This is a genomic window from Streptomyces sp. NPDC002577, from assembly GCF_053594815.1.
On sequence record NZ_JBSFWK010000023.1, the window covers coordinates 56,917 to 114,587 of the forward strand.

General features: G+C 71.0%; 48 protein-coding genes and 1 pseudogene (2 of these 49 only partly in view). 36 read left to right on the forward strand and 13 right to left on the reverse strand.

The window, feature by feature from the left end:
* Positions 1-327, reverse strand: the 5' end (the start) of a protein-coding gene (gene coaA / locus ACWD4J_RS25895; protein ID WP_451397809.1) for a type I pantothenate kinase. The gene continues 663 nt to the left of window position 1, outside the view; 327 of the gene's 990 nt are visible here — the first part of the coding sequence; its start codon is at positions 325-327; the stop codon falls past the left edge of the window.
* Between the two features lie 164 nt (positions 328-491).
* Between coaA and ACWD4J_RS25900 the strand changes: the two genes are divergently transcribed.
* The 8 genes from ACWD4J_RS25900 to tsaE all read left to right on the forward strand — a co-directional run bounded on the left by ACWD4J_RS25900 (position 492) and on the right by tsaE (position 9,112).
* Entirely contained in the window at positions 492-752 is a 261-nt protein-coding gene (locus ACWD4J_RS25900) for a hypothetical protein (RefSeq protein WP_451397810.1), read from the forward strand.
* 204 nt (positions 753-956) lie between these two features.
* Entirely contained in the window at positions 957-1,763 is an 807-nt protein-coding gene (locus ACWD4J_RS25905; RefSeq protein WP_451397811.1) for a hypothetical protein, read from the forward strand.
* A gap of 201 nt (positions 1,764-1,964) precedes the next feature.
* Positions 1,965-3,812: a glutamine--fructose-6-phosphate transaminase (isomerizing) gene (gene glmS, locus ACWD4J_RS25910; RefSeq protein ID WP_451397812.1), complete on the forward strand. Its 1,848-nt coding sequence runs from the start codon at positions 1,965-1,967 to the stop codon at positions 3,810-3,812.
* Between the two features lie 46 nt (positions 3,813-3,858).
* Complete coding sequence (locus ACWD4J_RS25915; protein WP_451397864.1) at positions 3,859-4,230, forward strand: holo-ACP synthase; 372 nt, start codon at positions 3,859-3,861, stop codon at positions 4,228-4,230.
* A gap of 50 nt (positions 4,231-4,280) precedes the next feature.
* Entirely contained in the window at positions 4,281-5,714 is a 1,434-nt protein-coding gene (locus ACWD4J_RS25920; protein ID WP_451397813.1) for an NAD(P)H-hydrate dehydratase, read from the forward strand.
* Positions 5,715-5,930: 216 nt separating this feature from the next.
* The gene (gene alr / locus ACWD4J_RS25925; protein ID WP_451397814.1) at positions 5,931-7,169 is read left to right on the forward strand and encodes an alanine racemase; all 1,239 of its coding nucleotides are present in this window, start codon (positions 5,931-5,933) and stop codon (positions 7,167-7,169) included.
* Between the two features lie 184 nt (positions 7,170-7,353).
* Positions 7,354-8,595 carry an alpha/beta fold hydrolase gene (locus ACWD4J_RS25930; protein ID WP_451397815.1) on the forward strand — a complete coding sequence of 414 codons (1,242 nt, stop codon included), beginning with the start codon at positions 7,354-7,356 and terminating at the stop codon, positions 8,593-8,595.
* Positions 8,567-9,112 carry a tRNA (adenosine(37)-N6)-threonylcarbamoyltransferase complex ATPase subunit type 1 TsaE gene (tsaE, locus tag ACWD4J_RS25935; protein WP_451397816.1) on the forward strand — a complete coding sequence of 182 codons (546 nt, stop codon included), beginning with the start codon at positions 8,567-8,569 and terminating at the stop codon, positions 9,110-9,112. Before ACWD4J_RS25930 ends, tsaE begins: the two co-directional genes overlap by 29 nt.
* Before the next feature lie 379 nt (positions 9,113-9,491).
* Here the strand turns inward: tsaE and ACWD4J_RS25940 are convergent, their stop codons facing one another.
* Positions 9,492-10,049, reverse strand: coding sequence for a L,D-transpeptidase (locus tag ACWD4J_RS25940; RefSeq protein ID WP_451397817.1), 558 nt, complete (start codon positions 10,047-10,049; stop codon positions 9,492-9,494).
* Positions 10,050-10,165: 116 nt separating this feature from the next.
* On the opposite strand from ACWD4J_RS25940, the gene tsaB reads away from it, so the two are divergent.
* The 6 genes from tsaB to ACWD4J_RS25970 all read left to right on the forward strand — a co-directional run bounded on the left by tsaB (position 10,166) and on the right by ACWD4J_RS25970 (position 14,543).
* On the forward strand, positions 10,166-10,819 hold the full coding sequence (gene tsaB, locus ACWD4J_RS25945; protein ID WP_451397818.1) for a tRNA (adenosine(37)-N6)-threonylcarbamoyltransferase complex dimerization subunit type 1 TsaB: 654 nt from the start codon (positions 10,166-10,168) through the stop codon (positions 10,817-10,819).
* Positions 10,820-10,839: 20 nt separating this feature from the next.
* Entirely contained in the window at positions 10,840-11,394 is a 555-nt protein-coding gene (gene rimI / locus ACWD4J_RS25950) for a ribosomal protein S18-alanine N-acetyltransferase (RefSeq protein ID WP_451397865.1), read from the forward strand.
* Entirely contained in the window at positions 11,387-12,511 is a 1,125-nt protein-coding gene (gene tsaD, locus ACWD4J_RS25955) for a tRNA (adenosine(37)-N6)-threonylcarbamoyltransferase complex transferase subunit TsaD (RefSeq protein WP_451397819.1), read from the forward strand. Before rimI ends, tsaD begins: the two co-directional genes overlap by 8 nt.
* The gene (locus tag ACWD4J_RS25960; protein WP_451397820.1) at positions 12,508-12,777 is read left to right on the forward strand and encodes a hypothetical protein; all 270 of its coding nucleotides are present in this window, start codon (positions 12,508-12,510) and stop codon (positions 12,775-12,777) included. Before tsaD ends, ACWD4J_RS25960 begins: the two co-directional genes overlap by 4 nt.
* A gap of 84 nt (positions 12,778-12,861) precedes the next feature.
* Positions 12,862-14,007: an LCP family protein gene (locus ACWD4J_RS25965; RefSeq protein WP_451397821.1), complete on the forward strand. Its 1,146-nt coding sequence runs from the start codon at positions 12,862-12,864 to the stop codon at positions 14,005-14,007.
* A 179-nt stretch (positions 14,008-14,186) separates the two neighbouring features.
* Positions 14,187-14,543: a YciI family protein gene (locus ACWD4J_RS25970; RefSeq protein ID WP_451397822.1), complete on the forward strand. Its 357-nt coding sequence runs from the start codon at positions 14,187-14,189 to the stop codon at positions 14,541-14,543.
* Positions 14,544-14,587: 44 nt separating this feature from the next.
* Here the strand turns inward: ACWD4J_RS25970 and ACWD4J_RS25975 are convergent, their stop codons facing one another.
* Positions 14,588-15,793: a class I SAM-dependent methyltransferase gene (locus ACWD4J_RS25975; protein ID WP_451397823.1), complete on the reverse strand. Its 1,206-nt coding sequence runs from the start codon at positions 15,791-15,793 to the stop codon at positions 14,588-14,590.
* A gap of 810 nt (positions 15,794-16,603) precedes the next feature.
* Between ACWD4J_RS25975 and ACWD4J_RS25980 the strand changes: the two genes are divergently transcribed.
* The 3 genes from ACWD4J_RS25980 to groL all read left to right on the forward strand — a co-directional run bounded on the left by ACWD4J_RS25980 (position 16,604) and on the right by groL (position 19,870).
* On the forward strand, positions 16,604-17,566 hold the full coding sequence (locus tag ACWD4J_RS25980; RefSeq protein ID WP_451397824.1) for a polysaccharide deacetylase family protein: 963 nt from the start codon (positions 16,604-16,606) through the stop codon (positions 17,564-17,566).
* Between the two features lie 260 nt (positions 17,567-17,826).
* Complete coding sequence (gene groES / locus ACWD4J_RS25985) at positions 17,827-18,135, forward strand: co-chaperone GroES (RefSeq protein WP_055493212.1); 309 nt, start codon at positions 17,827-17,829, stop codon at positions 18,133-18,135.
* A gap of 106 nt (positions 18,136-18,241) precedes the next feature.
* Positions 18,242-19,870, forward strand: a complete 1,629-nt coding sequence (gene groL, locus ACWD4J_RS25990) for a chaperonin GroEL (RefSeq protein ID WP_451397825.1) — start codon at positions 18,242-18,244, stop codon at positions 19,868-19,870.
* 104 nt (positions 19,871-19,974) lie between these two features.
* Here groL and ACWD4J_RS25995 read toward each other — a convergent pair whose 3' ends face one another.
* Together ACWD4J_RS25995 and ACWD4J_RS26000 are read right to left on the reverse strand one after the other, a co-directional pair.
* Positions 19,975-20,673 carry an ester cyclase gene (locus ACWD4J_RS25995; protein ID WP_451397826.1) on the reverse strand — a complete coding sequence of 233 codons (699 nt, stop codon included), beginning with the start codon at positions 20,671-20,673 and terminating at the stop codon, positions 19,975-19,977.
* A gap of 114 nt (positions 20,674-20,787) precedes the next feature.
* Complete coding sequence (locus ACWD4J_RS26000) at positions 20,788-21,561, reverse strand: SDR family NAD(P)-dependent oxidoreductase (protein ID WP_451397827.1); 774 nt, start codon at positions 21,559-21,561, stop codon at positions 20,788-20,790.
* Between the two features lie 280 nt (positions 21,562-21,841).
* Between ACWD4J_RS26000 and ACWD4J_RS26005 the strand changes: the two genes are divergently transcribed.
* The gene (locus ACWD4J_RS26005) at positions 21,842-22,738 is read left to right on the forward strand and encodes a LysR family transcriptional regulator (protein ID WP_451397828.1); all 897 of its coding nucleotides are present in this window, start codon (positions 21,842-21,844) and stop codon (positions 22,736-22,738) included.
* Between the two features lie 121 nt (positions 22,739-22,859).
* Here the strand turns inward: ACWD4J_RS26005 and ACWD4J_RS26010 are convergent, their stop codons facing one another.
* Entirely contained in the window at positions 22,860-23,186 is a 327-nt protein-coding gene (locus ACWD4J_RS26010; protein ID WP_451397829.1) for a WhiB family transcriptional regulator, read from the reverse strand.
* Positions 23,187-23,574: 388 nt separating this feature from the next.
* Between ACWD4J_RS26010 and ACWD4J_RS26015 the strand changes: the two genes are divergently transcribed.
* From ACWD4J_RS26015 to ACWD4J_RS26030, 4 genes are all read left to right on the forward strand, one after another.
* Positions 23,575-24,186: a response regulator transcription factor gene (locus tag ACWD4J_RS26015; protein WP_003948568.1), complete on the forward strand. Its 612-nt coding sequence runs from the start codon at positions 23,575-23,577 to the stop codon at positions 24,184-24,186.
* A gap of 395 nt (positions 24,187-24,581) precedes the next feature.
* Positions 24,582-25,157, forward strand: coding sequence for a sigma-70 family RNA polymerase sigma factor (locus ACWD4J_RS26020; protein WP_451397830.1), 576 nt, complete (start codon positions 24,582-24,584; stop codon positions 25,155-25,157).
* A 141-nt stretch (positions 25,158-25,298) separates the two neighbouring features.
* Positions 25,299-26,807, forward strand: coding sequence for an IMP dehydrogenase (gene guaB / locus ACWD4J_RS26025; RefSeq protein ID WP_451397831.1), 1,509 nt, complete (start codon positions 25,299-25,301; stop codon positions 26,805-26,807).
* Between the two features lie 102 nt (positions 26,808-26,909).
* Positions 26,910-28,034: a GuaB3 family IMP dehydrogenase-related protein gene (locus tag ACWD4J_RS26030; RefSeq protein ID WP_451397832.1), complete on the forward strand. Its 1,125-nt coding sequence runs from the start codon at positions 26,910-26,912 to the stop codon at positions 28,032-28,034.
* Positions 28,035-28,362: 328 nt separating this feature from the next.
* Here ACWD4J_RS26030 and ACWD4J_RS26035 read toward each other — a convergent pair whose 3' ends face one another.
* Positions 28,363-29,670, reverse strand: a complete 1,308-nt coding sequence (locus ACWD4J_RS26035; protein WP_451397833.1) for a nucleotide sugar dehydrogenase — start codon at positions 29,668-29,670, stop codon at positions 28,363-28,365.
* Between the two features lie 266 nt (positions 29,671-29,936).
* Here ACWD4J_RS26035 and ACWD4J_RS26040 point away from each other — a divergent pair, with 266 nt between their 5' ends.
* Positions 29,937-31,643, forward strand: a complete 1,707-nt coding sequence (locus tag ACWD4J_RS26040) for a glycerol-3-phosphate dehydrogenase/oxidase (protein WP_451397834.1) — start codon at positions 29,937-29,939, stop codon at positions 31,641-31,643.
* Positions 31,644-31,799: 156 nt separating this feature from the next.
* Here the strand turns inward: ACWD4J_RS26040 and ACWD4J_RS26045 are convergent, their stop codons facing one another.
* Complete coding sequence (locus ACWD4J_RS26045; protein ID WP_451397835.1) at positions 31,800-32,843, reverse strand: serine hydrolase domain-containing protein; 1,044 nt, start codon at positions 32,841-32,843, stop codon at positions 31,800-31,802.
* A 112-nt stretch (positions 32,844-32,955) separates the two neighbouring features.
* On the opposite strand from ACWD4J_RS26045, the gene ACWD4J_RS26050 reads away from it, so the two are divergent.
* From ACWD4J_RS26050 to ACWD4J_RS26080, 7 genes are all read left to right on the forward strand, one after another.
* Positions 32,956-35,247 (forward strand): protein kinase domain-containing protein, encoded by a 2,292-nt coding sequence (locus ACWD4J_RS26050; RefSeq protein WP_451397836.1) that lies wholly within the window; start codon positions 32,956-32,958, stop codon positions 35,245-35,247.
* A 282-nt stretch (positions 35,248-35,529) separates the two neighbouring features.
* Entirely contained in the window at positions 35,530-38,115 is a 2,586-nt protein-coding gene (locus ACWD4J_RS26055) for a protein kinase (RefSeq protein ID WP_451397837.1), read from the forward strand.
* A gap of 179 nt (positions 38,116-38,294) precedes the next feature.
* Positions 38,295-39,962: a serine/threonine-protein kinase gene (locus ACWD4J_RS26060; protein ID WP_451397838.1), complete on the forward strand. Its 1,668-nt coding sequence runs from the start codon at positions 38,295-38,297 to the stop codon at positions 39,960-39,962.
* Positions 39,963-40,082: 120 nt separating this feature from the next.
* Positions 40,083-41,816: a serine/threonine-protein kinase gene (locus ACWD4J_RS26065; RefSeq protein ID WP_451397839.1), complete on the forward strand. Its 1,734-nt coding sequence runs from the start codon at positions 40,083-40,085 to the stop codon at positions 41,814-41,816.
* Positions 41,817-41,820: 4 nt separating this feature from the next.
* Entirely contained in the window at positions 41,821-43,680 is a 1,860-nt protein-coding gene (locus tag ACWD4J_RS26070) for a serine/threonine-protein kinase (protein ID WP_451397840.1), read from the forward strand.
* A 129-nt stretch (positions 43,681-43,809) separates the two neighbouring features.
* Entirely contained in the window at positions 43,810-45,453 is a 1,644-nt protein-coding gene (locus tag ACWD4J_RS26075; protein ID WP_451397841.1) for a succinic semialdehyde dehydrogenase, read from the forward strand.
* Between the two features lie 65 nt (positions 45,454-45,518).
* On the forward strand, positions 45,519-47,342 hold the full coding sequence (locus ACWD4J_RS26080; protein WP_451397842.1) for a GMC family oxidoreductase N-terminal domain-containing protein: 1,824 nt from the start codon (positions 45,519-45,521) through the stop codon (positions 47,340-47,342).
* Positions 47,343-47,428: 86 nt separating this feature from the next.
* Here the strand turns inward: ACWD4J_RS26080 and ACWD4J_RS26085 are convergent, their stop codons facing one another.
* From ACWD4J_RS26085 to ACWD4J_RS26100, 4 genes and pseudogenes are all read right to left on the reverse strand, one after another.
* The gene (locus ACWD4J_RS26085) at positions 47,429-48,490 is read right to left on the reverse strand and encodes an LAETG motif-containing sortase-dependent surface protein (protein ID WP_451397843.1); all 1,062 of its coding nucleotides are present in this window, start codon (positions 48,488-48,490) and stop codon (positions 47,429-47,431) included.
* Between the two features lie 414 nt (positions 48,491-48,904).
* Positions 48,905-50,146 carry an MFS transporter gene (locus ACWD4J_RS26090; protein WP_451397844.1) on the reverse strand — a complete coding sequence of 414 codons (1,242 nt, stop codon included), beginning with the start codon at positions 50,144-50,146 and terminating at the stop codon, positions 48,905-48,907.
* A 200-nt stretch (positions 50,147-50,346) separates the two neighbouring features.
* A pseudogene (locus ACWD4J_RS26095) lies at positions 50,347-50,779 on the reverse strand (ATP-binding cassette domain-containing protein); the annotation flags it as partial.
* A 19-nt stretch (positions 50,780-50,798) separates the two neighbouring features.
* Entirely contained in the window at positions 50,799-50,999 is a 201-nt protein-coding gene (locus ACWD4J_RS26100; RefSeq protein WP_451397866.1) for an alpha-isopropylmalate synthase regulatory domain-containing protein, read from the reverse strand.
* A 267-nt stretch (positions 51,000-51,266) separates the two neighbouring features.
* Here ACWD4J_RS26100 and ACWD4J_RS26105 point away from each other — a divergent pair, with 267 nt between their 5' ends.
* The 3 genes from ACWD4J_RS26105 to ACWD4J_RS26115 all read left to right on the forward strand — a co-directional run bounded on the left by ACWD4J_RS26105 (position 51,267) and on the right by ACWD4J_RS26115 (position 53,666).
* Entirely contained in the window at positions 51,267-51,968 is a 702-nt protein-coding gene (locus tag ACWD4J_RS26105) for a FadR/GntR family transcriptional regulator (RefSeq protein ID WP_451397845.1), read from the forward strand.
* A 593-nt stretch (positions 51,969-52,561) separates the two neighbouring features.
* The gene (locus tag ACWD4J_RS26110) at positions 52,562-52,708 is read left to right on the forward strand and encodes a hypothetical protein (RefSeq protein WP_451397846.1); all 147 of its coding nucleotides are present in this window, start codon (positions 52,562-52,564) and stop codon (positions 52,706-52,708) included.
* 232 nt (positions 52,709-52,940) lie between these two features.
* Positions 52,941-53,666 (forward strand): hypothetical protein, encoded by a 726-nt coding sequence (locus tag ACWD4J_RS26115; RefSeq protein WP_451397847.1) that lies wholly within the window; start codon positions 52,941-52,943, stop codon positions 53,664-53,666.
* 336 nt (positions 53,667-54,002) lie between these two features.
* Here the strand turns inward: ACWD4J_RS26115 and ACWD4J_RS26120 are convergent, their stop codons facing one another.
* Positions 54,003-54,305: a chorismate mutase gene (locus ACWD4J_RS26120; protein ID WP_451397848.1), complete on the reverse strand. Its 303-nt coding sequence runs from the start codon at positions 54,303-54,305 to the stop codon at positions 54,003-54,005.
* A 436-nt stretch (positions 54,306-54,741) separates the two neighbouring features.
* Here ACWD4J_RS26120 and guaA point away from each other — a divergent pair, with 436 nt between their 5' ends.
* The 3 genes from guaA to ACWD4J_RS26135 form a co-directional block, all read left to right on the forward strand.
* Positions 54,742-56,322 (forward strand): glutamine-hydrolyzing GMP synthase, encoded by a 1,581-nt coding sequence (guaA, locus tag ACWD4J_RS26125; RefSeq protein WP_451397849.1) that lies wholly within the window; start codon positions 54,742-54,744, stop codon positions 56,320-56,322.
* Positions 56,323-56,424: 102 nt separating this feature from the next.
* Complete coding sequence (locus ACWD4J_RS26130) at positions 56,425-57,060, forward strand: Uma2 family endonuclease (protein ID WP_451397850.1); 636 nt, start codon at positions 56,425-56,427, stop codon at positions 57,058-57,060.
* 138 nt (positions 57,061-57,198) lie between these two features.
* A protein-coding gene (locus ACWD4J_RS26135; RefSeq protein WP_451397851.1) for a class II aldolase/adducin family protein crosses the window boundary here: on the forward strand, positions 57,199-57,671 show its 5' portion. 313 nt of this gene lie beyond the right edge of the window; the window shows 473 of its 786 coding nt (coding positions 1-473); the start codon lies at positions 57,199-57,201; the stop codon falls past the right edge of the window.

Here is a 57,671-nt window from a genome sequence, read left to right on the forward strand (position 1 = left end):
CACCGATCCGGCGATCCCTATGACGAACGGCGTGCCCGACTGGGAGCCGTTCTCGCCGAGAAAGGTGTTGAGGGCGCCACGGAGTCCGCTGGTCGCGCCGACGTACAGATTGAGCAGGCGCGACAGAGGCAGATAGATGTCCCGCACCTCGTCGAGATCGATGACGTCGCCGAGGCCGCGCAGTCTCTCGAGCTCCTCCGCGGTCAGCGGCAGTGGCGTCTTGTCGCGCAGGGCGCTCCATTCGGCACGGGTGAGGTCGACGTAGGGAGTCGCCTCCGGCCTGGACCGGTGGGCGCTCCGCGGTTGCGTGAAGACCGTAGAGATCACAGTTCATTGTTACGGGAGTTTGAACGGGACGGGGCGTGGGGTCGGTCACGCGGGCACCCCCGGGCGTCAGGCCCTAGGTCTGGACCTGGGTGCCGGGCGGGGATACGGTCCCGCCACCCGGTGCCGAGCCGCGCACCGGGGCCGCAGGGGGTTTGGGGGTCACCATGTCCGTACATCTTCGCGTTTTCGCCCGGCGCGGAGCTGCCGCGGGACGTGCGCGGGCGCGTTTACGGGCGGGTGCGCGGGCTGATTTCGAGGGGCGGGTCTGCAGCGAACTGTCGGCGGATCTGCCGGACGAGGATCTGGGCGAGGACCTCGGCGACGCCCTCGACCTGTACGAGATGGGCAGCAAGCCCCGGTGCGAGGAGGTCGAGTACCTGGAGCTCGTACGGAAGGCGATGGAGCGGATCGAGCGGGGGGAGTGAGGAACGGGCGGGCCGATGAGGACCCGTCGGCCGAGTGATCACCGGTGTCATGATCACGATCACGTACCGGCTGGTAACTCCATGATCATCACGCCCGGGTCCGCTCGTAGAGTGAGCGCACTCAGCGATGGTCCGCAGCGGTGGTGGACGGGCGTTCACCCCGGGGGGTGGGCTGTCGGTCGTCCACAGAGAGGCGTTCCTGCCATGAGGTCCACCCTTGCCCGTCGTACCGCTGCCGCCGCGTCCGTGGCCTGTCTCGCACTGCTGTCCACCGCCTGCGGGGGTTCGGACGCGGACGAGGATGACAAGGCCAAGGGTGGCAAGGCCACCTCGGCCGCCTCGGCCGCGCCCGCAGCCAAGGCGCTGACGGCCGCCGAGCTGGAGAAGGCCGCGCTGGTGACCGGCGACGTCAAGGGCCACAAGGTCGAGAAGGCCGGCGCCAAGGACGTCCTCGCGCCCGAGGCCGTCAAGGCCGACCAGGCCGGGTGCCGGCCGTTCGCGTACGCCATGAGCGGCGTGCCGGTCGGTGAGCCCGGGGCGACCGTGCAGCGCGTGGTCAGCAGCGAGGCCGAGAAAACGGACGAGCCCTCGACGGAGGAGCTGGCCGACATGACCGAGGAGGAGATCGAGGAGGCGCTGACCTCGGCCTTCGACGTGACGACGACGTTCACCTCCCTCTCCTCGTACGAGGGTGGGGGCGCCGGGGAGACCGTCAGGGACCTGCGCACCGCCGCCACCAACTGTGCGGGCGGCTTCACCCTGACCGTCGACGGTGAGAAGCAGAAGGTCACCAAGCTCACCGAGGAGAGCGTCAGCGGCGGTGACGAGGCCCTGGCCTGGACGGTGTCGGCTCTTCAGGACGGGGAGCCGGTCGAGACGAAGCTCGTGGTCGTCCGTCAGGGCACCACACTCGCCTCCTTCGCCTCGGTCAACATGGCTGCGTTGAGCACGGGTGCGGACTTCGAGCTGCCGACCGCCGTCGTCGAGGCGCAGCTGGCCAAGCTCGGCTGAGCCCGCCGGGCCCTGGTGTGCGCGGCACGCGGCGTGCCGCGCACACGGATCCCCGAGCGGCACCACGAGGTACGGGAGTTGCTGTCCTGCGGATGAGCGCATAGCACAAAACAGCCGGACCTGCCGAAAACGCGCGGCCGGTGAAGAGAGTGAAACGACCTTCGAGTCGTGGGTGGTGAGGGCTCGCCGTAGGCTGCGGCCATGTGCGGAATCGTGGGTTACGTCGGCTCGCAGTCGGCGCTTGACGTCGTACTGGCCGGGCTGAAGCGGCTGGAATACCGGGGTTACGACTCGGCCGGCGTCGCCGTGCTCGCCGACGGCGGGCTGGCCGCCGCCAAGAAGGCCGGGAAGCTCGGCAACCTGGAGAAGGAGCTGGCCGAGCGGCCGATGCCGGCCGGGACCACCGGCATCGGGCACACCCGCTGGGCCACCCACGGAGGACCCACGGACGCCAACGCGCATCCGCACCTCGACAACGCGGGCCGCGTCGCCGTCGTGCACAACGGCATCATCGAGAACTTCGCGGAGCTGCGCAGCGAGCTGGCGGAGCGGGGGCACGACCTGGCGTCCGAGACGGACACCGAGGTCGTCGCGCACCTGCTCGCCGAGGAGTTCTCCGGCTGCACGGACCTCGCCGAGGCGATGCGGCTGGTGTGCCGGCGTCTGGAGGGCGCGTTCACGCTGGTCGCGGTGCATGCGGACGACCCCGACCTGGTGGTCGGGGCGCGGCGGAACTCGCCGCTGGTGGTGGGCGTCGGGGAGGGCGAGTCCTTCCTCGCGTCCGACGTCGCCGCGTTCATCGCCCACACGCGCTCGGCGATCGAGCTGGGACAGGACCAGGTGGTCGAGCTGCGGCGGGACGGGGTGACGGTCACCGACTTCGACGGCAGGCCCGCCGACGTGCGTTCGTACCACGTGGACTGGGACGCCGAGGCGGCTGAAAAGGGGGGGTATGACTACTTCATGCTCAAGGAGATCGCCGAGCAGCCCAAGGCGGTCGCCGATACGTTGCTGGGGCGCATCGACGCCTCGGGTTCGCTGACGCTGGACGAGGTCCGCATCCCGGGCAAGGCGCTGCGGGAGGTCGACAAGGTCGTCATCGTCGCGTGCGGCACGGCCTTCCACGCCGGGCTCATCGCGAAGTACGCCATCGAGCACTGGACCCGGATCCCCTGCGAGGTGGAGCTCGCCAGCGAGTTCCGCTACCGGGACCCCATCCTCGATCCGCAGACGCTCGTCATCGCCATCTCGCAGTCCGGCGAGACCATGGACACTCTCATGGCGCTGCGGCACGCCCGCGAGCAGGGCTCCCGGGTGCTGGCGATCTGCAACACCAACGGGTCGACGATCCCGCGCGAGTCCGACGCCGTGCTGTACACGCACGCGGGCCCCGAGGTCGCCGTCGCGTCCACGAAGGCGTTCCTGACACAGCTCGTCGCCTGCTACCTGGTGGCGCTCTATCTGGGCCAGGTGCGCGGCACGAAGTGGGGCGACGAGATCCACGCCGTCGTCCGGGACCTGGCGCAGATCTCCGACCAGGTCGAGCGGGTCCTTCAGACCATGGAACCGGTGCGGGAGCTGGCGCGGTCGCTCGCCGACAAGGACACGGTGCTGTTCCTGGGCCGCCATGTGGGCTATCCCGTAGCCCTGGAAGGCGCGTTGAAGCTCAAGGAGCTCGCGTACATGCACGCCGAGGGCTTCGCCGCCGGCGAGCTGAAGCACGGGCCGATCGCCCTCATCGAGGAAGACCTGCCGGTGGTCGTCGTGGTGCCGTCGCCGCGCGGGCGCTCGGTACTCCACGACAAGATCGTTTCGAACATGCAGGAGATCCGGGCGCGGGGTGCCCGGACGATCGTGATCGCGGAGGAGGGGGACGAGACGGTCGTGCCGTACGCCGACCACCTGATCCGCATCCCGGCCACCCCGACGCTGCTGCAACCGCTCGTCGCCACCGTGCCGCTGCAGGTCTTCGCCTGCGAGCTGGCCACGGCCCGCGGCAATGAGGTGGACCAGCCGCGCAACCTCGCGAAGTCTGTGACGGTGGAGTGATGCGGGCGCGCGTTGCCGGCACCGGGGGAGCTGCCACGGGAGCGGGATCGTGATCATCGGGGTGGGTATCGACGTGGCCGAGATCGACCGGTTCCGCAGGTCCATGGAGCGCACGCCCGGGATGGCCCGACGGCTGTTCGTGGAGCGGGAGTTGGTGCTGCCCAGCGGGGAGCGGCGCGGCATAGCCTCACTGGCCGTCCGTTTCGCGGCCAAGGAAGCCATCGCCAAGGCCCTCGGCGCCCCGGCCGGCCTGCACTGGACGGACGCGGAGGTCTACGTCGAGGACAGCGGCCAGCCGCGCGTACGCGTACGCGGCACGGTCGCCGCCCGCGCGGCCGAACTCGGCGTCCGCTCCTGGCATGTCTCGCTGAGCCATGACGCGGGGGTGGCTTCGGCGGTGGTGATCGCGGAGGGGTGACGGGTCCGCGTTCGCTGTACGGCACCCCCGACTGGGGGAGACTGAACGGCATGCGTACTGCGTACAGCGTGGAAACGGTAAGGGCGGCCGAGCGCGAGCTCATGGCGAGGCTCCCGGAGGGGACCCTCATGCAGCGCGCGGCCGCAGGCCTCGCCACCGCCTGCGCCGAACTGCTCGGCCGCGTCTACGGCACCCGCATCGCCGTCCTCGTCGGCAGCGGCGACAACGGCGGCGACGCCCTGTACGCGGGCGCCCGACTGGCCCGTCGCGGCGCAGGGGTGACGGCGGTACTGCTGGCGGCCGACGACCGTACCCACCCGGGCGGCCTCGCGGCCCTGCGGGCGGCAGGCGGAAGCACCGTCCGGCCGCCCGCCGCCGAGGCGCTGATCCACCGTGCCGACCTGGTCGTCGACGGCATCGTGGGCATCGGCGGCAAGGGCGGTCTGCGCCCGGACGCCGCGCGACTGGCGGCGCTGGTCCGGGACGCGCGCGTGCCCGTCGTCGCCGTCGACCTGCCCAGCGGCATCGAACCCGACACCGGCGAGGTCCGCGGCGAGGCGGTACGGGCCGATGTGACCGTGACGTTCGGCACATACAAGCCGGGCCTGCTCATCGACCCCGCACGCGAGCACGCCGGCGCCGTCCGCCTCGTCGGCATCGGGCTCGACCTGCCTGCCGAGGCGGATCTGGAGGCGCTGCAGTACGCCGATGTGGAGCGGCTGTTGCCGGTGCCGGTCGCCGAGAGCGACAAGTACCGGCGGGGGGTCGTGGGCATCGTCGCCGGGTCCGCCCGTTATCCCGGCGCGGCGGTGCTGGCGGTGGCGGGAGCGCTGCGGGGCGGGGCCGGGGCCGTGCGCTACGTCGGTCCCGCGGGCGACGCGGTGATCGCGCGCTTCCCCGAGACCCTGGTGTCCGCCGGGCCGCCCGCGAAGGCGGGCCGCGTGCAGGCCTGGGTCGTCGGACCGGGCGTCGGCGAGAACGCGCAGGAGGTGGCGGAGGTGCTCGACGCCGACGTGCCGGTGCTGGTGGACGCGGACGGGCTGCGCCTCGCCGACCGGGACGCCGTGCGGCGCCGTACCGCACCGACCCTGCTCACGCCGCACGCGGGCGAGGCGGCGGCACTGCTCGGCGTCGACCGTGCGGAGGTCGAGGCCGCACGGCTGGCGTCCGTACGGGAACTCGCCGCGCGGTACGGGGCGACGGTGCTGCTCAAGGGCGCGACCACGCTGGTGGCCGGGCCCGGCGGGGGTGCCGTGCGGGTGAACCCGACGGGGACGCCGTGGCTCGCCACGGCGGGGAGCGGGGATGTGCTGTCGGGGCTTGCCGGGTCGTTGCTCGCGGCGGGGCTGGAGGCGCGGGATGCCGGGTCCGTCGCGGCGTATCTGCATGGGCTGGCGGGGCGGTTCGCGGCGGAGGGGGCTCCCGCTGGGGCGCTGGAGGTGGCCGAGGCTCTGCCTCGGGCCTGGCGGGACGTCACGGGGTGACGTTCCGCCAGGGGGTGGACGCGCCGCCTGGTCGGGGGCGGAGGTTCGAGGCGCAGCCCGGCGCCGCGGGGGTTCCGCCTGTGCCCACCCTCCCCCATTGCCTTAAGGGCATGGGAGGTGCCCCCATCGCCCCAGCGGAACGACTGCCCACAGGCGGGCGGCGCGGGACGGCTGCCCACAGGCTGTGTCGTGGGGCTCTGAGACACTGGGTCCGCTATGAATGAGACTGCCCCACTGCGCGCACGCGCCGAGATCGACCTGTCCGCCCTGCGGGCCAACGTGCGGAGGCTGCGTGCCCTGGCGCCGGGGGCCGCCTTCATGGCCGTCGTGAAGGCGGACGCGTACGGGCACGGGATGATCCCCTGCGCGCGTGCCGCCCTGGAGGCGGGCGCCACTTGGCTCGGCACCGCGACGCCCGAGGAGGCGCTCGCGCTGCGCGCCGCCGGGTTCGGGCCCGACCGGGCCCGCGTCATGTGCTGGCTGTGGACGCCGGGCGGCCCGTGGCGCGAAGCCATCGAGGCGGATCTGGACATCGCGGTCAGCGACATGTGGGCCCTGCGGGAGGTCACGGCCGCCGCGCGGCAGGCGGGCCGGCTCGCCCGTATCCAGCTGAAGGCCGACACCGGCCTCGGGCGCAACGGCTGCCAACCCGCAGACTGGCCCGAGCTCATCGGCGAGTCCCTCGCCGCGGAGGCCGAGGGGCTCGTCCGGGTCACCGGGCTCTGGTCGCATTTCGCCTGCGCCGACGAGCCGGGGCACCCGTCCATCGAGGCCCAGCTCGCCCTGTTCCGCGAGATGGTGACGTACGCGGAGGAGCGGGGCGTGCGCCCGGAGGTGCGGCACATCGCCAACTCGCCCGGCACGCTGACCCTTCCGGAGACGCACTTCGATCTCGTACGTCCGGGAATCGCGATGTACGGCATCTCGCCCAGCCCGGAGGTCGGCACCTCCGCGGACCTCGGGCTGCGTCCTGTCATGACGCTCTCCGCGTCGCTCGCGCTCGTGAAGCACGTTCCGGGCGGCCACGGTGTGAGTTACGGACATCACTACGTCACACCGGGGGCCACGACACTCGGCCTCATCCCCGTCGGTTACGGTGACGGGATCCCGCGGCACGCATCCGGCACCGGCCCCGTTCTGGTCGGCGGCAAGCTGCGCACGGTCGCGGGACGTATCGCGATGGACCAGTTCGTGGTGGATCTCGGAGGGGACGAGCCGTCGGCGGGCGCGGAAGCGGTGCTGTTCGGACCGGGCGACCGGGGCGAACCGACCGCCGAGGACTGGGCACAGGCGGCGGGGACCATCGCGTACGAGATCGTCACCCGCATCGGAACGCGCGTTCCACGCGTCTATGTGGACGAGCGGCCCGAGGGCGACGGCGAGGAAGGGTGCGACGGCGAGCGGTCCGGCCGTGAGGCGGGCCCCGGCGGCGGACGGCGCGCAGGCACGGACTGACCCGGCCTGAGCCGGCGAACCGCACACCTGGCCCGACGACCGCGCACCGAGCCAGTACGACCCAGCACCACGCCCGACGACCGAGCACCGAGCAGCATGCCCCACGACCGGGCGCCCAGCACCGAACGCACAGCCGATGACCGAGCACGACCCCGACGACCGAGTACCGATTGAGGAGCGGCACGTGAGCGAGAGCAGCGCGGAGGCTGTCGCGGAAGCGGCCACGGCGGCCGCCTCGGCCGCCGGCAGCTGGCGCCGCGCCGGGCTGTTGGGGACCGCGATAGGCGTGATCGCCGCGGGTGCCGCAGCCGGCGTCGCCGTCGAGCGGATGACCGTCGGCCGCGGGATGCGGCAGAAGGCCCGGCTCGCCCTGGATTCCACCGGACCCTACGGCACGCTGCGCGGCAAGCCGGGCAAGGCGTACGCGGACGACGGCACCGAGCTGTACTACGAGATCGACGAGATCGAGCCGGACGGCGGGACGGCGCCGCGCCGCCTGAGGCTGTTCGGCCGCAAGGCCCCCGCGCCCGTCACCGTCGTCTTCTGCCACGGCTACTGCCTCAACCAGGACTCCTGGCACTTCCAACGGGCCGCGCTCCGCGGGGTCGTGCGGACGGTGCACTGGGACCAGCGCAGCCACGGCCGCTCCGGGCGCGGCGTCGCGCAGGCGGCGACGGCCGAAGGGGACGGCGTGCCGGTCTCCATCGACCAGCTGGGCCGTGACCTGAAGGCCGTCATAGACGCGGCCGCTCCCGAGGGCCGGCTGGTGCTCGTCGGGCACTCGATGGGCGGCATGACGATCATGGCGCTGGCCGGCCACTACCCCGAGCTGATACGCGACCGTGTCGTCGGCGCGGCCCTCGTCGGTACGTCGTCCGGGCGGCTCGGCGAGGTCAACTACGGTCTGCCGGTCGCGGGTGTCAACGCGATCCGGCGCTTCCTGCCCGGCGTACTGAAGGCACTGGGCCAGCAGGCCGAACTGGTGGAGCGGGGGCGGCGCGCGACGGCCGACCTGTTCGCGGGGATCATCAAGCGCTACTCGTTCGCCTCCAAGGATGTCGACCCGGCGGTCGCGCGGTTCGCCGAGCGGATGATCGAAGGGACGCCGATCGACGTGGTCGCCGAGTTCTACCCGGCGTTCAACGAGCACGACAAGACCGAGGCGCTCAGGCGGTTCGCCGACATACCCGTCCTGGTTCTGGCCGGAGACCAGGACCTGGTCACGCCCAGCGAGCACAGCGAGGCCATCGCGGACCTGCTGCCCGACGCCGAGCTGGTCCTCGTACCGGACGCGGGGCACCTGGTGATGCTGGAGCACCCCGAGGTGGTCACGGACCGCCTCGCGGACCTGCTCGCCAGGGCCGGGGCCGTCCCCGCAGGGGCTAACGTGGGGGCCTATGGAAGCACCGCACAATCCGGCGACTGAACCGGCCGAGCCGGTCGACCGCACCAGCACCCCCACCACCGTGGGTATCACCGTCACCTCGCCCGAGCAGATGAAGGAGCTGGGCCGCCGCCTGGCCAAGCTGCTGCGCGCCGGCGATCTCGTGATGCTCACCGGCGAGCTGGGGGCGGGCAAGACGACGCTGACCCGCGGGCTCGGCGAGGGCCTGGACGTGCGCGGCGCGGTCACCTCCCCGACCTTCGTCATCGCCCGTGTCCACCCGTCGCTCGGCGACGGTCCGCCGCTGGTGCACGTGGACGCGTACCGGCTGGGCGGAGGGCTCGACGAGATGGAGGACCTCGACCTCGACGTGTCGCTGCCCGACTCCGTGATGGTCGTGGAGTGGGGCGAGGGCAAGGTCGAGGGCCTCTCGGACGACCGGCTGCAGGTCCTCATCCACCGGGCCACCGGGGACACCACGGACGAGGTGCGCGAGGTCACGCTCACCGGGTACGGCGAGCGGTGGGCGGCGACGGACCTGGCGGTGCTGGCCGCCTGACCGGGGGATTCCCGAAGATTCACCCGAAGGTACCGACAGGCCGTCGGGAAGATATTGCGCGGTGCGGGGTGTGCGTGTTCACATGGACCCGTACTGGTTAGGCCTGCCTAACCACGGCTGCTCCCGGAGTCCCAGGAGGCGTCCATGTCGGCTTCTGAACGTGACGTGCCGGCTGCCGGGCGGTCGGCGGATCGGCCGGTCGCCGCTCCTCCGGCGGCCGGAGGGCCCACTGCGTCTCCGGCTCCGCCGTCGATGGGGGAGCTGCTTGCGGCCTGTGCGGCGGCCGCCGCGGTTTCCACGCCGCCTTGGGCGCCCCATCCGGTGGGGCGGCGCACCTGATGTGAAGGCCGCCGTGCGACGTGGGCTGTGCCCACCCCGGTTACGGCACCACTACGACCTTCGTGCCCACCGTCGCGAACGTCCACATCGCGTTGCCGTCCTCGCGGGTCTCGCGGATGCCGCCCGTCTGCTTCGTCTGGTCGGGCTTCGCGGTCGAGCCGTTGACGGCCGCGCTGAAGCCGATCACCACGCCGTCGACGTCGGCGAACCGCACCACGTGCTCGATCGGCACGCCGTCCGAGCCCATCACCGTGCTGGAGCGCGATGTGACGGTGTAGGTGCCCACGTCCGGGTCGACCGTGCTCGGCGTGACCTCGAACGTCCGCTTCGTCTCGCCGTCCGCTTCGACCAGCCAGACGCGGTGGTCCTCCAGCGAGTAGACGACCCGCTCACCGGTACCGGACTCGTCCGGAGGGGTCGTCGGCTCCTTCTTCTCGGCGCTCTGCGTGGGGGACTGCGACACGGTGGGGGACGCGGATGGTTCGGCCTTGCCGAGGGTGTCCGGCACGTTGGCGGCGGCCTGGACGGCGAGGAAGCCGACCACGGCGATGGCCGCAGCGGTGAGCCCGGCCACGAATCCCGAGCTGCTCCTTGCCACCAGTGCCACCTCTCGTACGTACGCGCGTCCTGGAACCCCTGACGGTGACGGTAGCAGCAGGTGTGCGGCACACCTGGGCGGCCGTGCCCCGGGCGGCCAAGCCGTAGGCTGTTTGCGTGCTCTTGCTCGCTCTGGATACCGCCACCCCCGCCGTCACCGTCGCGCTGCACGACGGAGAGTCAGTCGTCGCATCGTCGAGTCAGGTGGACGCCCGCCGCCACGGCGAGCTGCTCCTGCCGGCCGTCGACCGTGTGCTGGCCGAGGCCGGGTGCAAGCTCGACGCGGTCACCGGCATCGTCGTCGGCGTCGGGCCGGGACCGTACACCGGGCTGCGCGTCGGCCTGATGACCGCCGACACGTTCGGCCTGGTGCTCGGCGTGCCCGTGCACGGCCTGTGCACGCTCGACGCCCTTGCGTACGCCTCGTGCATCGAGGGCCCCTTCGTCGCGGCGACGGACGCCCGGCGCAAGGAGGTCTACTGGGCCCGGTACGCGGACCGGCGCACCCGCGTCACGGAGCCCGCCGTGGACCGGCCCGCCGACATCGCCGAGCAGGTCGCCGGGCTGCCGGCGGTCGGCGCGGGCGCGCGGCTCTACCCGGACATGTTCCCGAACGCGCACGAGCCGGAGAACGTGTCCGCGGCCGCACTCGCCTCGCTGGCGGTGGAGAAACTGCAGGCGGGCGAGGAACTGGCCGCGCCCCGGCCGCTGTACCTGCGCCGCCCGGATGCTCAGGTGCCCAAGAACTACAAGGTGGTCACCCCGAAGTGACAGCTGTGGAACTGCGCGAGATGCGCTGGTGGGACATCGATCCCGTGCTGGAGCTCGAGCGCGAACTGTTTCCCGACGACGCCTGGTCGCGAGGCATGTTCTGGTCGGAGCTCGCCCATGCGCGCGGCCAGGGCGCGACCCGCTGCTATGTCGTGGCCGAGGACGGCGAACGGCTCGTCGGTTACGCGGGACTATCGGTCACCGGATCGGGTGACGAGGAGAGTTCCGCGGTGGTGGGTGACGTACAGACCATCGCCGTGGCCCGCGACCAGTGGGGCACCGGGCTCGGCGGACGGCTGCTCACCGAGCTGCTGCGGGCCGCGACCGCCTTCGAGTGCGTCGAGGTGCTGCTCGAATGCCGCGTCGACAACCTCCGCGCCCAGAAGCTCTACGAGCGGTTCGGCTTCGAACCCATCGGCTTCCGGCGCGGCTACTACCAGCCGGGGAACGTCGATGCCGTGGTCATGCGGCTGACGGGCCCCTCCGGACCGTCCCCGGCCGGCCCCTCCGCTTCCGGCACAGACCATCCCTCCACCTCCGTGAACGGCGTACAAGGAAACCGGATCCATGGCTGACTCAGGCGATGCCCCTCTCGTACTCGGCATCGAGACCTCCTGTGACGAGACCGGCGTCGGCATCGTCCACGGCACCACGCTGCTCGCGGACGCCGTCGCGTCGAGCGTCGACGAGCACGCCCGCTTCGGCGGCGTCGTGCCGGAGGTCGCGAGCCGCGCGCACCTGGAGGCGATGGTGCCGACCATCGAGCGCGCGCTGAAGGAGGCCGGGGTCGCGGCCACCGACCTGGACGGCATCGCGGTGACCGCCGGGCCCGGGCTCGCGGGCGCGCTGCTGGTCGGCGTCTCGGCCGCGAAGGCGTACGCGTACGCGCTGGGCAAGCCGCTCTACGGCGTGAACCATCTGGCGTCGCACATCTGCGTGGACCAGCTGGAGCACGGCGCGCTGCCCGAGCCCACGATGGCGCTGCTCGTCTCCGGCGGGCACTCGTCGCTGCTGCTGTCCACGGACATCACCTCGGACGTACGGCCGATGGGCGCGACCATCGACGACGCGGCGGGCGAGGCCTTCGACAAGATCGCGCGCGTACTGAACCTGGGCTTCCCGGGCGGTCCGGTCATCGACCGTTACGCGAAGGAGGGCGACCCGGAGGCGATCGCGTTCCCGCGCGGCCTCACCGGTCCGCGCGACCCCGCGTACGACTTCTCCTTCTCCGGGCTGAAGACGGCCGTCGCCCGCTGGATCGAGGCGAAGCGGGCTCTGGGCGAGGAGGTGCCGGTGCGTGATGTCGCGGCGTCCTTCCAGGAGGCCGTCGTGGACGTGCTGACCCGGAAGGCCGTACGGGCCTGCAAGGACGAGGGCGTCGACCACCTCATGATCGGTGGCGGTGTGGCGGCCAACTCCCGGCTGCGGGTGCTCGCTCAGGAGCGCTGCGAGGCCGCCGGTATCCGGCTGCGGGTGCCGCGGCCCAAGCTGTGCACCGACAACGGCGCGATGGTCGCGGCGCTCGGCGCGGAGATGGTGGCGCGCGGGCGCGCGGCGTCGGACTGGGACCTGTCCGCCGACTCGTCGCTGCCGGTGACGGACCCTCATGTGCCCGGCACGTCCCAGGGCCACGGGCACCGCCATGACCACGACCATGTGCACGAGGTCGCGAAGGACAACCTGTACTCATGACGGTCGCGTTAATGTGGGAGGCGCGGGCGGTCGAGGGCCGGGGCGAGGAACTTCTCGCCTGGGCGCGGGCACAGGAGCTGTCGGAACGGCCCCTGCGCCGGGAGACCTTCCGCGCGCCCTCGGACCGGGTCCTGGTCATCACCTGGTGGGACGCTGAGTACGACGCCGAGCTGCCTGAACTGCCCGAGCCGGAGGGGGCGTTGGTGACGCGGGCGGTGCACCGGTGGCGGTTCGAGTCGGTGTGTGAAGAGGCGCGGTCCGCCTGAGAATTCTCAATGAAGTCTGAGAGTTTCCGAAGGAAACCGGGGAAGCGGTATCCGCTGAAATAATTCGGACTTACGTTCTTGCGCGTGACCGAAGAAAGAGGCCCCGGAAGCCGCGACGGCGCAGACCGTGACGGTGCGAACGGCGACGGCGAGAACCGCGACGCGGACGGCAAGAGACGCAGCCGGCGGTCCCGTGCGCTCAGGACCGCCGGAGTCACGCTCGGCTGCCTCCTCCTGCTCAGCGGCGCCGGGGCGGGCTGGGTCTACTGGAAACTGGACAACAACATCCAGAGTGTGGACATAGACGGCGCTCTCGGCGACGACCGGCCGCAGAAGGCGGCGGCGGTGTCGACCCCGTCCCCGACCGCGTCGGCCTCCGACTCCGCGTCGCCTTCCCCGTATCCGTCCGTGTCGGCCGTCCCCGCCGGAGCGCTGAACATCCTTGTGCTGGGCTCGGATTCGCGCAGCGGGAAGCGGAACTCCGAACTCGGCGGCGGCAACAGCTCCGGCGCCCGCTCCGACACGGCGATGATCGTCCACATCGACGCGGACCGCACCGAGGCGACGGTCGTCAGCATCCCGCGCGACACGCTCGTCACGCGCCCGTCGTGCCCCACGTCGTCGGGAGGCAGCACGGCGGTCGCGTACAACGCGATGTTCAACAGCGCGTACTCCGTGGGCGGTGCGGTGTGCGCTGTCAAGACGGTGGAGCAGCTCACCGACGTGCGCATGGACCACTACATCGAGATCGACTTCGGGGGCTTCGCGGACCTGGTGGACGCACTCGGCGGGGTGACGGTCACCACGGACGAGGACATCAACGACGACAAGAGCCACCTCCACCTCGACGCCGGCACGCACCACCTCGACGGCACCAAGGCCCTTGCACTGGCCCGGACCCGGCACGGCATAGGGGACGGCAGCGACCTCGGGCGCATCGGCCTCCAGCAGAAGCTGATCAAGGCGATGCTCGAGGAGGCGACATCGACCGACCTGCTCACCAGTCCGACCCGTCTGTACGACGTGGCCGACGCCGTCACGGGAAGTCTGACGACGGACACGGGCCTCGACTCGCTCGGCGAGCTGATGGGCCTGGCGGACGCGCTCAGCGGCATCTCGGCGGACGATCTGAAGACGGTCATGATGCCGGTCGTGACGGCTCCCTCCGATCCCAACCGGGTGGTGGCGGACGAGCCGGAGGCGAGCGAGCTGTGGGCGTCGCTGCGCTGAGGCCGTAGGGGCCGCTGTCGGCCCGTCCGCGGAATTCCTCGGAAGAATTTCCCGGACCGTGTCGATTCGCGTGTCTCCCGATCGACATACGGGTGAGAGGCGGGAAGAGACCCGCCGTACGACGGTAGGCCGACCGGGCAGGAGCCCGGGGCCGCCGTCCGATCCGATGGGAGACGATCATGCCGCGTTATCTGTCGATGATCCGTGTCGACGAGAGCAGCGCGCCCGCCGAGGGCCCGAGCAAAGCGCTCATGCAGCGCATGGGCGAGCTGATCGAGGAGATGACGAAGGCCGGGGTGCTCCTCGACACCGCGGGCCTCAGGCCGACCGCGGAGGGCACCCGGGTGCACTGGGAGGGCGGGCAGCTGTCCGTCACCGACGGGCCGTTCACCGAGTCCAAGGAGGTCATCGGGGGCTACGCGATGCTCCAGGCCAAGGACATGGCGGAGGCCGTCGAGTGGACCAGGCGCTTCCTGCAGATCCACGAGGAGCACTGGACGGTGACCTGCGAGGTCCGGGAGGTCGTGGAGGGCTGACGAACGGTGGCGGGCCGGGAACGCCGGCAGCCGCGTGCCAGGCGCTACGCGGCTGCCGCCGGGCGCCCGACCAGCATGGTCGGGGCCCCGGCCACCCGTGTGAGGAAGACCGTCGCCGAGTTCGGCCCCTGCGGCCTCACCTTCCGCCGCAACTCCTCCGGTTCGACGGCGGACCCCCGCTTCTTGACGGTCAGGATCCCGACCCCGCGTTCCCGCAACAGCGCCTTCAGCCGCTTCACGTTGAAGGGCAGCTGGTCGGTGATCTCGTAGGCGGTGGCGTACGGGGTGGGGAGCAGTTCGTCCGCGGTGACGTACGCGATGGTCTCGTCGATGAGCCCACCGCCGACGTCCTCGGCGACCTCGGCGACCAGATGCGCGCGGATGACGGCGCCGTCCGGCTCGTAGAGATAACGGCCGACGGGCCGCACCTCCGGATCGGGCAGCCCGCGGCCCGCCAGCCCGCGCGGGCCGGGCAGCAGGGTCGCCCGGACCGTGCCGGGCTCCGTGCCGAACCACAGCACCGCCTCCTTCACGTCCCCGCCGTCCGAGATCCACTCCGCCTCGGCGTCTTCGGGGATCGTCTCGTGGGGGATGCCCGGCGCGATCTTCAGTGCGGCGCGGGGCGCTGTGCGGGCCGCACCGATGGCCCAGGAGAGCGGCGGCGAGTACGCCTCGGGGTCGAACACCCGGCCGCGTCCGCCGCGTCGCGCAGGATCGACGAACACCGCGTCGTACGACCCGGTCTCCACCTCCGTGACATCGGCCTCCCGCACCTCGATCAACTCGTCGAGGCCGAGCGCCTCGGCATTCGCCCGGGCGACCGCGCACGTCAGCGGGTCCCGGTCGACGGCCAGTACCGAGATGCCCGCGCGGGCCAGCGCGATCGCGTCGCCTCCGATCCCGCAGCACAGGTCGGCGACGCTGCGGACGCCGAGCGCGGCGAACCGGCCGGCGCGGTACGCAGCGACCGATGCGCGGGTCGACTGCTCCACGCCGTTCGGCGTGAAGAACATCCGTCCGGCGTCCGCCGCGCCGAATTTCGCCGCGGCCCGCTGCCGCAGCCGCGCCTGCCCGATGGCCGCCGAGACCAGCGCGGCGGTGTGCTCACGGCGCAGCCGCGTGGCCACGGCCAGCTCCTGCGCCGGGTCGATGCCGCGCACCTCGTCGAGGAGGGCGCGGCCCTCGTCGGAGAGCAGCGCGAAGAAGGCGGACACGGAATCTGCGGAGGCGGCGGGAGCACGGTCGTTCACCGGCCCATTGTCGGCCAGCCGGTGGACGGCGCGCGCCCGGCGGCGGTGTCGTCCCGTTCCGGGGGGACGGCGCTGACAAGATGCGACGCCATGCGTCAAATGCGACAAACGGACAAGATTCCTCGATGCGCCCGATGTCGGAGGACATACCCCGGACGCCCGAGGTCCGGGCGAGCGGAGGCTGCTGAGCGAGGAGACGCCAAGCGGCAGGCGGAGGACGCTGATCGGGCGCCGGCGGTTGGGCCGGAGCGGCCTGTCGGCCCGGTGAAGGGCGCTGGGCGAGTGGAGCCCGTTGGGCCGGAGAACCCCGCCGGAGGGCAGAATCCCGCCGGGCGGGAGACGGCCGCTGGTTCGGGGCCGGCCGCTCGACCGGGGCGCCCTGCTGATCGGATGCAGGCCGCTGGTGCGAGGCACGCCGCTGGTCACGTGCAGGCCACTGGGCGGAGGCAGGCCGCAGGGCGCATGCAGAACTCTGGGCAGGGACAGCCTGTCGGGCGGGCGAAGACACCCGGGCTGCTCCAGCCCACTGGGCCGGAGCAGCCCGCCGGGCGGCAGTACGCCGCCGAGTGCGCGAGGGCCGCCGGGCTGGAAGAGGCCGCCGAGCCTGGGAGCGCCGCTCTCTGTGTGGGCGTCGCTCCATGTGCGAGGGCCGCTGGGCGTCAGACGCCCAGCGGGCAGCGGGAGAGTGTCGCTGGGGCGCGGCAGGCGGCGCGGCCGGGGAAAGGCGCGGCGCGGCCCGGGAAGGGTCGGGGCGCGCAGGTCCTGGAGTGGCTGCCGCGGAGCACGAGCGGCCGGGTCGGGCAAGGGTCGTTGCCACGGCCCTCGCGGCGTACGCGACTTCGGCGAGCCCCGCTTCGGGTCTGCCTCGCCGTCATCGCCGTCGCCGCCGTCGCCTCGGGCTGCGGCGACTCCGGCTCGGTCTCCCGTACCGACTCGGGGGCCGTCTCCCGCCCGGGCCCCGGCCCCGGTCCCTTTCCCGGCCCGCCCGGGCGCCTCCAGGCCCCACCCGCCCGCGCCCTCGACGACTACGCGCAGCGGCTGATCGACTCGCAGGCCGCCCGGGTCGCCGCCGCGAAGCGCTGGGGCCTGGCCAGATCTCCGCTGCAGGCCCCCGCCCCGCCCGAGGTCAAGCCGGAGATCGAGACCCGTGAGGGCTTCGAGGTCACGGACGGCGAGGGCCTCGGCCTGCCGCCCGTCTTCACGACCGTCCCCACGACGGACAAGGTCGTCTTCCTCACCATCGACGACGGCGCCGAGAAGGACCCGTCGCTGCTGAGGATGATGAACGACCTGAAGATCCCGTACAGCGCCTTCCTCAGCGACTACCTGGTGAACGAGGACTACGGCTACTTCAAGAAGATGCAGAAGCTCGGCGTCACGCTGAACAACCACACCCTCGACCACCCCTACCTGCCCGGCCTTTCGTACGACGAGCAGCGGCGCGAGATCTGCGGCATGCAGGACATCATGGGGAAGGAGTTCGGCAGGCGCCCCACCGTCTTCCGCCCGCCCTACGGCAACTACAACCGGGACACGCTGCGCGCCGCCAAGTCCTGCGGCATCAAGGCCGTTCCGCTGTGGAACGCCGAGGCCTTCCCGGACCACATGGAGTGGCGGGAGGGGGACCAGGACCTCCACCCCGGCGACATCATCCTCACCCACTTCCGGGGCCGTGAGGACTGGAACGGCACGATGCCCGACCTGATCCGGTACGTCATGAAGGTGATCACCGCCAAGGGATATGCCGTGGCGAGGCTGGAGGACTACCTCTGACGGGAGCTGCGCCGGCCTCGGGCACCGGATTCGTACGGCTGTCCCGTCACCACTTCGTGAGGGCGATTCGCGGTGTTGTCTGCGCCGCGTTGGCACTCCGCTTGACCGAGTGCTAATCGCGGTCATAGTCTCGGCTCTGGCACTCCCCCCTGGAGAGTGCCAGACGCGACGGGCAGGTCCGGCACCCGCGACGACGGATCGACCTGGTCGCCACCTCAGACAGTTAACCCCGTGAGATCTCCGAAGGGGGAGGTCGGATCGTGACGACCGCCAGCTCCAAGGTTGCCATCAAGCCGCTCGAGGACCGCATCGTGGTCCAGCCGCTGGACGCCGAGCAGACCACGGCCTCTGGCCTGGTCATCCCGGACACCGCGAAGGAGAAGCCCCAGGAGGGCGTCGTCCTTGCCGTGGGCCCGGGCCGCTTCGAGAACGGCGAGCGCCTGCCGCTCGACGTGAAGACCGGCGACATCGTGCTGTACAGCAAGTACGGCGGCACCGAGGTGAAGTACAACGGCGAGGAGTACCTCGTCCTCTCGGCGCGCGACGTGCTCGCGATCATCGAGAAGTAGTTCACCCGCTTTGCTTTTTGAGCTGCGCCCCTGGCCACCCCGCTGAAGCCGGGCGGCGAGGGGCGCAGTTCTTTCATACGAGTTCCGAGAGGGCTGAAACGCTCCCATGGCGAAGATCCTGAAGTTCGACGAGGACGCCCGTCGCGCCCTCGAGCGCGGCGTCAACAAGCTTGCCGACACGGTCAAGGTGACGATCGGCCCCAAGGGCCGCAACGTCGTCATCGACAAGAAGTTCGGTGCGCCCACCATCACCAACGACGGTGTCACGATCGCCCGTGAGGTCGAGATCGACGACCCGTACGAGAACCTCGGCGCGCAGCTGGTGAAGGAGGTGGCGACCAAGACCAACGACATCGCGGGTGACGGCACCACCACCGCCACCGTGCTGGCCCAGGCCCTGGTCAAGGAGGGCCTGCGCAACGTCGCCGCCGGCGCCTCCCCGGCCGCCCTGAAGAAGGGCATCGACGCCGCCGTCGCCGCCGTCTCCGACGAGCTGCTCGCGACCGCGCGCCCGATCGACGAGAAGTCCGACATCGCCGCCGTCGCCGCGCTGTCCGCCCAGGACCAGCAGGTCGGCGAGCTCATCGCCGAGGCGATGGACAAGGTGGGCAAGGACGGTGTCATCACCGTCGAGGAGTCCAACACCTTCGGCCTGGAGCTGGACTTCACCGAGGGCATGGCCTTCGACAAGGGCTACCTGTCGCCGTACTTCGTGACGGACCAGGAGCGCATGGAGGCCGTCCTGGAGGACCCGTACATCCTCATCAACCAGGGCAAGATCTCCTCCATCCAGGACCTGCTGCCGCTGCTCGAGAAGGTCATCCAGGCGGGTGCCTCCAAGCCGCTGCTGATCATCGCCGAGGACGTCGAGGGCGAGGCCCTGTCCACCCTCGTCGTGAACAAGATCCGCGGCACGTTCAACGCCGTCGCGGTGAAGGCCCCCGGCTTCGGCGACCGCCGCAAGGCGATGCTGCAGGACATCGCGATCCTCACCGGCGGCCAGGTCATCGCCGAGGAGGTCGGCCTCAAGCTCGACCAGGTCGGCCTCGAGGTGCTCGGCAGCGCCCGCCGCGTGACCGTCACCAAGGACGACACCACCATCGTCGACGGTGGCGGCAAGTCCGAGGACGTCGCGGGCCGCGTCGCCCAGATCAAGGCCGAGATCGAGAACACCGACTCCGACTGGGACCGCGAGAAGCTCCAGGAGCGCCTCGCGAAGCTGGCCGGCGGCGTGTGCGTGATCAAGGTCGGCGCCGCCACCGAGGTGGAGCTGAAGGAGAAGAAGCACCGTCTGGAGGACGCCATCTCCGCGACCCGCGCCGCGGTCGAGGAGGGCATCGTCTCCGGTGGTGGCTCCGCGCTCGTCCACGCCGTGAAGGTGCTCGAGGGCAACCTCGGCAAGACCGGCGACGAGGCCACCGGTGTCTCCGTCGTCCGCCGCGCCGCCGTCGAGCCGCTGCGCTGGATCGCCGAGAACGCCGGCCTCGAGGGCTACGTCATCGTCTCCAAGGTGGCCGAGCTCGAGAAGGGCCAGGGCTACAACGCCGCCACCGGCGAGTACGGCGACCTGGTGAAGTCCGGCGTCATCGACCCGGTCAAGGTCACCCGCTCCGCCCTGGAGAACGCCGCGTCCATCGCGTCGCTGCTGCTCACGACCGAGACCCTGGTCGTCGAGAAGCCGGCCGAGGAGGAGGCCGAGGCCGGTCACGGTCACGGCCACGGGCACGCGCACTGACGTCCTGCGGCCGCGCTGACGTCCTGTCGGCGCACGTCGGCTGAACGACGGAGGAAGGTCCCCGTTCCCTCAGGGAGCGGGGACCTTCCCTCTTTTCTGGTGCGCTACATCTCCAGTGCCTCCAGCTGCCCCATCAGGCCCAGCCTGTCGTACTGCCACCAGCCCTCGACGATCTTGCCGTCCTCGCGGCACCGGTGGACGGTGGTCCCGGCCATGGTGACCTGCTTGTTGCTGGCCGGAATCCCCATGAACTCACCGCTGTGGGTGGCGTTCCAGGTCCAGCGGGTGCAGACCCTGTCGCCCTCGGCGAGCTGGTCGTCGATGGTGAACGCGAAATCGAAACCGGCGCGCCACATCTCTATCTCGCGGCGCATCGCGTCCATCCCGATGTTGTCCGGGTCGTTGGCCGGATCGTGGTCGTGGTAGTTCTCCGCCAGGAACCCGTCGAGCGGCGGAAGGTCGCCCTCGGCGGCGACCGTCTCGAAGAACCTCCGGCAGGTGTCCTTGTAGAGCTGCTCGTCGCGGACGATGTCCAGATCCGTGAACGTCGGCATCTCGTCGCAGAGGGCCACCATCTCCCGGAAGATCCGGTCGGTCTCCGGGAGGTTCGAGTTCCTCATCGCGTCCTCGTACGAGGGGAACTCGACTATCTCGATGAAGTGGGAGTCGTCGGACCGGTCCTTGCCGATGACGCTGTGCGAGGCGGTCCTCTTGCCCTTGGTCTGCTCGACCCATGTGTCCATGAGCCGGTTCATCTCGTCGAATCTGCTCGTCTTGCAGTCAATGAGCTGGACGAACGTCATGGCGCCTCCCGAAGTGCTCGGACCTGGTGAGATGCCACCATTTTAGTGAAAAATCCGTTTCATCCGATTCAATGAAGCCCGAGGAGGTCCGGCTTCCCCGAGGTCACCGGGAGGTCACCGGGGTCCGTACTTCCGCCCCGTCTTCGACGAGATCCCGCCGACCAGGGACCGCGGCGTCACCTTCACCAGGCCCATCAGCGCCTTGTACCGAGGGTCCGGAATCGACAGCGTCCTGCCGCGCGACAGATCGGCCAGCGCCGCCGTGACCAGCTTGTCCGCGTCGAGCCACATCCACTTGGGAATGTTGTCCGTCGCCATCCCGGCGCGCTGGTGGAACTCGGTCCGTACGAAGCCGGGGCACAGCGCCATCAGCCGTACGCCCGATCCGGCCAGGTCCTTCGCCGCACCCTGCGTGAACTGCACGACCCACGCCTTAGACGCGCCGTACGTCCCGCGCGGCACGAAGGCCGCCACCGAGGCGACATTGATCACGGCTCCGCGGCCGCGCTCCCGCATCGTCTCCGCCGCCGCCGACGTCAGCCGGAGCACCGCCTCGCAGTGCACCTTGAGCATGGTCAGCTCGTCGGCCATGGAGACCTCCAGATACCGGCCCTTGTTGCCGAAGCCCGCGTTGTTGACCAGCAGGTCGACCGGGTTCCTGCGGTCCTTCAGGCGTGCGGCGACCGCCTCGATGCCGTCCTCCGTCGCGAGGTCCGCCGTCAGCACCTCCGCCTCGATGCCGTGCCGGTCGTGCAGCTCGGTGGCCTGTTCGCGCAGCCGCTTGGTGTCGCGCGCCACCAGGACCAGGTCGCGGCCGTCTGCGGCGAGCCGCCGCGCGAAGGCGGCACCGATGCCCGCCGTGGATCCCGTAATCAGAGCCGTTGTCATGGATCAAGGCTAATCAACTGCCCGTTTCCGCGCCCTGGCCCGTCCGCCCGCCGGCACATGGCAGGCGGATCCGCCGTACGCGTGACAAGGGTCGTACGAGTGACCAGGTCCCGCATGACTGACAGGCTGTCAGAGGCTGTTCCTCGCCACGTCGTCACGTGCATCCCTGAGCACCCCGGCGTGCGGCCTCTCCGCCGCCGCAAGCAGCCGCGGCAACAGCGTCCCTAAAGCGTCCACTCACTATTCGCCGTTGTACCCAAGACGCGCTTATGCTCGAACTGTGATCGAGGCCCGTCATCTCCGTGTCCTGCGCGCCGTGGCCACCACCGGTTCCTTCTCGGCGGCGGCCCGTGAACTCGGCTGCACCCAGCCCGCGGTCAGCCAGCAGATGAAGGCGCTCGAAGCCTCCACCGGTACGCCGCTGCTGATCCGAACAGGCCGCGAGATGCGCCTCACACAGGCGGGTGAGGCGCTGGTCCGGCACGCCACGACCATCCTGGCCGGCCTCACCGCGGCCGAGGAGGAGATCGCCGCCATCGCGGGCCTGCGGGCAGGCCGGGTCCGGCTCGTCTCCTTTCCCAGCGGCAGCTCCACGCTCGTTCCCTCCGCGCTGGCCGCGCTGCGTGCCGCGCACCCCGGCACCCGCGTGTCCCTGGTGGAGGCCGAGCCGCCGCACTCGGTCGAGATGCTCCGCGAGGGCGACTGCGACGTGACGCTGGCCTTCCGCTACGAGGGTGCTGCGGGCGCCGAGGAGTGGGACGACCTGGTGGTGCGCCCCCTGCTCGCCGACCGGCTCGTCTGTCTCGTCCCCCAAGGCCACCGGCTCGCCGGGGCGGAGGCGCTCGCCATCGGGGAGCTCGCCGACGAGCCGTGGATCGCGGGCTGCCCGCGCTGCCGGCGGCAGCTCGTCGAGGTCTGCGAGAGCGCGGGCTTCGCGCCCCGCATCGACTTCGCCACCGACGACTATCCGGCGGTGGTCGGGCTGGTCGGGGCCGGTCTCGGGGTGGCCGTGCTGCCCGAGCTCGCACTGGAGTCCGTACGCCCCAAGGGGGTGCGCGCCGTGGTGGTCGAACCCCCGGTGCGGCGGGAGATCGTCGCGCTCACGCTGCCGGATCTGGCCCAGGTGCCGGCGGTGGCGGCGACGCTCGATCATCTGGCTCGGGCCGCGGCGCGCTAGACGACGGGAAGCCGCGGCGCGTCAGGAGACAGGAAACAGAACGGGCACGCATACGCGTGCCCCTTGCAGGAGCTCCTCCTGCAAAAACGATCCTTCACTTCAGCTGCTGCTTCGCCTCGCGTCAGCCCTCGCCGGCGCCGCCGCCCGTCGTGGAAGCCGGCACCAGCCGGTTGCGTGCGCGGCCCATGAGCTCCTCGCGCTCGTCCTCGGTCAGCCCGCCCCACACGCCGTACGGCTCGCGCACCGCCAGGGCGTGGGCGGCGCACTCTGCCCGTACCGGGCATCGCATGCAGACCTCTTTGGCCGAGTTCTCGCGGGCGCTCCGCGCCGCTCCCCGCTCGCCCTCCGGGTGGAAGAAGAGCGAACTGTCGACTCCGCGGCAGGCCGCGAGCAACTGCCAGTCCCACAGATCTGCGTTCGGTCCGGGAAGGCGGGAGAAATCTGCCATCGCTTGTCCCCTTGTAGCCGTTCTGGCGCGGACAGTGCCCACGACCGTACATCTACTGTCTAAGGAGATGAAAATATGACTCTTTGCGAATCTAGTCGCAGACACTAGAAAATGGAAAGAAAAGGCGCCTGAATGGGGCATACGTGGCGTCAGAACTGCGAGCGGTAGCCGCGCGACCTGCGGTGTGTCCGTACCCTCACGTAGAGTGCCGAAGGTGGCTGACTGACCCGTAACTCTTTCGAGTGACCATCGTTGAGTCTGCGGAAGCGGTTGAAGGAACAAGCGCTCGGGCTGGCGGCATGTCGGCTGTCGAGTGTCGACCGCACAGGTGACGATCCGTACCAGCCTGGAGGTTCAAGGTGACGCGCATCAGTTGCGGAGGGCGGCCATGACATCCGTCCTCGTCTGCGACGACTCCCCGCTTGCCCGAGAGGCGCTCCGCCGCGCGGTCGCGACCGTGCCCGGCGTCGAGCGTGTGACGACAGCGGCCAACGGTGAGGAAGTCCTCCGCCGCTGGGGGGCCGACCGCTCGGACCTGATTCTGATGGACGTACGCATGCCCGGTCTGGGGGGCGTGGAGACCGTCCGGCGGCTGCTCTCCGCCGATCCGGGTGCCCGGATCATCATGCTCACCGTCGCCGAGGACCTGGACGGCGTCGCGCTCGCCGTCGCCGCAGGTGCCCGGGGCTATCTGCACAAGGACGCCTCGCGGGCCGAACTGCGTGCCACCGTGACGCAGGCGCTCGCCGACCCGACCTGGCGCCTCGCCCCGCGCAGGCTGCGCTCCGCCGAGATGGGGGCGGCCCCGACGCTCACGGCACGTGAGATCCAGGTGCTCGAGGGCATGAGCCACGGCCGGTCGAACGCCGAGATCGGCCGGGAGCTCTTCCTGTCCGAGGACACGGTCAAGACACACGCCCGGCGACTGTTCAAGAAGCTCGGCGCCTCGGACCGGGCGCACGCGGTGGCGCTCGGTTTCCGCTGGGGCCTGGTCCGCTAGGGGGTGTCCAGTGGATCAGCGCGGGAGAAGGAGCGGCGTCTGGTGCGTGCGAGCGTGCGTGCCAGGCGTCGCGACGCCGCGATGATCCACCGGACACCCCCTGGGGTGTGCCGCCGCGGGGGTACGGCGATCCCCGCCCGCCGTACGGTGGGCGGGGCGGCGGATGCCCGCTTCCGTCCGCCACGGCAGCGGTTTCTGTCACTGCCGCGGCAGCGGTCTGTGTTGCTTCGCGGCCGATGCCGCATCCTTGAGGTGTGGAGTTCCTCGGGGACAAGTCGGTCGAGCGGAAGGGGAGGGCGCAGGAGATGAGTTCCGGCGCACCTGCTCATAACGCTTCGGTGCACAACTACGGACGTGGTGCCACGGAGCGGCAAGCCGCAAGGCACCATGGACCGATGCACGAGGACGGGACGACGGTGATCGGTGCGCTCGTCCATCGTGCTGTGGAAGGTGACGAGCAGGCCACTCATGACCTGCTCGCCCATGTTCACCCCCTCGCCCTTCGCTATTGCCGTACGCGTCTTTCCCGGTTGCCGGGTGATGCCCGTCACTTCGTGGAGGACCTGGCGCAGGAGGTGTGCGTGGCGGTGCTGCTGGCGCTGCCGCGCTACAAGGACACGGGGCGCCCCTTCGAGGCCTTCGTGTTCGCCATCGCCGCACACAAGGTCGCCGACCTGCAGCGTGCCGCCATGCGTCACCCGGGCTCCACGGCCGTCCCGTCGGACGAGATGCCCGAGCGGCCCGACGACTCGCTCGGTCCTGAGGAGCGGGCCGTGCTGAGCAGCGATGCCGAGTGGGCGAAGAAACTCCTCGCGAACCTCCCGGAGAACCAGCGCGAGCTGCTGCTCCTGAGGATCGCCGTCGGGCTCACGGCCGAGGAGACCGGGCAGATGCTGGGCATGTCGCCGGGAGCGGTGCGGGTGGCCCAGCATCGGGCGCTCAGCCGGTTGCGGGCGCTGGCCGAGCAGTAGCGGCGCAGGCCGGGCAGCGGTACGGCCACGTCACGTACGAACGTACAAAGCTGCTTGGTGATCTTGTTCGTGGAATGAGACGCCTCCGGATCCCGTTAGCATGGACATCCGCACCGATCAAGGCCATTTGGAGAAGGTGTCATGACTGCCAACGTCGACGGAGTGCCCGACAAATTCGCGACACTCGGGCTGACCTACGACGATGTGCTGCTGCTGCCGGGCGCTTCCGACATGGCGCCCGACCAGATCGACACCTCTTCGCATCTGTCCCGGAATGTCCGGATCAACGTCCCGCTGCTGTCCGCAGCCATGGACAAGGTCACCGAGGCGCGCATGGCGATCGCCATGGCCCGTCAGGGCGGCGCCGGTGTGCTGCACCGCAACCTTTCCATCGAGGACCAGGCCAACCAGGTCGACCTCGTGAAGCGGTCCGAGTCCGGCATGGTCGCCGACCCGATCACGGTGCACCCGGACGCGACGCTCGCCGATGCCGACGCGCTCTGCGCGAAGTTCCGCATCAGCGGCGTCCCGGTCACCGACCCCGCCGGCAAGCTGCTCGGCATCGTCACCAACCGCGACATGGCCTTCGAGCCCGACCGCTCGCGCCAGGTGCGCGAGGTCATGACGCCGATGCCGCTGGTCACCGGCAAGGTCGGCACCTCCGGCGTGGAGGCCATGGAGCTGCTGCGCCGCCACAAGATCGAGAAGCTGCCGCTGGTCGACGACAACGGCGTCCTCAAGGGCCTCATCACCGTCAAGGACTTCGTGAAGGCCGAGCAGTACCCGAACGCCGCCAAGGACGCGGAGGGCCGGCTCATCGTCGGTGCCGCCGTCGGTGTCGCGGGCGACGCCTTCGAGCGCGCCCAGGCGCTGATCGAGCGCGGCGTCGATTTCATCGTCGTGGACACCGCGCACGGCCACTCGCGGCTCGTCGGCGACATGGTCGCCAAGATCAAGTCGAACTCGTCCGGCGTCGACGTCATCGGCGGCAACATCGCCACGCGCGACGGTGCCCAGGCGCTCATCGACTCCGGCGTCGACGGGATCAAGGTGGGCGTCGGCCCGGGCTCCATCTGCACGACCCGTGTCGTCGCCGGCATCGGCGTACCGCAGGTCACGGCCATCTACGAGGCGGCGCTCGCCGCCAAGGCGGCCGGGGTCCCGGTCATCGGCGACGGCGGCCTGCAGTACTCCGGCGACATCGCGAAGGCGCTGGTCGCGGGCGCGGACACGGTGATGCTGGGCTCGCTGCTCGCGGGCTGCGAGGAGTCGCCGGGCGAGCTGCTGTTCATCAACGGCAAGCAGTTCAAGTCGTACCGCGGCATGGGCTCGCTGGGCGCCATGCAGACCCGCGGCGACCGGAAGTCCTTCTCCAAGGACCGCTACTTCCAGGAGGGCGTCGCCTCCGACGAGAAGCTGGTTCCGGAGGGCATCGAGGGCCAGGTTCCCTACCGGGGCCCGCTCTCGGCGGTCGTGCACCAGCTGGTGGGCGGTCTGCGGCAGTCGATGTTCTACGTCGGCGGGCGGACCGTTGCCGAACTGCAGGAGCGCGGCCGGTTCGTACGGATCACGTCGGCGGGCCTCAAGGAGAGCCACCCGCACGACATCCAGATGACGGTCGAGGCGCCGAACTACAGCCGCAAGGGCTGAGCCACGCGCGTGAAGGGCGGTCCCGGAGATTCCGGGGCCGCCCTCGTCGTGTGCGTCGGGGATACTGGAAGACGCTGAAACGCAGAGGGAAAGGCCACACACGTGACTGAGATCGAGATCGGGCGCGGCAAGCGCGGCCGCCGGGCGTATGCGTTCGACGACATTGCCGTCGTCCCCAGCCGGCGCACGCGGGACCCGAAGGAGGTCTCGATCGCCTGGCAGATCGACGCCTACCGCTTCGAGCTGCCCTTCCTGGCCGCCCCCATGGACTCGGTCGTGTCCCCGGCCACCGCGATCCGCATCGGCGAGCTCGGCGGCCTGGGCGTGCTGAACCTCGAGGGCCTGTGGACGCGGTACGAGGACCCGCAGCCGCTGCTCGACGAGATCGCGGAGCTGGACGCCACCGCCGCGACCCGCCGCCTCCAGGAGATCTACGCCGCCCCGATCAAGGAGGAGCTGATCGGGCAGCGGATCAAGGAGGTGCGCGACTCGGGCGTGGTCACCGCGGCCGCGCTGTCGCCGCAGCGTACGGCCCAGTTCTCCAAGGCCGTCGTGGACGCGGGCGTCGACATCTTCGTGATCCGCGGTACGACGGTGTCGGCCGAGCACGTGTCGAGCGCCGCCGAGCCCCTCAACCTGAAGCAGTTCATCTACGAGCTGGACGTGCCGGTCATCGTCGGCGGCTGCGCCACGTACACCGCGGCGCTGCACCTGATGCGCACGGGCGCGGCGGGCGTACTGGTGGGCTTCGGCGGCGGCGCCGCGCACACCACGCGCAACGTGCTCGGCATCCAGGTCCCGATGGCGACCGCGGTCGCCGACGTGGCCGCCGCCCGCCGTGACTACATGGACGAGTCCGGCGGCCGCTACGTCCACGTGATCGCGGACGGCGGTGTGGGCTGGTCCGGTGACCTGCCGAAGGCCATCGCGTGCGGCGCCGACGCCGTGATGATGGGCTCCCCGCTGGCGCGCGCCACGGACGCGCCCGGCAAGGGCCACCACTGGGGCATGGAGGCCGTGAACGAGGAGCTGCCGCGCGGCAAGAAGGTGGACCTCGGCACGGTCGGCACGATCGAGGAGGTCCTCACCGGCCCGTCGCACACCCCCGACGGCTCGATGAACTTCTTCGGCGCCCTGCGCCGCGCCATGGCGACCACGGGGTACAGCGAGCTGAAGGAGTTCCAGCGGGTCGAGGTGACCGTGGGGGACTCGCAGCACAAGCGGTGACGTGACGCTTGCCGCTGCTTGAGCGGTTCGGGGCGCCCTCCCTGTGGGGGCGCCCCCACTGCGTTTCGCCTGCTGTTTCGGCGGGGGTCGGGGCCGCGCCGGTGTGTCCGTCCTCGGTCCGGCGCGGTGCCGTACGACGAGGATCGCACCCGGGTTTTCGCGCCGGCCTCCCCCAGTGCCTTAAGGGCCTGGGAGGTACCCCCAGCGGGCGGACACACCGGCACGTCCCCTTCTGCCGTCCGGCGGCTGCCGGTCCCGTTGTCGGCAGGGGACCGGTCGGGTGGGCACAATCCACGACGGCGAGGCCCTTGTGTCGGCAGCAACCTGGTCACAGGCGGGGAGCCGCCCCCACGGGCGTGGCCCCCCGCGTGTCCAGCAGCAGCTGGGCCTTCACGGCCAGGCCCCGCAGGTCGTACGTGCGGTGGGGCTGGAGGAGGAGCGTCAGGTCCGCGTGGGCCGCCGCCTCGTAGAGCGAGTCGGCGCGCGGCACGGGACGGTCGAGCACGCTCCAGGCGGGGACGTACGGGTCGTGGTAGCTGACGGCGGCGCCCAGCTCCAGCAGGCGGGTGGCGATCTCCCGGGCGGGGGAGCCGTGTTGGTCGCCGAGGTCGGGCTTGTACGTGACGCCGAGGAGCAGGATGCGGGCGCCGCGGACGGACTTGCCGTGTTCGTTGAGGAGTGCCGCGGCGCGCTGGATGACGTACCGGGGCATGTGGCCGTTGACCTGCTGGGCGAGCTCGACCATGCGCAGCGGGCGGACGGTGTGCGGGGGGCCCGAGAGGTCCTGGGGCACGCTGTGGCCGCCGACTCCGGGCCCGGGACGGAAGGCCTGGAAACCGAACGGCTTGGTCTCGGCGCAGCGGATGACGTCCCACAGGTCGACGCCCAAGTCGTGGCAGAGCACGGCCATTTCGTTGACCAGGGCGATGTTGACGTGCCGGTAGTTGGTCTCCAGAAGCTGCACCGTCTCGGCTTCGCGGAGGCCACGCGCGCGTACCACCTTGTCGGTGAGGCGGCCGTAGAAGGCCGCGGCCGATTCGGTGCAGGCCGGGGTGAGGCCACCGATGACCTTGGGGGTGTTGGCGTGGCCGTGGGTGCGGTTGCCGGGGTCGGTACGGCTCGGGGAGTACGCGAGGTGGAAGTCGCGTCCCGCGCGGAGGCCCGAGCCCTGTTCGAGGAGGGTGCGCAGGACTCCCTCGGTGGTGCCCGGCGGCACGGGTGATTCGAGGATGACGGTGGTGTGCGGGCGGAGGCGGGCGGCCAGGGCATCGGCCGCGGCGGCCAGGGGGCCGAGGTCGAGCGCGCCGTCCGCGCCCTGCGGAACCGGCGCGCAGATGACCGCTGTGCGGACCCGGCCCAGCTCGGCGGGGTCCGTGGTGGGCCGGAAGCCCCCCGAGAGCATCCGGCGGAGTTCGGCGGCGGTGAGGGCGCCGCTGTCGACGAGGGCGCCGGTGTCCAGCAGGGGACCGGCGTCCGTGCCGTCGGCCGGGGGCCGGGCGGCGGGGCGGTCGGCTGTGAGGCGATCGGCGGCGAGGCCGGGGTCGTAACCGAGCGTGGCGATGCCGGCGGCAACGGCGGCCTGGGCGAGGGGCAGTCCGATGTGGCCGAGTCCGATGACGGCGAGATCTGCGGGCATGGCGGTGGGCTGTCCTTCCCAATAACCGGAGCGGTCGGATCGCGCAAGTCCTGTGGACAAGATGGGCCAGCGCAATGTCAGACTAGGAGTAAATATGACCGTTATGCGGCATTGCTGGCCTGGTGTTCGCCGAGTGTTGTCCACAGGCTGAGGAGTGGGCGGTGGCTGAAGTCGGGCGACGCGGTCAGAATTTGGGCATGGGGGATGCGGGCCCGGGCACACCCGAAGGGTGCGGCAGCGAGCGCGAACGGAAACGGGAGGCAGCAGTGAGGACAGCGACACTGGGGCCGGCGGAGCGCGCCGAGTCACTCGCGGGCATGGCCGAGCGTGAGCTGGACGTCCTGGTCGTGGGTGCCGGGGTGGTCGGCGCGGGCACCGCGCTCGACGCCGCGACGCGCGGTCTGTCGACCGGCCTGGTCGAGGCGAGGGACTGGGCGTCCGGCACCTCGAGCCGGTCGAGCAAGCTGATCCATGGCGGTCTGCGCTATCTGGAGATGCTCGACTTCGCACTGGTGCGCGAGGCGCTGAAGGAGCGGGGCCTGCTGCTGGAGCGGCTCGCGCCTCATCTGGTCAAGCCGGTGCCGTTCCTGTATCCGCTCCAGCACAGGGGCTGGGAGCGGCTCTACGCAGGAACGGGCGTCGCCCTGTACGACGGCATGTCGATGGCGCGCGGGCACGGCCGCGGGCTGCCGATGCACCGTCATCTGAGCAGGAGTCATGCACTGCGGGTCGCGCCGTGCCTCAAGAAAGAGGCGCTGACGGGGGCCCTGCAGTACTACGACGCGCAGATGGACGACGCCCGCTATGTGGCGACCCTGGTGCGCACGGCCGCGGCGTACGGCGCGAAGGTCGCCAACCGCGCTCGGGTGACCGGCTTCCTTCGCGAGGGCGAGCGCGTCGTCGGCGCCCGCGTGCAGGACGTCGAGGCCGGCGGGGAGTACGAGGTCCGCGCCCAGCAGGTCGTCAACGCCACCGGCGTATGGACGGACGACACCCAGGCGATGGTGGGCGAGAGGGGGCAGTTCCACGTCCGGGCGTCCAAGGGCATCCACCTCGTCGTGCCCAAGGACCGCATCCACTCCACGACGGGCCTGATCCTGCGCACCGAGAAGTCCGTGCTGTTCGTGATTCCGTGGGGGCGGCACTGGATCATCGGGACGACGGACACGGACTGGGACCTGGACAAGGCGCACCCGGCGGCGTCGAGCGCCGACATCGACTATCTGCTGGAGCACGTCAACTCGGTGCTGGCGGTACCGCTTTCGAGGGACGACGTCCAGGGCGTGTTCGCGGGCCTGCGGCCCCTGCTCGCCGGGGAGTCGGAGGCGACGAGCAAGCTCAGCCGCGAGCACACGGTGGCCCATCCGGCACCCGGTCTCGTCGTCGTGGCGGGCGGCAAGTACACGACGTACCGGGTGATGGCCAAGGACGCGGTGGACGAGGCGGTGCACGGCCTCGACCAGCGTGTCGCGGACTGCGTCACGGAGGAGACCCCGCTCGTCGGCGCCGAGGGATACAGGGCCCTGTGGAACGCGCGGGCACGGACAGCGGCCCGCACCGGCGTCCATGTGGCTCGTGTGGAGCACCTGTTGAACCGCTACGGCGCGCTCGCCGAGGAGCTCCTGGACATGATCGCCGCGGACCCGTCGCTGGGCGAGCCGCTCCAGGCGGCGGACGACTATCTGCGGGCCGAGATCGTCTACGCCGCCTCGCACGAGGGCGCGCGGCATCTCGACGACGTCCTCACACGCCGCACCCGGATATCCATAGAGACCTTCGACCGGGGCACGCGCAGTGCCCGGGAGGCCGCCGAGCTGATGGCTCCGGTGCTGGGCTGGGACAAGGACCAGATCGAGCGCGAGGTGGAGCACTATCAGAAGCGGGTCGAGGCCGAGCGGGAGTCCCAGCGCCAGCCGGACGACCTGACGGCGGACGCGGCGCGACTGGGGGCACCGGACATCGTGCCTCTGTAGCCGGAGACCGGGGCCGTTGTAGTCCGCGACTGTTGTGGGCAGTCGTTCCTCCCCCAATGCCTCAAGGGCCTGGGAGGTACCCCCAGGGCGGAAGGGGTGGGCACAACCCACGACGGAGGGTGCCCCTCGCGTAGGACCTGTACACAGCTGCCAGCCTCAGGGTGACCGTGGGCAGAATTCGGCTGCGAGCAGGGCGGGTTCGAGCGCTGGGTCAGCTATGGCGTCCGTGTTGACCCGGAGTATCAGTACGCGCCGGCCGTCGCGCGTGGCCGCGGTGCGTACATAGCTGCCCGCTATGCGTCCGTTGTGGCCCCACACCGTGGTGCCGCAGGGCAGCCGCACGGGATACAGGCCCATTCCGTAGCGGCCCTGCGTCGGGCGAGTGTCGAGCATCTCGCGCAGTTCGGCGGGCGGGAGCAGCCTTCCGCCGAGCAAGGCGGCGTAGAAGCGGCCCAGGTCGGCGAGGGTGGAGACGAGTTCTCCTGCCGCTCCGGCGACCCGGGGGTCCAGGGCGGTGATGTCCGCGCCGTCGGCGGTGTAGGAGCGGCCGTGCGGTGAGGGCAGTGAGGTGCGGGCGCCCGGGAAGGAGGTGCCCGTCAGATGAAGGGGGGTGATGATGCGGCGCTCGGCCTCGGCGGCGTAGGAACGGCCGGTGACCTGCTCTATGACCATGCCGAGCACCACGTAGTTGGTGTTCGAGTAGGCGAAGGCACCCCGCGTGGTCGGGGGATGCGCAAGCGCGGTGCGGACCGCCTGCAGAGGGGAGAGGGGGATGGCGCCCTTGGTGTCGGCTGTGAAGTCGTAGAGGCCGCTGGTGTGGGTGAGCAGCGACCGCAGGGTCAGTGTCCGGCCGTCGTTGCCGCGGCCCCGTATCAGGCCGGGGAGATGGCGGTCCACGGTGTCGGACACGGACAGCCGGTGTTCGGCCGCGAGCTGCAGTACGACCGTCGCGATGAACGTCTTGGTGATGCTGCCCGCGCGGAAGTGGTCGGCACGCCGTATGGCGGGACTCGTACGGGCGAAGCGTGAGCCCTCTTCCTCGCGGGCCAGCAGTGCCGCCGCGGGGGCCTTGCCGCGCGTGACCAGCAGCGGAAGATCGGCGTCCGCGGGCGGGGTCGCCGAGGCCGGGGCGCTGCCCGTGGACAGGCAGAGGAGGGCCGCGGCCAGCAATACGGCCACCTGTGTCCGTCGAAGGGGCATGCGGTCCTCCATGTGTGCGACCCATCATGCGGGACGGCGGACCCTGGGCGTCGGCCGGTCCCCGGGTGAGGGACAATGGAGGCTCTGTCAGGGCGGGTTGCAGAGGGGACGCATGTCGGAGGCGGAGCAGGCGGGGAAAGCCCGTCAGGACAACAGCGATCGTCTCCTCGCCGGGCGCTACCGGCTGGGAGGGGTCCTCGGCCGCGGCGGCATGGGCACGGTCTGGCGGGCGCTGGACGAGACGCTGGGGCGTACGGTCGCCGTCAAGGAGCTGCGGTTCCCCTCGAGCATCGACGAGGAGGAGAAGCGCCGCCTCGTCACGCGCACGCTGCGTGAGGCCAAGGCCATCGCCAGGATCCGCAACACCAGTGCGGTGACGGTGTTCGACGTGGTCCACGAGGACGACCGGCCGTGGATCGTGATGGAGCTCGTCGAGGGCAAGTCGCTCGCCGAGGTCATCCGGGAGGACGGGCTGCTGACGCCGAAGCGCGCGGCCGAGGTCGGCCTCGCGATCCTCGACGTCCTGCGCTCGGCGCACCGCGAAGGGATCCTGCACCGCGACGTGAAGCCGTCCAACGTGCTGATCGCGGACGACGGGCGCGTCGTGCTGACCGACTTCGGCATCGCCCAGGTCGAGGGCGACCCGTCCATCACCTCGACCGGCATGCTCGTCGGCGCGCCCTCGTACATCTCGCCCGAGCGGGCGCGCGGGCACAAGCCGGGGCCCGCGGCCGACCTGTGGTCGCTCGGCGGCCTGCTGTACGCGTCGGTGGAGGGCTTCCCTCCGTACGACAAGGGCTCCGCGATCGCGACGCTCACGGCCGTGATGACCGAGCCGCTGGAGCCGCCGAAGAACGCGGGTCCGCTGGAGAAGGTCATCTACGGCCTGCTCGCCAAGGACCCCGAGCAGCGGCTCGACGACGCTGGCGCGCGGGCGCAGCTGACCGACGTGATCCACGCCCCCGACCCGGAGCCGGCCGACGCCACGAAGGTCGTGCCCCTGCCGCCGGTGCCGGAGAAGGAGAAGCGGCCGCGCAGGAGTGGTCCGAAGGCGGGCGGTGCGTCGGCGTCGGGCGACAATGCCGCGTCCGCGGGTGCGGCCTCCGCCGGTGGTGCGGCGGCCTCCGCGGGGCGCATGGCCGAGGACGCGGCTGAGCGGCTGCGCGGGGCGCTGCGTTCGCTGCGGCCGGCGCGCAAGGCCGGCGGGGAGTCGTCGGCTGCATCGGCATCGGCTCCGGCGCCTTCGGATTCCGTCACCGGTTCCGATGCGGCCGCTGGGCGAGGGTCCGGAGGCGGAGGTGCTGCCGGTACGGCCGACTCCGCCGGAGCAGCCGGCGCGGCGCCCGCCGCCGCCTCGGGAACGGACGCAGCCAGAACAAACGCTTCGGCAGGCAAGGCCACCACGGCAGGCAAGGCCAGTACGGGAGGCAAGGCCAGTACGGCCGGTAAGTCCGCGGCGACCGGCAAGTCCATGGCGGCCGCCACCGGCGCGGATGCCGTGACCACGACCGGAGACGGCGTCTCGGATACGGCAGCAGGGGCGAGCTCCGCCGCGGCCCACGGCACGTCCGGTCTTTCGGACACTCCGTCGCACCCGGCCGCGCCGCCGCGTCCCCAGCCCAAGGCGTCGCTCACCGATGTGGTGCCGCGGCGCACGCTCGTGGCCGTCGCCGTGGTCGTGGCACTCGCCGTGCTCGGCACCGTGCTGGCGTTCGTGCTGGGCGGCGACGACGGCAGCACGGCGCAGGACAGCGGCAACGGCAGCGACAAGACCGCATCCAGCGGTGCGACCGCCGGGAGCGGCGAGACGGGCAAGGACAGCGGCAGCAGTAAGGGCACGGACAAGGCCACCGCCGAGGAGACGGGTGCGGCCGGGGACACCAGTTCGGACGAGGCCGCGGGCCAGGGGACGGACCCCGGCCCGAGCTCGGATACGGAGACCGACGGCGACGACGGCACGGGCGCGAAGTACGACGCGGCGACGACGTACAAGCACAAGCAGGGCTTCTCGATAGGGCTGCCGAAGGGCTGGAAGTACGTCTCGACGGATGCCGCGGGTGCGCGCTTCACCGGCCCGGACGGACAGAAGCTGCTGGTCGGCTGGACGTCGACGCCCAAGGACGACCCGGTTCGCGACTGGGAGAACCAGGAGAACTACATGAACCGCTCCCAGTACCACCGCATCCGGATCGAGAAGGTGGACTACCGCGGCTGGAACACGGCGGACTGGGAGTTCACCTATGTGGACGGCGGCACGAAGTACCGGTCGATAGACCGTGGCTTCGTCGTCAACTCCCACCAGGGCTACGCGCTCATGTACACGGCGAAGGCCAAGGACTGGAGCAGCGAGCAGCGGCGCGAGACCTGGCAGACGTTCGCCCAGACCTTCGAGCCCAAGTCCTGATCCGTCCGAACGAGTCGGAATGAGTCCGGGCGAGTCCGAGCGCGTCCAACCGCGTCAGGACCCGTCCGGCCCGTTCGGCTGGTCCGGCCCGTCCACTGCCGTCCCGACTCGTCCGATGTCCGCGGCACGTCCCGTGAGATCCCGAATCCGTCAATACGGATTGCCTTCGGCACGTATCGTGAGTGCTTGCGGACGGTACGCAGCCGCATCCGGCCGCATCCATGCGCAAGACGTACGTAAGACGAACGGAATTGACCACCGTGCGGGGACGGGGGAGGCGTCGTGGACGACTACGCGGGGCGAGTGCTCGCCGACCGCTACCGCCTGCCGCTGCCGCCGTCGGACGAGTACGAATTGGCGCAGACGCGGGCCTTTGACACCTTCAGCGGGCAGGAAGTCCTGGTCACGCAGGTGCAGTTGCCGGAGGTCGTCGAGGCGGAGGTGCTCGACGCCGACGGCCTTCCGGAGGGGTTTGCCGGCGCGGGTCCGCGGCGCGCTCCCGGTCGCGCTACGCGCAGGCCGACGGACCCGGCGGTGCGGCGCGCCATCGAGGCGGCGCAGGCTGCCGCGCAGATCCCCGACCATCCGCGGCTCGACCAGGTCTTCGACGTGTTCGCTGACGGCGGTTCGCTGTGGATCGTCAGCGAACTGGTGGCGGCCCGGCCGCTGGCGGCGCTGCTCGCCGAGAGACCGCTGACGCCCTATCGGGCGGCTGAGGTCGCCTCGGACGTTCTGACGGCGCTGCGGGCGCTGCACGTTCACGGCTGGGTGCACCGCAACATCACCACGCGTACGGTCCTGGTCTGCGACGACGGCCGTGTGATGCTGACAGGTCTGGCCGTCGGCGCGGCGGAGGAAGCCCTGTGCGGCTACGATCCGCGGCCGGCCGAGGGCCTCGCCCGCGCCGACGACTTCGCCCGTGCCGAAGAGTTCGTTCGGCCCGATGACTTCGCCGCTGACGGTGGAAGCGCCCCCCGACCTGTCGGCGCTGCCCCCATCGGCCCGTCCCCCGCCGCCTCCAAGGCCGCGGTGCCGGCCCCGTCACCCGCCTCGTCGACCTCGCCCACTTCACCCCCCTCGTCCGGCACATCACCGACCACGGCCCTGGGGCCGCGTGCCCTGGAACCCGGTGGTGACGTCGACGTCAGGGCGGCGCGCGCCGGAGCCATCGCGGCCTATCGCGCCGGTGCGCGGGCCGCCGCGCGGGTGACCCAGGAGCGGCGGCCCGGCGCGACGCCGTCCTTGCCCGCGCCGCGTTCCGACCAGGCACCGCATGCCGACCCGTCGTATGCGTCACGCCCCGATCAGACCCATGGCCCGAGCCGGGAGCAGCCCTGGCACGGGGCGGTTCCGCGCGCCCGCGGGGTGGCGGAGCAGACCGACGAACCGCATGGTCCGACCGACGGGCAGGGACACTCACAGGTACTGGGACAGGCACGCGAACTCGCACCCGGAGCCGGAGCCGGAGCCGGAACAGGAGCCGGAACCGGAGCCCCGTCCAGCGGTGAGATGATCCCCGCTGCGCGTCACGACGGAGCCTCAGCGCTCGCCGAGTCCGGCGGCAACGCAGCACATCCCGGCATGCGTTGGGACGAGCTCGAGGCACCCCGTCGCGAGAACCGGGGCCCCGCCACACCGCTGGCCGCCGAGCGCGCCCGGCAGGCCCGCATGGTGGTGGTCGGACCCGTCACCGAGCGTTGGGCCCCGGAACAGGCCGGCCCCGTGCACGAGAACTGGCAGCTCGCGCCGCCTGTCGGCCCGGCCACGGACCTGTGGGCGCTGGGCGCGTTGCTGTTCCGCGCGGTGCAGGGACATGCGCCGTATCCGGAGGAGAGCACCGCCGAACTGGTGCAGCTCGTGTGCGCGGAGCCGCCCGCGTTCGCGGAGGAGTGCGGACCGCTGCGTCCGGTCGTCGAGTCGCTGCTGCGTCAGGACCCCACCGAGCGGATCGACTTCGAGGAGCTGCGTGGCTGGCTGCGCTCGCTCGTCAGGTCGGCGCCGGAGCCGGATGCGGGCGCCAACGTCGTGGCGACACCGCCGTACGACGCCGGCCGCCTGCCCGTCGTACGCCGTCGGGGCGAGATCGTACGCAAGCGCCGCGCCGCCCCGCCCGCCACCATCGGGCACAGCGGTCGGCACAAGCGGGCCAAGCCGGGCCGGCAGGCACGGCAGCGAAAGCCGAGGTCGCTCGGCCGGACGCTGCTTCTGCTGATACTGCTGGGACTCGCCGCGGCCGTGGCGTACGCGATGCTGTTCATGCCGAAGGCCGAGCCCCGCGGCGACAGTAGTGAGGGACAGGACCGTACGGGCACCGCGGGCGAGGCGAGTTCCGCCGCGCCGAGCGGCGGTTCCAAGGCGAGTGCCGCCTCTCCGAGCAGCGGTTCACAGCACACGCAGACCACGGGCCCCGAGCTGCCGGCGGGGTTCGTCCTGCGCAAGGACAGGGAAGGCTTCCAGGTCGCCGTGGCCAGAGGATGGGCCCGGCATGCGGACGACGACCAGGACCAGGTCCGCTACACGGACGGCGACTTCGCGCTGATCGTCGTCTCCGGGCGGGACAGCACATCGGTGTACGGCGACGACCCCATGACGTACCAGCGCGAGAAGGAGCCGGAACTGCAGCCCTTCCGCGACTCCAGCTGGGCCACCTCCAGCGGAATGCGCACCATCGAGGTGGGCGGACGGACCATGGCCGAGGGGCAGTTCACCTGGCAGGATGCCAAGGGGCGGGAAATCTTCGTCCGCAATCTCGCGATGATCATCGACGGCCGCTACCACATCGTCCAGGTCCGCGGTCCGGAAGCGGAGCGCGACGAGGTCACGAGGCTGTACGAGCAGGCGTCGACGACGTATCAGGTCACGGGCTGAACGGCGCCGGTCGTAGTGGCCGGTGGTCGTCGCGGGGCGCTGTCGGGCCGGATCCGGCCGGGCGTCGTTCGCTCTTGCGTACGGTCGGGAACGGCACGAAACCGCCAGCACACCTGATCCGGTCACGTCGGCCGGAGGATGACCTTCCATGTGCACACGCGTGCGGCATGATGGGGCTCATGGGGACCGAGGGGGACAACGTCCGCGTCATCGCCGGCCGCTACCGGCTTCAGGCGCGCCTGGGACGGGGCGGAATGGGCGTCGTCTGGCGCGCCACCGACCAGCTCCTCGGCCGTCAGGTGGCCGTCAAGGAGATTCCTCTCGACGACACGCTCTCCCCGGAGGAGGCCCGGCTGCAGCGCGAGCGCACACTGCGCGAGGCGCGGGCGGTCGCTCAGCTCAGCCATCCGAACGTGGTCGTCGTGCACGACGTCGTCGAGGACGACGAACGCCCTTATCTGGTGATGGAATTGATCGACGGCGGCTCCCTCGCGGAACGGATCGGCAGGGACGGACCGGTGGACGCCGCCGAGGCGGCCCGTATCGGGCTCGCACTGCTGGCAGCTCTGCAGAAGGCACACCAGGCAGGCGTGTTGCACCGGGACCTCAAACCGGCCAACGTCCTGATGGAGGCCGGCACCGGCCGCGTCGTCCTCACAGACTTCGGGATCGCGCAGGTCACCGGGGCGACGACGCTCACCGAGACCGGGTCGTTCGTCGGCTCGCCCGAGTACACCTCGCCCGAGCGGATGTCCGGCGACAGAACCGGCCCCGAGTCCGACCTGTGGTCGCTCGGAGCGCTGCTGTGCACGGCGCTCAGCGGTGAATCCCCCTTCCACCGCGACTCCTTGGGCGGTGTCCTGCACGCCGTCGTCATGGACGAGATCCGGCTCCCGGACGCGGCCGCTCCGCTGCGGCCGGTCGTCGTCGGACTGCTGGAGCGCGATCCCGACCGGCGGCTGACCGCGCCGGAGGCGGAACGCATGCTGCGTGCCTACGTCGACACCGGCCGCACCCCGCAGCTGCCGTCGGACCATGTCCCCACGCAGCGCGATGTGCCCCGCCACCACGTGCCGCGCCCTCATGTGTCGCTTCCGCACGTGCCGCATCCGCACGGGCAGAACTCACCGGATGGTTCCGAGCCGGGTCCCGGGCTCGCGAACGGGGCCCCGAAGCCCAGGCGTTCGGCCCGCACGGCCGTGGCCGCCGCGGTGCTGGCCCTGGTCGTGGCCGGAGCCGGAATCTCCGCCGCACTGCTCCTGGGCGGGGACGGCGAGGGGGACAAGGCACCCGGCACCTCGACGCCGTCGCCCGCCGGTTCCCCGGAGAGTCCCACCCCGACGGTGACCGTGACCCGGCAGCAGACGGAGACCACGACCGCGACTCCTGCGACCCCCGTACCGGCCGGTTATCGCGTCGCCAAGGACGCCAAGGGCTTCTCGCTCGCCGTGCCGGACGGCTTCACGCGCACGCTGCAAGGGTCCCGCGTCTTCTACATGTCGCCGGGCGGCACCTTCCGCATCGGCATCAAAGCGGCCGATCCGGAGGACGGCGGTCCGCTCGAGGTGATGCGTCGCTCCGCCGCCGATGGTCCGGAGAACAACCCCGGTTACCGCGACGGCACGGTCATCGCCACCACGCACAACGGACGGCACGCGGCCCTCTGGGAGTTCACCTGGGACGGCTTCACCGAGGCCGAGGGCGCCCGTCACACGTACGACCTGTGCTGGGAGGAGGGCGGCAGGATGTACGACGTGTGGGTCTCGGCGCCGGTCGGCAGGGCCGACGCGGCGAAACGGTATTTCGACACCGCGGTCGACTCGTTCGTGCGGGCTGATGCGGGCTGATGAGGGGCGTCAGGGCTGATCAGCCTTGAACCAGCCGGGCACGAGCGGTGTTTGTCACGGTGCTGCATCCGAACCGGGCCGCAGGTGGTCTCCCCGGTTCCACTTCGCAAGGATATGACCATGATGAACCAAGGGGGACAGTCGAACGAGCCGACGAGCTATGGGCTGCAGCCACCGCAGCGAGGTCCGCAGAACCCGCCGCACCCCCAGAACCCGTACGCTCAGCAGCCGCCCGCGGCTCCGGCTCCGTACGCCGCCTCCCCCCAGGCCGAGCCCGAACAGCAGCCGCAGCCGCAGCAGTTGCCGCACCAGCAGCCCTCTCGGCCCCGGCAGCCGCAGGCGCAGCAGGACCCGCGCGCCGAGCGCCTGATCGCGGGCCGCTACCGGCTGCTGTCCAAACTCGGCCACGGTGGCATGGGCACCGTGTGGCGGGCGAAGGACGAGACCGTCGATCGCGAGGTGGCCGTCAAGGAGCCCCGGGTTCCCGAGCATCTGCCCGAGCGGGAGCGCGCCAACGCCTTCGAGCGCATGCGGCGTGAGGCCCGAGCCGCCGCCCGGCTCGACCACCCGGCCGTCGTCACGGTGCACGACGTGGCGGTCGAGGACGGACGGCCGTGGATCGTCATGGAGTTCGTGCAGGGCCGGTCGCTGGGCGAAGCGCTGAACGAGGGCACCCTCGGCGCCCGCGAGGCCGCCCGTATCGGCCTCGAGGTCCTGGGCGCGCTCGAGGCCGCCCACCAGGCGGGCATCCTGCACCGCGACGTCAAGCCCGACAACGTCATGCTCGGGCGGCACGGCCGGGTCGTCCTCACCGACTTCGGTATCGCGCAGATCGAGGGCGAGACCAGCCTGACGGACACCGGTAACTTCGTCGGCTCGCCCGAGTTCATCGCCCCCGAGCGGGTGCTGGGCCAGCGCCCGGGACCGGCCTCCGACCTCTTGTCGCTGGGCGTCGTCCTGTACGCGGCGACGGAGGGCGTGTCGCCGTTCCGCCGGAACACCACCCCCTCCACACTGCAGGCGGTCCTCAATGCCACCCCCGCGCCGCCCGCCGCCGCGCAGGGCCCGCTGGCCGAGGCGATCAACGGCCTCCTCCAAAAGGACGCAGCGCACCGACCGGGGGCCGCCCGGGTCCGCCACCTGCTGGAGCAGGCGGTGCAGCCACCCCAGCCCCAGCCGGCGCAGGTCGTCCAGATCGGCAGCGCGCCGGGCGGCAGGAGTCTGCGCTTCGGCCGCAAGGCGTGGCTGGGCCTGGGGGCCGCGGTCGTCGCGGCGGCCGTGACGTCGTATCTGGTGATCGCGAACCCGTTCGCGGGCCCGCTGCAGGAGGGCTGGAAGACGCACAAGGAGAAGGCGCTGGGTGCGACGTTCGCGGTGCCCGCGGACTACGTGAGGTCTGTGCCGGACGGCACCAACGACAAGGATCACTGGGTCACCTACACCGATCCCAGTTACTCGCTCTCCGTCCAGCTCACCCTCTACAAGAAGTCCGAGGACACCCTCGGCGAGATCGCGGGCTCCGCGATCTCCGAGGCGTACGACGACATGGACTCCATGCAGGACACCGAGGACAGCGACTTCTCCTTCATGGCGGACAAGCCCGCGCCGAAGGGGAGTACCAAGCAGACCTCGTACGACGAGCGGAACGCGGCGGAGAACACCGTCACCTACGTCGACGACCGGACCGACTCCACCAACCCCCGCCCGCGCGAGGCCCGGGTCTTCTACTACAAGACCAAGTCCGGTGACCTCTACAAGTTCTGGATCGACTACCCGGGCAAGGGCGACTTCACGGAGCGCGGCCGGGAGGTCGCCGAGGCGGCCATCCGGAACCTGAAGATCGAGAAGCTCTGACCGTATGGACGACAGGGACGGGGAGGGCCGGCTCGTCGGAGGCCGCTACCGGCTGGCCGAGCTCATCGGCTCGGGCGGCATGGGCACCGTATGGCGGGCGGTCGACGAGCGCGTCGGGCGGGAGGTCGCCGTCAAGGAGCCCCGGCTGCCCGGCGATCCGCGGGATCCGGCGCACCGGCGGGGTTACGCCCGGCTGCAGCGCGAGGCGCGGGCCGCCGCGCAGGTGGAGCACCCCTGCGCGGTCGCCATCCACGACGTGGTGACCGAGGACGGACTCCCGTGGATCGTCATGGAGTTGATCCGGGGCGAGTCGCTGCACGAGGTCCTGGAACGGGGTGCGCTGTCGCCGGCCGAGACGGCGCGCGTCGGCCTCGCGGTCGTCGGCGCGCTGGCCGCCGCGCACGCCAAGGGGATCGTGCACCGCGACGTCAAGCCCGCGAACGTGCTGCTCGGCCCGCACGGCCGCGTCGTCCTCACCGACTTCGGTATCGCGCACGTCCAGGGCGAGGAATCCCTCACGGTCAGCGGCGAGTTCATCGGCTCACTGGAGTTCGTCGCACCCGAGCGGATGTCGGGCCCGGGTGCCGGGGGACCGGCTTCGGACCTGTGGTCGCTGGGCGTGCTGCTGTACGCGGCGGTGGAGGGCTGGTCTCCGTTCCGGCGTACGACGCTCGAGTCGACGCTCGCGGCGATCCTGTCCGCCGAGCCGCCCGAGCCGAAGCAGGCCGGACCGCTGGGCCCGTTGATCGGGCGCCTGCTGGCGAAGGATCCGGCGCTGCGTCCGGGGGCGGGGGAGGTCGCGAACGCGCTGCAGGCGGTGGTGCAGGGGCTGTGGCCGGAGGCGGGGGCCTGGGACGGGCGGCGCTTGGGCGAGGGCGCGTCCGGCGGCGGGGGCGACGGGCAGTACGGGGAGCTGCCGGAGCCTCAGGACGCCTCGATGCTCCTGGAGTTCGGGGACGATGCGGGGACGATGCGGCTCGGGGGTGTGGTCTCGGCGGCCTTTGGCGGAGGAACAGCGGAGGGTGCCCCCGCCGCCGATCACGACGAGGCGGCCTCGCTCACCCATCAGGGCGAGCTCACCGATGAGGGCGAGCCCACCCATGAGGGCGAAGAGGCCTCGCACGCCACCGGTGTCCCCGGCGAAGAGCCCCCGACCGCACCCGCCGGCGTATCGGCCGGCCGCGCCCGTTCCAGAGCCCGCCTGATGGCCCTCACCCTTGCCGGAGCACTGCTGCTCGGCGGCGGTGCCGTATGGCTCGGGCTGCCGCTGGGGGACGGCGGGGCCGAGGGCCGAGCCGCCCAGGGCTCCCCGTCGGTGTCGGCGTCGGCCTCCGCGACCCGCTCGGCGTCGGCCTCCGCATCCCGGGCGGTCAAGTGGATCACCCACCACGAGAAGAAGATCAACGCCGAGTTGTCCCTGCCCGCTGACCTGACGGAGTTCGCGCGCGAGGACAGCGACAGCGATCACCGGCGCATCGCCGCCCGGCTGGTCGTCTATGCGAACGATGCCGTGGACATCCGGCTCACCGTGGAGGACAGGGCCCCCGACGACGCCATGGCCTGGGCCCACCAGGCGGCCGCGACCTGGAAGGGCTACGACCCCGACGCGAGGACGCAGTACACCAGGACATCCTTCAACGGCTACCAGGCGGCGCTCGCCGACACCACCTACGAGGCGGGTGACGAGAACGACCCGTACCTGCTCCGTTGCGTACAGCTGGTGATCATCACGGACGACGGCGAGTTCTACGAGCTGCGGGCGGACATGCGCAAGGGGACCAAGGCCGAGCAGGAAGGCATGGCGGTCTTCAAGGGGGCGCGCCAGCGGCTCAAGGTGGGAGCGGCCATGATGGGAGCTCGGTAGCGTCCCGTAACCCCGGGTAACCGCCGCTCAGGGCATGTGCGCCAGCGATCGCTGGCTCGTTGTGCGTACTCCGTGAAAGCCATTACCGACGGGTACCAAAACGCCCGGCGGACCCCTACGCTCAGGCCCATGACGGACTCGCAGGCCACCGCCCCCGGGGCAACCCCGGACAAGACCGGCACCACGGTCGGCACGAACCCGCTCGCCCCCGCCCCGGCAGGCGCGCGCACGGCGGCCGACGTGGTCACGCCCGAGCTGGTCGCCCAGCTCACCCGAGGCGTCGTGGGCTCCGGCCGGACGGCCAACCACACGCCGTTCACCGGTGAGAAGCTGGCGGACCTGCCCGAGTCCACGCCCGACGACGTCGCGGAGGCCTTCGCGCGGGCCCGTACGGCCCAGCCGGTGTGGGCCGCGACGCCCGGGCGCCAGCGGGCCGCCGTCCTGCTCCGCTTCCACGACCTCGTACTCGCCCGGCAGGCCGAGGTGCTCGACCTCATCCAGCTGGAGACCGGCAAGGCCCGGCTGCACGCGCACGAAGAGGTGCAGGCCGTGGCCGTGGCCGCGCGCCACTACGGCCGCAAGGCCCCCTCCTACCTGCGTCCCAAGGGGCACACCGGAGCCGTCCCGACCCTCACCAAGGTCACCGAACACCGCCACCCGCGCGGCGTCATCGGCCAGATCGCGCCCTGGAACTACCCGCTCGAACTGTCCGTCGGCGACGCCCTGCCCGCCTTCGTCGCGGGCAACGCGGTCGTCATGAAGCCCGACACGGAGACCGCCCTGACCGCCCTGTGGGCGCGCGATCTGCTGATCGAGGCCGGGCTGCCCGAGGGCGTGTTCCAGGTGGTGCTCGGCGAGGGCCCGGTCGTGGGCCCCGAGGTCGTCAAGCACGCCGACTACGTCTCGTTCACCGGCTCCACGCGCACCGGCCGCGAGGTCGCCCGGGGCGCTGCCGACCGTCTGATCGGCGTATCCCTGGAGCTCGGCGGCAAGAACGCCATGCTGGTGCTCCACGACGCCGACATCGAGAAGGCGGCGGCGGGCGCGGTGCGCGCCTGCTTCTCGTCCGCCGGCCAGCTGTGCATCTCCATCGAGCGGCTGTACGTCCACGAGTCGGTCGCGGACGCCTTCGTGGAGCGGTTCGCGGCACGGACGAGGGCGATGCGGCTCGGTACGTCCCTCGCGTACGGCGCGGACATGGGCTCGCTGGTCGGGCCCAGGCAACTGGAGACCGTGACCCGGCACGTCGACGAGGCCGTCGCGAAGGGCGCGAAGGTGCTGGCCGGAGGCGTGGCCCGCCCGGACATCGGCCCGTACTTCTTCGAGCCGACCATCCTCGACGGCGTCGAGGCCCCCATGGCGGTCTGCACCGAGGAGACCTTCGGCCCGGTCGTCTCCCTCTACCGCTTCACGGACGAGGACGAGGCCATCGAGCTGGCCAACTCCACGCCGTACGGCCTGAACGCGTCGGTCTGGACGAAGGACGGCCGTCGTGGACGCGCCGTCGCGGCCCGCCTGCGCAGCGGCACGGCCAACGTCAACGAGGGGTACGCGTCGGCGTACGGCAGCGTCCAGTCGCCGATGGGCGGCATGAAGGACTCCGGCCTCGGCCGCCGTCACGGCTCCGAGGGCATCCTCAAGTACACGGAGGCCCAGACCGTCGCCCACCAGCGGATCATGCCGATGGCGCCCGCGTTCGGCATGGACGACGAGAAGTACGCGGCGTTCATGAGCCGCAGCCTGCGGCTGATGAAGGCCCTGCGCCTGCGCTAGCAGGCATCCCTCTCGACCACCCCCCTCAACCACCCGTTCCCAGCAGTTCTCGACGAGGAGAGCCAGTGTCACAGGAGAGCTCTGCCCAATTGCCGGGCGACGACGGCCACGACGACCCTTACGACTACGACGTGCTCGTCGTCGGCTCGGGCTTCGGCGGCTCGGTGTCGGCCCTGCGGCTGACCGAGAAGGGGTACCGGGTCGGCGTCCTGGAAGCGGGCCGCCGCTTCACGCGCGAGACCCTGCCCCGCAACTCCTGGGACCTGAAGAACTACCTGTGGGCCCCGGCCCTCGGCCTCTACGGCATCCAGCGCATCCACCTGCTGGGCAACGTGATGGTGCTGGCGGGCGCGGGCGTCGGCGGCGGCTCGCTGAACTACGCGAACACCCTCTACGTACCGCCCGCCGCGTTCTTCAACGACCCGCAGTGGAAGGACATCACGGACTGGCAGGAGGAGCTGAAGCCGTACTACGACCAGGCCGAGCGGATGCTCGGAGTGCGGCTCAACCCGACGATGACGCCGTCCGACGTCCATCTGAAGGCGACCGCGGAGGCCATGGGCGTCGGCGACACCTTCCACATGGCGCCGGTCGGGGTCTTCTTCGGCGACGGCAAGGACGCCGGGGGTTCGGACGCGAGGAAGGCGCAACCGGGGCAGGAGATCGCGGACCCGTACTTCGGCGGGGCCGGCCCGTCCCGCAAGGCCTGCACGGAGTGCGGCGAGTGCATGACCGGCTGCCGCCACGGCGCGAAGAACACCCTCAACGAGAACTACCTCTACCTTGCCGAGAAGGCGGGCGCGGTCGTCCACCCGATGACCACGGTCGCCTCGGTCACCGAGGACTCGCAGGGCGGCTTCGCCGTCGCCACGCTGCCCACGGACAACAAGCGCAAGGGCGAGGGACGGACGTACCGGGCCCGCAGGGTCGTCATCGCGGCCGGTACGTACGGCACGCAGACGCTTCTGCACCGCATGAAGGACGGCGGACAGCTGCCGCACCTCTCCGGCCGGCTCGGCACCCTGACCCGCACCAACTCCGAGGCGCTGGTGGGCGCGATGACGGACAACCGCCGCTACGGCAAGAAGCACGGCGCCGCCAAGGCCGACTTCACCAAGGGCGTGGCGATCACGTCCTCGATCCACCCCGACGCGAACACGCACATCGAGCCGGTCCGCTACGGCAAGGGCTCGAACGCGATGGGCAGCCTGACGACGCTGCAGGTGCCGTACCGGCCGGACGCGCGGGTGCGGGGCTGGTTCGCGAACCTGGCCCGCCACCCGTGGCTCGCCGTGCGCCAGCTCTCCAACCGGCGCTGGTCGGAGCGGACCATCATCGGCCTGGTCATGCAGTCGCTGGACAACTCCCTGACCACGTACCGCAAGCCGAAGGGCATCGGCAAGGGCCTGCTGACCGCCCGCCAGGGCCACGGCGCCCCGAACCCGCAGCAGATCCCCGAGGCCACACAGGCCGCGACCCTCCTCGCGGAGGAGATCAACGGCTTTGCCGGCTCCAACGTCGGCGAGCTGATGGGCACCCCGCTGACGGCCCACTTCCTGGGCGGCTGCCCGATCGGGGACTCGTCCGAGTCCGGCGTGATCGACCCGTACCACCGGGTCTACGGCCACCCCGGCATCTCGGTCGTCGACGGCGCCGCGGTCTCGGCGAACCTGGGCGTCAACCCGTCCCTGACGATCACCGCGCAGGCCGAGCGGGCCATGTCCTTCTGGCCGAACAAGGGCGAGGAGGACCTGCGCCCGGCCCAGGACGCGGCGTACGAGCGGCTTGCGCCCGTCGCGCCGAAGTCCCCGGCCGTCCCGGCGGACGCGTTCGGCGCACTGAAGCTGCCGTTCCTGGGGATGCCGGCGGTGCCCCCGAAGAGGCCGTAACGCCCCTTCCGCCTGATGCGAAAAGGACCCGTGCTCCCCTCCGAGCGCGGGTCCTTTTCCGTATGGGGTGTGGCGTGGGCTGTGCCTTACGCGGCAGCGCCCTCGCTCTTACGACGCCGGACGACGAAGATCGCACCGGCACCGCCGACGACCGCGACACCGCCGATGAGGCCGATGGTCGGCAGCATCGAGGAGGAACCGGTCTCGGCGAGGTTGCCGGTGGCCGGGATCTCGTCGGCGCCGCCCTGCGGCTCCTTGCCGCCGGACGGCTTGGTGCCCTTGCCCGGCTTGGCCTCGCCCGGGTCGTCGTTGCTGCTGCCGGCCGGGAGGACGGTGAACTCGTAGAACGCGAACGAGCTGTGCGTGCAGTTCTTCTCTTCGTCCACGTAGCCGCCGAGGCCGATGGTGAAGCCGTCGCCCGCAGGGGCCTTCGCGCTGATGTTGACGCGCAGCTTGATGGCGACGACGTCCTTGGCGCCCAGCGAGGTCTCGCCGAAGTACCAGCCGTTGCCGACCTCGTCGGCGATCGACTCCCAGGCCTTGGTCTCGGGGTTGAAGTACTCGAGCTGGGCGTAGGTGCTCAGCCAGTCCTTCTCGTTGTCGCTGTCCGAGTAGTTGTCCACGGCGGCGAGCCACTGGACGGTGCCCAGCGCCTTGTCGCTCTTGTTGGAGGCGGTCAGCGTGAAGTTGTGCCAGCCGCTGCCCGCGGTGATCTTGCCGGGCAGGCCGGAGACCGACAGGTCCAGCGCGGAGTCCGGGTCCACACCGTCGTCGTCGACGGGGCAGTCCTCGGGCCACTCGGACGGCTCGGCGCTCGGGGAGGCGGACTCCGACGCCGACGAGCTCGGCGAGGAGGAGGCGCTGGTGTCACCGCCGGCGGGGGTCGACTCGTCGGCAGCGGGGGTGCTCTCGTCGGCGGCGGGGGTCGACTCGTCGGCCGCCGGGGTGGTGTCCTCCGCGGCGGGGGTCGTCTCCTCCGCCGCCGGGGTGGTGTCCTCCGCGGCGGGAGTCGTCTCCTCCGCCGCCGCAGCGGTGCTCTCAGACGTGGTCGGAGTGTCGTCCGCGAACGCGGCGGGCGCCGACAGCAGCGCGATCGGGGCTATGACAGCCGTCGCGGCCGCGGCGGCCATGGCACGGCGAAGCTTCATGAAGACCTCAGGTAAGTCCGGCGCACTGCGGCACCGCAGTACGAAGTTGAGGAGGCCTCCGCCTCATGGGGGGACGCGGATGTGGCCGTTGGTTCCGAACATGTGACCCGTGATGCGTGCGAATGGTTGTGCACGTTCTCAGGAAATTCTTATGTGGCCTGGCTCACAACGCCGGGCGCCCCGCTGGCCAGCCGGGCAGTGTCCGACCCCGACTACAACGTCACTATCGCGGGACGCCCGCCACGACGCGAGTCTGCTACCGGTGGAGTTGGCATAGCCCCGGATCATCGCTCTGGCCAGGATGCGGAGCGAGGCTGCTCCCGGGGGCTCCTCATCAGGTAGCAGGGGCGTCGGTCATCGATGTGCTCCTCTGCTCGGGGCGCTGACAGCTGCTGTGGCTGGACCGATGCGAACCTACGGGGCGCCCGTGGCCTTCGCGTAAGGGCTCGCGGTCTCGACCGGCTCCGGTGACTGCGTGTCGGGCGAGTCGAGGACGCGGTCGGGCAGCCGCATCGCCAACGCGACAGGGACGACGAATACGAGGAGCAGCGCGTAGAAGGTGGCTCGCAGGCCGCTCGAATCGGCCAACCACCCGGACGCGGGGGAACACAGGCCGCCCGCCGCCATGGCCAGCCCCAGGGTCAGTCCGCTGGCGGTGCCGGGACGGTTGGGCAAGTAGTCCTGTGCGAGTGTGACCTGAGCGGCGAACGGCACGAACATGGCAGTGCCGAACAGTGCGGCACTCACCACGAGGATCGTGAGCGTGGGAGCCCAGGAAATGCCCAGCAGGGCGGGAAGTGCGGCCAGGTAGCCGACGCGCACCGAGGTCATCCGGCCGTACCGGTCGCCGACCCAGCCGCCCAGCAGCGTACCCACGGCACCGGCCGCGGTGTAGCAGGTGAGTACGGTTGCGCCCACCGCCGCGGACTGGTCCAGATCGCGCTGCGCATGCAGGGACACCAGTGAGGTGACGGTGACGAACGGGACTGACCAGCCGATGATGACGACCACCAGGCGGCCGAAGGCGCGCCAGTCGTCAGTCCGTCGGGTGCTGTCTGCCGCAGACCCTGCTGCTCTACCGGTGACCAGCGGAGCCGCCTCCGGGCAGCCCCGCCACCGCATCCACGGATCCTTGAGGACCCACAGGATCGCCATGACCAGGGCGGGGGCGGCCAGCAGGTAACTCCCGTCGAATCCCGCGGATCCGATCACGAGGGTGACCAGCGGCGGCGCGACGGCTCCGCCGACCGTCCCGCCGACGGAGAAGATGCTCATGGCCTTCTGCGACGAGCCCGCGGCGGCGCGGGCCTGGCTCGTCGCGGGCGGGTGGTAGGCCGCGATGCCGATCCCTGCCAGCGCCACACACAGCCATGTGACCAGGTAGTCCCCGGACAGCCCGGCCGCCACGACGCCCAGGGCGGCGGTGATGAAGCCGGCCGGGACCAGCCAGGTCCGCGGTTTCCGGTCGGAGAGAACGCCGAACAACGGCTGGAAGAGGCTGGAGATGCCGCTGGCCGCGAACGCCAGCCCGGAGACCGCGGCGTAGCTGTAGTGGCGCTCGGACATCAGGAACGGCAGCATCGCGGGGATCGCGCCCTGATACAGGTCGTTGATCGCGTGCGTGCCGGCCAGGAAGCCGAGTTGTCGGTTTTTCATGGAAAAATCTGTCCTGTTCAGGGTGTTGTGGATGCAGAACACTCAGGTACTCAGGCCTTCGACGGACTGCGCCGCCTCAAGGCGTTCCGGATGCGCGAGGTCGTGGCGTTGGGGACCGCGGACCAGGTGACGGATCACCTGGACCACTCGGCCCGCTTCCTGGACGCCTTCTCCGGTGAGAGCGGTCTGCCGCTGTGGTCGGCGACGTCCAGACCCGTCGCGGGCTCGTCGAGCAGCAGAAGCCGTGGACTGGGCATGAGCGCCCGGATGATGAGCGCACGGCCCCGTTCCCCTTGGACAGGGCCGGCCACTGCGCCTGGCAGCGGTCGTCGAGGCCGAGCAGGTCGATGAGGTGGTCGGCCCTGGCCGTCTGCTCGGGCGCCGGGTGCCATCGGGGGGGGGGGCGAGCTAGATGCTGTTGGTCAGTCCGGTCAGTACGACGTCCCCGACCGTGAGGGGCGAGCGCAGCGGTGCCGCGGGTTGACGTGGCCGATGTACGAGCGCAGCTCTCGCATGTCGACCCGTCCCAGCCGGTGACCCAGCACCTCGACCGTGCCGCGGGTGGGATGCTGGAGCGCCCCGGGCAGGTTGAGCAGGGTGCTCTTGCACCGCGCCGTTGGCGCCGAGCAGCGCCCCTCACCGGCCCGTACGGTCAGGCCTTCTTCGCGCGGTTGACGGCGGCCATGACCGAGTGGACGGATGCGGTCAGGACGGAGGTGTCCCAGCCCGCGCCCCAGCAGGTGACGCCGTCCACGCGGCACTCGGCGTAGGAGGCGGCGGGGCTGCCCGGCCCGCTGGTGGTGGCGTGTTCGGTCCAGCTGAGGATGTCGACGGTGACGCCGACGGCGCGCAGGGCGTCGGGTGGGGCGCGTCCTCCGGGATGTCACCGGAGGGGGCACGCAGATCGGGAAACGCCGTCATCTCGGCGGAGAAAGCCATCGTGCGGAGTCCTTCATTCGGTCAACCGGTGACCGGCACAGCCTGGCCCCGCTGCGGGGGGCCGGCCGTGTCAGGCCCCGCAGCGGCAGCCGAGGAGAAGAAGCTCGTGCAGCGACATGCGAGGTACACTAGCGGCGGAACAACTCCTCAGACAACCTGAGGACTGGAAAGGGTGGTCACATTGCCGAGAGGACAGGCCCTCGGGGCCCTCCGGCCGTCCCCGCTGGTCGAGCAGGCCACCGAGCGCCTGCGCGAGCAGATCACCGGTGGTGAGTGGGCCGTGGGGACGAAGCTCCCCGGCGAGACCGCCCTGGCCAAGTCCCTCGGTGTGGGGCGCTCGACCGTCCGCGAGGCCCTGCGCGCACTCGCCGGCGCCGGGCTGGTGCAGGCGCGCCAGGGATCCGGTGTCTTCGTCATCGCGACCAAACCCAAGGAGGACTGGTCCACCCAGCTCCGCCAGGCGGCCATCATCGATGTCTACGAGGTCCGCATGCTCATCGAGGTCGAGGCCGCGCAGTTGGCTGCGCAGCGCCGGACCGACGACGACATCGCCGCCCTCCACGGGGCACTGGCCAGACGCCGTGACGCCGCGAACGCCGGCAACGCCGAGTTCATCGAGGCCGACATCGCCCTGCACCAGGCCGTGGTCGCCGCGGCGCACAACCCGGTGCTCACCGGCTTGTTCACCGAGTTCGTCCCCGTGCTGCAACAGCGGCTATTCGATCTTGTCGAACTGCTCGACCTGCGCTCCGACGACCCGAACCACGGCGACGAGGGGCACACCGCCCTGGTGGACGCGGTCGTGCGGTCCGACGCCGAGGCGGCCGGACGCGCGCTGCGGGACGAACTCACGCAGACGCTCGCCCTGCTCCACTCCCTCTGACGCCCGGCGTCCCTCCGACCTCGTCGTCTCCTCGGAGAGCGGCAGCAATGCTCGATGCCGAACCATGGATACGGTGCTTTCCCGCCGCTGCCACACCCACCACGCCCTGGACGGTCCTGTTCTTCCCGCGCTCAGGCGGGTCCGCCGGCTCCTGTTCACCGGTGTCCACCCCCTCGCGGACCAGGTGGCCAGTGACCTCATGGCGCACAGCCGCTACCGCCCCGAAGCCGACTCGGCCGTCGACTGTCCCGTCCGGGGGCCACGCCCCCAGCCTGTAAGCGGAAGCGCACCCCGTGGCATCCCGCGCGGCAGGCCACCGCCCGGCTCCGTGACGAGTGAGCGAACACAAATCTTCCAACTGTCCCCGCCGAGCACTGCATGGCACAACTGTTGGATCTCGCCGAGTTGTTGACGTCAGAGCTGGCCACCAATGCCTCCGGAACGCCAAGAGGCCTGCCGCCCTGAGGTTTCGGTCGCTGGACGGCGGACGGCTGCGGGTGAGTGTGTGGGATACGAATCCGCATATCCCGCCTCCCTCTGACAAGTTGGTCACGTACCTGGGCTCGATGCCGATGCCAGTGCCGGGATCTGACGTGGCCGTCGGTGGACGTGGACTGTTCCTCGTACGCCGCTACGCGCGCGCCTGGGGCGGATGTCCGCTGGGCCGGGAGCTCTTCGGGCAGGGTGGCAAAGTCCTCTGGTTCGAGTCGGGTCCGGGACTGTCCCCGGTGGCCCTGTGAATGACGCGGCGTGTGTGGGCGTCCAGAGGTCCACTCCTGCTGTGAATGGGCTGTTGGTTCGTTGTGGGGTCGTGATCACGGCCGTACAACTATTTTCGTGATTTCGGATCGTTACGTAAATCGCTGGCAAAAAGGGCTTGTTGGCGGCTTGGATGGCGCTTCCGCGGACGGATCGGGGTTTCCGTGGGGACGGCCTTTCGGGCCGTGAGACTTGAATGTGGAGAGACAAGACGTGAAGTCAGCTGCGAAGCGGGCCCTCGTGGCCGTGTCCGTGGTGGCCGCTCTGGGACTGACCGCCGCGTGCGGTGGGAACGGCGGCGATGGTGAGGCCAAGGCATCGCCGAAGAAGACCTCTCAGAACAAGGAGACCGCGGCCGCGGAGGCCGGGGTCAAGGCGCTCACCGCCGCGCAGCTGGAGAAGGCCGTCGTCACCAGCGCCGACATCAAGGACTACAAGATCGAGAAGATGTCCGCCGCGGACATGCCGTCGGACATCGTGCCCGCAGACCCGGCCGAGTGCCAGCCCCTCGCGGACATGTTCATGTTCACCACCCAGCCCAAGGCGCAGGCGCGCACCGGCCGCACTCTCTCCAACGTCGACGCGACCGACGCCACGGTCACTTCCTTCGCGCTCCTCGCTCACGAGCAGGCCGACGCCGAGAAGGTCATGGCGGGTCTGCGCACGGCCACCGAGAAGTGCACGAGCTACGAGCACGCCGACTACAAGTACAGCGGCGTGCAGGCGCTGGACGCGCCGGACGCGGGCGACGAAGCCGTGTCGTACAAGGTCACGGGGAAGATAGACGGCGACACCGTGCCGATGGCCTTCACGGTCGTCCGCAGCGGCTCCACCATCGCGGCCTTCTACGCCATGAACATGCTCGACGCCAAGAAGACCGAGGTTCCGGCGAAGGTCGTCGACGCCCAGGTCGCCAAGCTGGAGAAGGCCGCCGGCTGAGCGCGACGCGTCTGATTGCAGAAGAGAGGCCGGTCGGCTCCGGGCGTCCCCGGAGCCGACCGGCCCATTGTTGACCGGGCTGCTGTCCCCTGCCGTCCGGTCACATGTCTGGAGCGAGGTCCCACGGCGCACAGCACGAATCCGTACGCCTCATCGCTCCAGCGGAGCCACGCGTGGTTCTCCTACGAGCCGCCCCTGGCTGGCACGGACACCCGGACCAACGAAGCCCGGGAAAGCCGGGTCACGCGCCGTACGGGTGAGAGCGGATGCGAACGTGTGCTCGGCTGTACGCCTGCGGCCGGTGCGGGCGGCAGGCGTACAGCCGCGGGCGACACGTCAGACACGACCCCGGCACAGCTCCAGCAGCGTCATCGCCAGCGGCGTGCCGGGCTTGCCCAGCGCGTCCCTGTAGCGGCCGAGGACCTCCATCTCGCGGGAGAGGTTCACGCGGCGTCCGCCGGATGCGATGCGGGCGTCCTGGATCACGGCCGAGACGGCCATCCGTTCCTGGATGAGACCGATGATCCGGTCGTCGAGTGTGTCGATGCGCTCGCGGGCGCCCGTGATCAGATCGGCGGCCTCGTCGGTGCGGGCGCCGGTCTTCTCGGCGGCGGTCTTCTCTGCGGGGGCGATGGTCATGTCGGTTGCTCCTTGTCGGGGCGGTGCCCCTGTGTCGGGGTGGTGCCCCGGAGCGGCAGGGCCCGGAACGACAGAGCGCCCCGGGCCTTGTCGGCCCGGGGCGCCTGGAAGTCGCTTGTCAGTTGCTCAAGCAGCACGACCATGGCAGCCGGCGGGCCGGTTGCCATAGGTAAAGACGAAGGTCTGGTGCTTGCGCATGCGATCAGTATGGCCCCCGTCGCGGGCAGCGTCCACGCGGGTTCGGATGATGAGACGACGGCCTGAGTGAGGGCGCACCGAGGGCGTGGGCCGAGCGGGTGGCCGGCGGAGCCGGAAAGCAGGGGTGCGCGCCCCGGTAGAATCGACATATCAGACCCCCTGCCACGTGCAGACCGGGCTGATGCCAGACCCCTCTGCTCACGCAGATCCGCCTGCTCAACGCCGGAAGGCCGCCGCCGTGCCATCAGCGTCCCCCGCCGCCCCCGACACCGTCCTGGTCGTCGACTTCGGTGCGCAGTACGCCCAGCTCATCGCCCGCCGCGTCCGTGAGGCCCGCGTCTACAGCGAGATCGTGCCGAGCACCATGCCGGTCGAGGAGATGCTCGCCAAGAACCCCGCGGCGATCATCCTCTCCGGCGGCCCGTCGTCGGTGTACGAGGAGGGCGCGCCGACCGTCGACCGCGCGCTGTTCGAGGCCGGCGTCCCCGTCTTCGGCATGTGCTACGGCTTCCAGCTGATGGCGACCACGCTCGGTGGCGTGGTCGACAACACGGGCGCCCGCGAGTACGGCCGTACGCAGCTGGCCGTCTCCCGCCCCGGTTCGACCCTCTTCGAGGGCACCCCGGCCGAGCAGGCCGTGTGGATGTCGCACGGTGACGCCTGCTCCGCCGCGCCCGAGGGCTTCACGGTCACCGCGTCCACGGACGTCGTGCCGGTCGCGGCCTTCGAGAACGACGAGAAGAAGCTGTACGGCGTGCAGTACCACCCCGAGGTGATGCACTCCACGCACGGCCAGCAGGTCCTCGAGCACTTCCTCTACCGCGGCGCCGGCCTGAAGCCCACGTGGACCACCGGCAACGTCATCGATGAGCAGGTCGAGGCGATCCGTGCCCTGGTCGGCACCAAGCGCGCGATCTGCGGTCTGTCCGGCGGCGTCGACTCCGCGGTCGCGGCCGCGCTCGTGCAGAAGGCCATCGGCTCGCAGCTGACCTGTGTGTACGTCGACCACGGCCTGATGCGCAAGGACGAGACCGCGCAGGTCGAGAAGGACTTCGTCGCGGCCACGGGCGTCCAGCTCAAGGTCGTCGACGCGGAGGAGCGATTCCTCGACGCGCTCAAGGGTGTCTCGGACCCCGAGGAGAAGCGGAAGATCATCGGTCGCGAGTTCATCCGGGTGTTCGAGCAGGCCCAGGCCGAGATCATCGCCGAGGCCCCCGACGACCAGCCGGTCGAGTTCCTGGTGCAGGGCACGCTCTACCCGGACGTCGTCGAGTCCGGCGGCGGCACCGGCACGGCGAACATCAAGTCCCACCACAACGTGGGCGGCCTGCCCGAGGACCTCGAGTTCAAGCTCATCGAGCCGCTGCGCAAGCTGTTCAAGGACGAGGTCCGGATGGTCGGCGCCGAGCTGGGCCTGCCGGACGAGATCGTCCAGCGCCAGCCGTTCCCGGGCCCCGGCCTCGGCATCCGTATCGTCGGCGAGGTCACCAAGGACCGCCTCGACCTGCTGCGCGAGGCCGACGCCATCGCCCGCGAGGAGCTGACCGCGGCCGGCCTCGACCGCGAGATCTGGCAGTGCCCGGTCGTGCTGCTCGCGGACGTCCGCAGCGTCGGCGTCCAGGGCGACGGCCGCACCTACGGCCACCCGATCGTGCTGCGGCCCGTCTCGTCCGAGGACGCGATGACCGCCGACTGGTCGCGCCTGCCGTACGACGTGCTGGCCAGGATCTCGACCCGGATCACCAACGAGGTTCGTGACGTCAACCGCGTGGTGCTCGACGTGACGAGCAAGCCGCCGGGGACGATCGAGTGGGAGTAGCACTCCCGAACGCGTCAACGACTTCGCCGTCGCCCATTCGTTTGGGCGGCGGCGTTGTCGTTCGCCCTGGGTAGGCTGTCCATACGGTGCAGGATCCCGTCCATGGGAGGAACCATGACCGCCGAGCCGCTGCCCGAGTCCGTGCCGGAGGCCGAGCCCACGCGGAAGGCCGGGCGGATGTGGCCGGTGCCGCCGGAGGGCGGCTGGACCGTGGACCATTTGCTGACCCTGACCGACCTCCCGCCGCACACCGAGCTGATCGACGGGAGCCTGGTCTTCGTGAGCCCGCAGAAGAGTTTCCACACTCTGGCGATGTATCTGTTGGAAGCGGGCCTGCGCAGCACCGTCCCCGAGCATCTGCGAGTACGGCGGGAGATGACGGTCGTCATCGACAAGCGCCAGGGACCGGAGCCCGATATCTCGGTCGTGCGCGCCGATGCGGTGTGCGAGGGGGAGGAGACGTACTACAAGGTCGGGGACGTGGTCCTCGCCGTCGAGGTGGTCTCCCCGGACTCCGAGCGGCGGGACCGCGAGCGCAAGCCGCAGCTCTACGCACAGGGTGGCATCCCGCACTTCTGGCGGATCGAGCGCGGTGAAGACGGACGCCCCGAGGCGTACGTGTACCAGCTCGACCCGGCCACCGGGGCGTACGCCTCCGCAGGGGTCCACCACGACCGGCTCAAGCTCTCCGTCCCCTTCGACATCGACATCGACCTCACCGAGATCGACAAGCTCTGACCGCCACCCTGCGGCCGACCCGACCCGGCCGCCGACTTTTCGTTCAAGACTCTGTCCTCTTGCGGTGACCGGCGGTAACTTCCGCTCCGTACCGCTGTGTACGACCAGGTCCGCACACCGACGGCCGGAGGACAGACCATGCACGCGCCCGTGCCCATACCCACCGACCACCTGCAGTTCGCGATGCCGCCGGTGCTCGAGTCCGCCGCCGACGAGCGGCAGTACCGCAAGGAACGGCTCGCCGGGGCCCTGCGGGTGTTCGGGCGGCTCGGGTACGAGGACGGGGTGGCCGGGCACATCACCGCGCGGGACCCCGAGTACCCGGACTGTTTCTGGGTGAACCCCTTCGGGGTGCCGTTCCAGCACGTCACCGCCGGCGATCTCGTCCTGGCCAACGTGCAGGGGCAGGTCGTCGAGGGCCGCTTCCACATCAACCAGGCGGCGTTCACCGTGCACGCGCAGGTGCACGCCGCTCGCCCGGACGTGGTCGCCGTCGCGCACTGCCACTCGGTGTACGGGCGCGCGCTGTCGACGTTGCGCGAGCTCCTCGACCCGATCACCCAGGAGGCGTGTGCCTTTTACGAGGACCATGCCCTCTACGACGACTACAC

Bases quoted from the DNA above. Each gene is read 5' to 3' on its own strand.
- ACWD4J_RS25900 (WP_451397810.1), top strand. From the start codon at position 492: ATGTCCGTACATCTTCGCGTTTTCGCCCGGCGCGGAGCTGCCGCGGGA.
- ACWD4J_RS25905 (WP_451397811.1), top strand. From the start codon at position 957: ATGAGGTCCACCCTTGCCCGTCGTACCGCTGCCGCCGCGTCCGTGGCC.
- glmS (WP_451397812.1), top strand. From the start codon at position 1,965: ATGTGCGGAATCGTGGGTTACGTCGGCTCGCAGTCGGCGCTTGACGTC.
- ACWD4J_RS25920 (WP_451397813.1), top strand. From the start codon at position 4,281: ATGCGTACTGCGTACAGCGTGGAAACGGTAAGGGCGGCCGAGCGCGAG.
- alr (WP_451397814.1), top strand. From the start codon at position 5,931: ATGAATGAGACTGCCCCACTGCGCGCACGCGCCGAGATCGACCTGTCC.
- tsaE (WP_451397816.1), top strand. From the start codon at position 8,567: ATGGAAGCACCGCACAATCCGGCGACTGAACCGGCCGAGCCGGTCGAC.
- rimI (WP_451397865.1), top strand. From the start codon at position 10,840: ATGCGCTGGTGGGACATCGATCCCGTGCTGGAGCTCGAGCGCGAACTG.
- tsaD (WP_451397819.1), top strand. From the start codon at position 11,387: ATGGCTGACTCAGGCGATGCCCCTCTCGTACTCGGCATCGAGACCTCC.
- ACWD4J_RS25960 (WP_451397820.1), top strand. From the start codon at position 12,508: ATGACGGTCGCGTTAATGTGGGAGGCGCGGGCGGTCGAGGGCCGGGGC.
- ACWD4J_RS25970 (WP_451397822.1), top strand. From the start codon at position 14,187: ATGCCGCGTTATCTGTCGATGATCCGTGTCGACGAGAGCAGCGCGCCC.
- groL (WP_451397825.1), top strand. From the start codon at position 18,242: ATGGCGAAGATCCTGAAGTTCGACGAGGACGCCCGTCGCGCCCTCGAG.
- ACWD4J_RS25995 (WP_451397826.1), bottom strand. From the start codon at position 20,673: ATGACGTTCGTCCAGCTCATTGACTGCAAGACGAGCAGATTCGACGAG.
- ACWD4J_RS26000 (WP_451397827.1), bottom strand. From the start codon at position 21,561: ATGACAACGGCTCTGATTACGGGATCCACGGCGGGCATCGGTGCCGCC.
- ACWD4J_RS26010 (WP_451397829.1), bottom strand. From the start codon at position 23,186: ATGGCAGATTTCTCCCGCCTTCCCGGACCGAACGCAGATCTGTGGGAC.
- ACWD4J_RS26015 (WP_003948568.1), top strand. From the start codon at position 23,575: ATGACATCCGTCCTCGTCTGCGACGACTCCCCGCTTGCCCGAGAGGCG.
- ACWD4J_RS26020 (WP_451397830.1), top strand. From the start codon at position 24,582: ATGCACGAGGACGGGACGACGGTGATCGGTGCGCTCGTCCATCGTGCT.
- guaB (WP_451397831.1), top strand. From the start codon at position 25,299: ATGACTGCCAACGTCGACGGAGTGCCCGACAAATTCGCGACACTCGGG.
- ACWD4J_RS26035 (WP_451397833.1), bottom strand. From the start codon at position 29,670: ATGCCCGCAGATCTCGCCGTCATCGGACTCGGCCACATCGGACTGCCC.
- ACWD4J_RS26045 (WP_451397835.1), bottom strand. From the start codon at position 32,843: ATGCCCCTTCGACGGACACAGGTGGCCGTATTGCTGGCCGCGGCCCTC.
- ACWD4J_RS26050 (WP_451397836.1), top strand. From the start codon at position 32,956: ATGTCGGAGGCGGAGCAGGCGGGGAAAGCCCGTCAGGACAACAGCGAT.
- ACWD4J_RS26060 (WP_451397838.1), top strand. From the start codon at position 38,295: ATGGGGACCGAGGGGGACAACGTCCGCGTCATCGCCGGCCGCTACCGG.
- ACWD4J_RS26065 (WP_451397839.1), top strand. From the start codon at position 40,083: ATGATGAACCAAGGGGGACAGTCGAACGAGCCGACGAGCTATGGGCTG.
- ACWD4J_RS26070 (WP_451397840.1), top strand. From the start codon at position 41,821: ATGGACGACAGGGACGGGGAGGGCCGGCTCGTCGGAGGCCGCTACCGG.
- ACWD4J_RS26075 (WP_451397841.1), top strand. From the start codon at position 43,810: ATGACGGACTCGCAGGCCACCGCCCCCGGGGCAACCCCGGACAAGACC.
- ACWD4J_RS26085 (WP_451397843.1), bottom strand. From the start codon at position 48,490: ATGAAGCTTCGCCGTGCCATGGCCGCCGCGGCCGCGACGGCTGTCATA.
- ACWD4J_RS26090 (WP_451397844.1), bottom strand. From the start codon at position 50,146: ATGAAAAACCGACAACTCGGCTTCCTGGCCGGCACGCACGCGATCAAC.
- ACWD4J_RS26120 (WP_451397848.1), bottom strand. From the start codon at position 54,305: ATGACCATCGCCCCCGCAGAGAAGACCGCCGCCGAGAAGACCGGCGCC.
- ACWD4J_RS26130 (WP_451397850.1), top strand. From the start codon at position 56,425: ATGGGAGGAACCATGACCGCCGAGCCGCTGCCCGAGTCCGTGCCGGAG.